Here is a 55,682-nt window from a genome sequence, read left to right on the forward strand (position 1 = left end):
TGCGCCACCAGCCAGGCACAAGCCACCATCAACACCCCGCAAAACGCTTCACCCAGTGCGTGCCGCCATGACTGCAGGCGCGCGGGAACGAAGGTGTCGAACAGTTCGATGTTGATGTGACCCCGGGCCCGGGACACCAGCGGAATGGCCGCGTACACGCTGACCAGCAGCAACTGCTCGACCAGCTCGACGCCGCCCAGCAAGGGGCGGTCGAAGAGCTTTCGGCCGACCACGTCGACCACCATCAACACCACGATGGCACACAGGGACCACAGACTCAGCTGGGTCAGCGCCACGCGCCCCCAGCGCCCCACCCGCGCGATTGCCTGAAGCATGCTCACACCTCGACCGCATCCGCGCGGTAGGAAAACAACCAGTCGTAACGGTCGCTGATCGCCTGAGCCTGCCACTCCCGGTCGACAAACGCCTGGGCCGACGCCTCGGTGCGCAGCGCCTCGTTGTGGAAGCGCGAGGTGTTGTCCGCGGCGCCGCGCATCATCTGGTAGGTGCGCGGGCGGCGCAGCGCGTCATAGCGGCCGAGGCCGTCCGCGATGCCGTGCTTTTCCAGGCAGCGCGACAGCACCACCGCGTCTTCCAGCGTGTGCACCGCCCCTTGCGCCAGGAACGGCAGCGTGGGATGGCAGGCGTCCCCCAGCAAGGTCGCGCGGCCCCGGGTCCAGGTGTCCAGGAAGCGCCGTCCGCACAGGGCCCAGCGGGTCACCGAAGGTGCGTGCGCGATCATGGCGAGCACGTCCTCGTGCCAGCCGCTGAACGCTGCGGCGCACTCTTCGCGCGTGGCATCTGCCCTGTACGGCGGACCTGGCCAGGTGGCCCCCTCCAGCGTGCCGACGAAGTTCATCATCCGCCCGCCCTGGACCGGGTAGTGCACGACATGGCCTCCCGGGCCGATCCAGTTGACGGCCACGCTGCGGTTGAAGCGCTCCGGCAGCGCGTCCATGGGAATCAGGGTGCGCCAGGCCACCATGCCCGAGAACTGCACCTCGTCCACCCCGAACAGCACCTGGCGGACACGCGAATGCACGCCATCCGCGCCGATCACCGCGTCGCCATGGAAGCTCCGCCCGTCGGCCAGCGTCAGCACCACACCGTGCCCGGTGTCTTCGATGTTCTGCACCTTGGAACCCACATGGATGCACTCGGGCGAGCGGCGGCGGACCTCGTCAGCCAGCACGCGCAGCAGGTCGGGCCGGAACACCGTGAGATACGGGTAGCCGAACTTGCGAACCGATTCGCCCCCCAGGTCGAACAGCGTCCAGGTCTGGCCGGTGTTCCACAGGCGGATTTCCTTGGAGGCCGCGTTGCACGAGAGTTCTTTCAGCGTGGAAAACACGCCGAGCACGTCCAGCACCCGATTGCCGTTGGGGCTGATCTGGATGCCGGCCCCGAACTCGCGCACCTGGTCCGACTGCTCGAACACCTCGACATCAAAACCCCGCTGCAGCAGCGCGATGGCCGAAGCCATGCCGCCGATACCGCCGCCCGCGATCAGAATCTTTGCTTTGCTCATGTCAGGCCTGCGCCTCCCGGTAGAAGCCCAGCGCCCGCATCGTGGGTTCGTCGCACACCTCCAGGAAGCGTGCCGGCTGGTCCGCAACGATCTCGTGCGCGCACCAGCACGGCACGGCCATCACGTCGCCCGCGTTCCAGTGGATCTCGGTCTCGCCCATGCGCATGGTGCCGCTGCCCTTGATCACGGCCAGCACACGGCTGGCGGTGCTGCGCACCACCGAGCGGCGCGAGCCGGCTTCCATGTCGAGCAGGCTGATGTCCAGCGTCTTGATGTGCGGCTGCACGGGCAGCTTGAGCAGCTTCACACCCTGCCGGGCCTCCAGCGCCGCCAGTTGCGGCTCGGTCTTGGCCGGCGGGAAATAGAAGGCATGATCCTCGGGCTCCTCGCGGACTTCCTGGGTTTTTCCCGGCAGTTCGGAGAACAGCATGGGCTCGAGTGCGTGGACCAGGGGCACGTCCAGCACATCGATCCAGTAGGCGTTGGCGTTCCCTTCGTTGAAGTGGCTGTGGTAGCAGCCACCCGGCGTGAGCAGCACGTCCCCGGTGTGCATGGGCAGCTTCACACCGTCGACCACGGTGAAGCAGCCAGGGCCGGCGTCCAGAATCAGGCGCAGGGCATTGGGTGTGTGCTCATGGGCCCGGGCGTATTCGCCCGGCTTGATCATCTGGTAGGCCACCACCATGGTCCTGAGGGTGGAATAGTCGTTGTCGCCCACCGGGTTGAACAGCAGCAGGTTGCGCCGCTCGGCCAGTTCGGTGCCGATCCAGCGCCCGGCCTGGTCCAGCGCTGCCTTGCCCGTCTCGTAACGCCAGTGCAAGGGCCGGAATTCGGTGCGCGGCTCTTTCCAGAGCGACGGGCGCTTCTTGTGCCAGCCGGCCGTCATCCGGCTGGCGGCGAGGGCCGGGTACAGGTCGTCCAGGCCGCTGGCGTTCTCGATCTGCTGCTGCAGCGCTTCCATGTGCGGTCTCCTCACGCTGCGCGAACAAATTCGTAGGGTTTCTCGAACACCCCGTTGCGCCCCAGCGAGCCCTGCACCACCGGCAGGGACATGCGCCCCACGTTGGCCACCTCGATGGTCACCACGTCGCCCGGCAACACCCGGCCGACACCGGCCGGCGTGCCCGTGGCGATGATGTCCCCCGGATACAGCGTGGAAGCCGACGAAGCCACCGCCACCATTTCTCGGATGCCGACGATCAGGTCGCGGGTGTTGGCCTGCTGCCGGAGTTCGTCGTTGACCCACAGCTTCATGTCCATGTTCGAGGGGTCCGGCACCTCGTCGGCGGTCACGATCCAGGGACCCACCGGCGTGAAGGTGTCGTAGGACTTGCGGAACACCCGCTCCTCCTTGCCGCGAACGGTCATGTCCATCAGGCAGGCGTAACCGAAGATGCAGTCCAGCGCGTCGGCTTCGGAGACCTGCCGGCAGGTCTTGCCGATGATCAGGGCGATCTCGCACTCGTGGTGGATTTCTCGCCCGGGCAAATCAGGCAGCTCGATGCGATCAGACGCCCCGATGAGGGAGGCGTTCGACTTCAGGAAATACCCCTGCACGCTGGCCAGGCCTCGGCTGGCCATTTCCTTGGCGTGGTCGTGGTAGTTGACGGGGAAGGCCATCAGCTTGTTGGGCCAAGGCACCGGAGTCTCCAGGCGAACCGTCTCCAGCGGCACCCCGGCCTGCGCCAACAGCCGCTGCGACAGTTCGGCCCGCAGCACCGGGTAGTCGCGGATCAGGCGGTTGATGCCCACAGGCGGCCATTCCCCGACCGAGGACTGGCACAGGTCGCTGACGTCGACCACCTTGCGGCCGTCGGTGATCCCCACCAGTCCGCCGTCGTATCGCACAAACTTCATGTTGTCTCTCTCAAATAGATTGGCCACCACATCTGGTCGCGAAGCAGGAGTAGACCTGCTGGCTTTCTCGAAAAGAAGACACAAAGCGAGAAAGCCAACATCTCAGAAACAGAACGCGACGGATGCGGCGCGCCCCCGGATCAGACCGGCGCCGTGTTCGCGTCGTAGCTGTAGAGCCAGTCGTACCGGGCAAAAATGGGCTCGGAACTCCATTCGCGTTGCAGGTACTTTTCTGCCGACTCCTCCGTCGCCAGCTCCGGGCTGTGGAAGCGCTCGGTGTTGGCCGTGGCACCGCGCACCATGCGGCTGGTGCGGTCGATGCGCGCCGCCTCGTAGCGCGCCAGCGCGCCCGCCACATCCGCCGTGTCCACGCCTTCCAGGCAGCGCGACAGCACCATGCCGTCCTCGATCGAGTGCACCGCGCCTTGCGCCAGGAAGGGCAGCGTGGCGTGCGCCGCATCGCCCAGCAGGGAGATGCGGCCCTGGGTCCAGCGCGGGATCGGGTCGCGCTGCATCAGGGCCCACTTGATCAGACGCGGGCTGCGCTTGATCATGGTCTGCACATCCTCGTGCCAGCCGGCGAAGTCGTTCAGGCATTCCTCTGCGGTGCCCGGGGCCGCCCCTTCGGGCACGTCCCAGGTCTTGCCTTCGATGGTGGCCACGAAGTTCATGATCTTGGAGCGGTGCAGGGGGTAGCACACCGCGTGGCCGCCGGGGCCGATCCAGGTCGAGCCCACCGACACCTGCATGTGCTCGGGCAGTTCTTCCATGGGGATCAGGCCGCGCCAGGCCACCATGCCGGAGAACTCCGGATCACAGGGGCCCCACAAGGTGTTGCGCACCACCGAGCGCACCCCGTCGGCACCGATCAGCGCGTCGCCCGTGACACGCCGGCCGTCGCGCAGCACCAGCGTGGCCGACTGGCCGTCCTGCTCGCAACCGGCCACGCCGCAGCCCAGATGGATGGCATCGGGCTTGAGCTCGCGCACGCGGTCGGCCAGCGACTGGTGCAGGTCGGGCCGGTACACCGTCAGGTACGGGTAGCCATAGCTCTCGATCACCGCCTTGCCCAGGCTGAGCATGGGCCAGGGTTTGCCGGTGTTCCACAGGCGGAATTCCTTGCGCACCGGGTCGCACGACAGCTCCTTGAGGCGCTTGAACACGCCCAGTGCGTCCAGCACCTTGTTGCCGTTGGGGCTGATCTGGATGCCCGCCCCCACTTCCTTGAGCTCGGGTGCCTGTTCGTACACCTCGACGTCGATGCCGCGCTGCAGCAGGGCCACCGCTGCGGACAGACCACCGATGCCACCGCCTGCAATCAATACCTTCATGTCTTTTCTCCTGGGATGTGCGTTGCGAGCAAGACGCTCACTGCTTGATCTGCGCCTTGCGGATGACGTCCGCCCACATGTCGATCTCGGCGTGGAAGAACGACCGGAACTCGTCCAGGCCCATGTCGGACGAGGTGGCTCCGCGGGCCTTGAGGTACTCGCGGGTCTGGCTGGACTGCATCACCTCGCGCACCGCTTCGTTGAGCTGCTTGAGGATGTGCGGCGGCACGCCGCTGCGCGCGAAGATGCCGAACCAGGTGACGGGCTTGAAGTTGCCGAAGCCCGCTTCGGCCGACGTGGGGACGGAGGGCAGCGTGTCCTGCCGGGCGTCGCTGGTGACCAGCAGGCCCTTGAGCTTGCCCGACTGGATGTGGGGAGCCAGGTTGGCCGAATCCAGGAAAATGACCGGCGCCTCGCCCTTGAGCGCGGCCAGGATGGCCGGTGCCGCGCCGCGGTACGGCACCTGCGGCAGCTGCACCCCTGCCTGGATCGCGAACAGGTCGGTCACCAGACCGGTCGAGGTGCCCGCCCCTGCAGCGTTCCACTGGCTGCCCGGCTGCTTGAGCAGCGACACCAGTTCCTTGGCCGTGCCGGCGCTGACATCGGGATGCACCGCCAGCACGAACGGCAGCCGCATGAACTGGGCGATCGGCGCGACGTCGGTCTTGGGGTTGTAGCGGGCCTGCTCCTTGTGCAGCGTCGGGTTGATGGCCGAAGCCGGGGTGTCGGTCAGCAGGGTGTAGCCGTCGGCCGGCGCCGACAGCAGGGCGTTCATGGCGATCATGCCCATGCCCCCGGTGCGGTTCTCCACCATCACCGGCTGTCCCAGCCGCTTGCTCAGGCCGTCGGCCACCAGGCGCGTGGTGGCATCCACCATGCTGCCGGGTGCGTAGGGCGTGACGATGCGGATGGTGCGCTCGGGATAGCTGCCCTGCGCCCAGGCGCCGCCCAGCCCGCAGGCGGCCAGCAGCCCCAGGGCCAGCTTGCGCAGATGGTGACGACGTGTCGATGTGTTTGGTGTCATTGGTGTCTCCAGTGGGTTCACTTGTTGGTTCAGGGTTGCGCGCTGCGCAGCATGTCGAAGGCCCGCATCACCGGCTCGTCGCTCACGCGGATCAGGTGGGTGTCGGCCGCCACCGTGTGGCTGAACGGTTGCCAGGCGGGCACCACGAACACATCGCCGCGGCGCCAGTCCAGCTCATGCTCGCCCACCCGGCTGCGCCCCTCGCCTTCCAGCACCGTGTAGATGGCGTTGGCGGTGCTGCGGTGCGTGCGGGAGACGAACCCCTTGCCCATGCGCTGCGCGTGCACGGCCATGGTCTTGAGCGCCGGCGAGCCCAGCTCCACTTCCCGCTGGGCCACGCCGGAGGCGGTCTCGGGCGCGGCGTCCAGGCGCTGCATCGAGGTCTCCCAGCGCAGCGCCAGCTCGCACTCCTCCACATTGCGCACGTCCTTCTCCAGCTTGTCGGGGTGGCGCTCGAAGAACATCGGCTCCAGCAGGTGCACCAGGGGCACGTCGAGCACGTCGATCCAGAAGCACTCGTCCGGCCCCAGGCTCTCGTGCGAGTGCCAGTTCCAGCTGGGCGTGAGCAGCACGTCACCCGGGCGCATCTCGACGCGGGTGCCGTTGACCGTGGTGTAGCTGCCGCGCCCTTCCAGGATGACCCGCAGCGCGTTGGGCGTGTGGCGGTGCGAATCGGCGCACTCCCCCGGCTTGATCGACTGGTAGGCCGCCACCATGGTGCGCACCGTGGCGTACAGGTTGCCCTCGACCGGGTTGGTCATGGTCAGGTTGCGCCGGTCCGCCATGCGGTGGTCCACCAGGTGGCCCGCCTCATCGAGGATCGGCCGCACATCGGCGTAGTGCCAGACGTGCGGCAGGAAGTTCTTGCGTGGTTCGGGCCACAGGGCGGGTGACTTGCGGTGCCAGCCACCCTCCATGTTCCTGGCGTAGATCGACGCGTGCAGTGCATCCAGGTCAGACATGGCCGCTCACCTCTGCTTGATGATGTCGGGCGTGTAGGGCTTGTCGAACACGGGCGTGGCGCCCTCGGTGCCCTGCACCACCTTCACGTTCATCTCGCCCAGTCCGTCGATCGTGATGCGCACCACGTCGCCGGCGCGGATCTGCCCCACCCCGGCCGGGGTGCCGGTGGCGATGATGTCGCCGGGGTAGAGCGTCATCACGGCCGAGGCCATCTCCACCATGCCGGGAATGTCCAGCACCAGGTCGCGCGTGTTGGCGTGCTGGCGCAGCTCGCCGTTGACCCACAGCTTCATCTCGAGCTGGGTCGGATCGGCCACCTCGTCGGCCGTCACGATCCAGGGGCCCACCGGACAGAAGGTGTCGTAGGCCTTGCGGAACACGCGCTCCTCGCGGCCGCGCACCACCATGTCCATCAGGCAGGCGTAGCCGAACACGTGCTCGCGCCAGTCTTCGCGGCGGATGCCACGGCCGCCCTTGCCGATCACGATGCCCAGCTCGGCTTCGTGGTGCACTTCGCGGCTGGGCACATTGGGCAGTACCACCGGCTCGCCGGCACCCGACAGGGACGAGTTGGGCTTGAGGAAGAAACCCTGGTGGTCGGCACGGTAGCCGGCCTGCATCTCGCGCCCGTGGTCGTGGTAGTTCACGGGGTAGGCAATGACCTTGTTGGGCCAGGGAATCGGCGTGCGCAGTGTCACGTCGCGCACCGCCACGCGGGGCAGCCCCGGCAGCGCGGCTTCGATGCGCGGACGCCAGGCGTCGAATTCCGCCACCAGGCGGGTGGGACCCACCGGGGGCCATTCGGCGGTGTCGACGCCCAGCAGGTCGGTGATGTCCACCAGGTGCTCGTCGTCGACCACCACGGCGATGCGGTTGTCGTTGAAACGGGTGATTTTCATGGTCAGTCCAGTCGTTCAGGGCGAAGGGAAAATGCGGCGCTCAGGACTTCAGCCCGAAGACGAAGCGCGCGTTCTCGGAGAAGATCTTTTGCTTGTCGTCGGCGCTGAGCCATTCGAAGCTCTCGATCACCGGACGGATGTCGTCGCGCTGGCGGCCCGTCGCCGGATCGATGGTGGAACCCACCCCGGGGCACTCGGAACCGAACAGGCAGCGGTCGGCGCCCACCGTTTTGATGAGCAGGCGCAGCGCCTCTTCGCTGTACAGCACGGTGTCGTAGTAGATGTTGCGCATGCCGTCCAGGAAGTTGGTGCCGCGGCGGCCGGCGCTCGACTGGAAGCGGCCGATCTGGTAGGGGATGGCGCCGCCGCCGTGCGAGCAGACCACCTTGAGCGTCGGGAAGTCCTTGAACACGTCCGACTGCACCAGGTTGTAGACCGCCACGGTTTCTTCGTTGATGAAGTTCAGCGTGTAGGGCGAACGCTCCGAGTGGGAGCCGGTGGAGTGGATGTGCATGGGCACGTCCAGCTCGCACAGCTTTTCGTACAGGGGGTACCAGTAGCGATCGCCCATCGACGGCGGCTCGACGCCGCTGTTCTCGTAAGGATCGGGGTTGACCAGCGCGCCCCGGAAGCCCATCTTCACGCAGCGCTCCAGTTCCGGCAGCACGTTCTCCACCGGCTCGCCGGCCGCCTGCGGGAGCCCCGCCACCGGCACGAAGCGGTTGGGGATGAGCTGCGCCGTGCGCGCGATGATGTTGTTGGTCTCTTCGATGAACCAGTGCACCAGCTTGGCCGGCTTGGCGCTGTGCATCATCTGGAAGGGCCGAGGCGAGAGCATCTGCAGGTCGATGCCGAACGCGTCCATCATGTCGAGGTGGCCCTTGGGCGCCATTTCCTTTTTGTTGGCGCTGGCCAGGATCTCTTCGTCGGTGATCTCGGGCATGCGCCGGCCGTGCGCACCCCGGTGCGACAGCAGGTTGGCTTTGTAGACCCAGAGCGTGGGCGGCGGGCTGACGTGACCGTGGCAATCAATGATCATGGTGTTCAGTCGGAGTGAGGGTTGAAAAAAAAGCGGAGGGGCGGCATCAGTCCCAGGCGGTGAACGCCAGGCCGATGCCGGTGCCGACGGCGGTGCGGTAGACCGGGATGTATTCCTCGTACCGGCACTGCAGGTGGCTGGTGGCGCCGGCCATGGCGATCCAGTTGCGGATCTCGGACGAGCCCGAGCACAGGGATTCCTGGGTCACCTGGGTCAGCGTCTGCACGTCGTGCGTGCGGATCGCCTGGAGCAGCTTGCGGTCGAAGGCCTCTTCGCACAGGAAGTGGCTCAGGCCACCCGAGGCGATCACCGCCACCTTGGCGTCGATGGGCGAGGCCGCCAGCGCGTGCGCGATGTGCGAGCCGAACTCGAAGCAGCGCGCCGCCGTGGGGTTGTTGGGCGGGAAGTAGGTGTTGATGAGCACCGGCAGCATGGGCACGCGCAGGCGCTTCATCAGACGCTGGTAGATGAAACCGTAGGCATGGCCGAAGGCGCGCTGCCCGGGGTTGGGCACGGCGTTGGCGGTGGCCACATCCACGCCCAGACGGATCAGGCCGCGGATCAGGTCGTCCGCCAGCTGCGGCGCACCGGGGAAGCGCCGCGGCATGTCCATGCCGTACCCGGCCCAGAACGCCTTGTCGGCCCAGCTCAGGCGCGGGTGCGGCAGCGGCATTTCCTTCATCACCACCTCGGGGCCGCGGTAGACGGAGATGGCGGGCATGTTGTCGAAGCCGAACAGTTCGTCCTGGTCGTCGCCGATCACCAGCACCACGTCCGGCTGGGCATCGAAGAGGCGCGCCTCCAGCACGTCCAGCGCGGACTCGGCCTGGCGGGCCAGGTCGGGGAAGCGCGCGGCGTCGCTCTGCTCGCGGAACGGTTCACCGCGCTCGGCCAGCAACTGGTCGTACGAGCACTTGCGGCCGTCCAGGGTGTAGAGGGCGGTCTGGCGCCGGTCGTCCTGCGCACGTTGCTCCCAGCGGTCGCCGTCAAGGACGAGGATCGGGCTGTGCGAGGTGCCGATGCCCAGCGTGATGCGTGCCATGTGTCAGTCTCCTTGGCGTTGGGGGGTCGAGCCAGGGCTCAGAAGTTGTAGAGCTCGAGCGTGCGTTCGCCCGCGGCGATGCGCTTGAGCACATCGGCCTCCTTGGCCTCGCGCTGCTCGGCCGCCTGCACCACCCCGGCCGCGCGCTCGCGCCCGATGACGACCACGCCATCGCGGTCGCCCAGCACCAGGTCGCCGGCGTGCACGGTGATGTCGCCCAGCAGCACCGGGTGGTTGACCCAGCCGCGCGCCAGGTGGTCCTTGCCGGTGCCGCGGATGCACAGCCCGGTCGCAAAGACCGGGAAGCCGATGCGCTCGAGCAGGTCGATGTCGCGCACGCCGCCGGCGATCACGAGGCCGCCCAGTCCGCGCACCTGTGCGGCGGTGGACATGATTTCGCCCCAGTAGCCGTAGTCGTGCACCTCGTTGGCGTAGACCACCAGCACATCACCGGGCTTGGCCACGTACAGGGCGCGGTGGATCCAGAGGTTGTCACCGCCGGGCGAATGGACCGTCACGGCCGGGCCGCACAGCTTCATGGACGGGTGCATCGGCTTGATGGCGGGCGGCAGGGCCCCCACGCGACCACCGGCCTCGTGCACGGTGGCGCTGGGCAGGGCCCGGGCGCGCGCGATCAGGCCCGGGTCGACCCGGTCGATCACGTGGCGGATGGTCGGGAACTGCAGGGCCGGATCGTTCGCCGAGGACTCGCTCATGCGCCCTCCCGCGTCTGCAGCTGGTGGTAGCCCATGGCCTTGCGCGCCTCGCGCAGCGGGGTGCCGGCGCGCACCGCCTGGCGGATGGCTTCCTCGGCGTTGTGGATCGCCTCGGCCGTGTCCAGCACGTGGTCTTCGTGCTCCTTCGGGATCACGACCACGCCGTCGGCGTCGCCGCGCACGATGTCGCCGGGGGCCACGCGGGCACCGCCGATGTTCACCGGCACCTGGGTCGCCTCGACCTGCACGCGGTCCTTGCCGGTGCGCATGTAGTTGTCGCGGCTGAAGACCGGGTACCCCAGCTCCAGGCACAGCGACACGTCGCGGTTGACGCCGTCGATCACCGTGCCGGCGATGCGGCGGTTGTGCGCCACCTCGGTCAGGATGTCGCCCCAGACGGTGGCGTTGTCCACGCCGCCGTTGTCCAGCACGATGACCGAGCCTTCGGGCACGTCATCGATGTAGTCACCCACGGTGCCCGAGGGCTTGCCGGCGGGGCCGTACAGCAGCGTCCAGGCGCGGCCGGCCATGCGGAATTCGGTCGAACGCGGCTTGATGCGGTGGCACTGTCCGTTGATGCCGCATTTGTCCAGCGCGTCGCTGAGGGTGGCGGTGTCCAGGCGCGCAGCGCGCGCCACATTCTTGTCAGTCATGGCATTCCCCTTAGGCGGCCTCGGGCCGCAACATGAATTCGTAGTCCCGGCCCATCACCTCGGTGACCGGGCGCCCTGCCAGCAGGTCCTTGGCCATGCCCGCCTCGCGGCCGGCGATGCGCTCGGCAGCGGCGATCACCTCGGCCGCGCAGGCCGCCGGGATGAACACCACACCGCTGCCGTCGGCGATCACCAGATCACCGGGGTGCACGGTGACGCCACCGATGCACACCGGGCCGTTGACCTCGGCTTCTTCGACGCGTCCGCGCGCGGTGCGCGCGGTCAGGCTGCGGCAGTAGATGGGCAACTCGTAGGCGCGCGCTTCGTCGATGTCGCGCACCGGGCCGTCGGCCACCACGCCGGCGATGCCCTTGACCTTGGCGCCCAGCGACAGGATGCCGCCCCAGCTGCCCGCGTCGATGCCGGTGCGCTGCTCGACCACGATCACCTCGCCCGCGGCGGCGAGCTCGATGGCGGTGGTGCCCAGGTGGCGCACCGGACCGTCGGATTTGGGCGCCTGGCCCGCGGGCACGAGGCGGTAGGTGACCACGCGGCCGACCAGCTTGTGGGTGGTGGACTGCTGGGCCAGTCCGGTGGCGACCTGCTGGTCGATGCCCAGCCGGTCCAGCGCGTCGGACACCGCGCAGGCGTCCAAGTGGCGCAGGCGCGGCACAAGTTCTTGGTTCATCGTTGAAGACTCCTTGAAGCGAAGCGGGGGTTCAGTGGCGGGTGCGCGGATCGAGCGCGTCGCGCAGGGCGTCGCCCAGCAGGCTGAACGAGAAGACGGTGAGGCTGATGGCCAGGCCGGGGAACAGGATCACCCAGGGCGCGGAGGTCAGGGTCTCCACGCTCACACCCGAGAGCATCAGTCCCCAGGCGGGCGTGGGTTCGCTCACGCCGACGCCCAGGAAGGACAGCGAGGCCTCCAGCAGGATGGTCTGGGCGGTGAAAGCGCTGACCATCACCAGCCAGGGCGAGACCAGGTTGGGCAGCATGTGGCGCACGATGATGCGCAGGTGCGAGAAGCCCAGCGCGCGGGCGGCGTCGATGTAGGGCGAGACCCGCACCCCCATGGCGGCGGTGCGCATCACGCGGGCCATCACCGGGATGTAGGGCAGGATGATCGCCAGCATCAGGTTGAGGTCCACGCCGGCCACCATGTTCTTGCCCAGCACGGCCACCACCACCAGCGCGGCCACGATCAGGGGAATCGACAGCAGCACGTCGTTGGCCCGCTGCAGCAGCGCGTCGATGCGGCCACCGAAGTAGGCCGAAGCCGTGCCGACGGCGGCGCCGATCAGCGACCCGATCAGGGCGGTGGAGATGCCCAGCAGCAGGGCCGGACGGGTGCCGTGCAGGATGCGCGAGAACACATCGCGACCGTAGTTGTCGGTGCCGAACCAGTGCTCGGCGCTGGGCGGTTGCAGCACCGCGTCAAAGCGCGCATCGAGCGGGCTGAACGGCGCCAGCTGCGGGGCAAAGGAGCCCGCAACCAGCATCACCGCGATGAGCACCAGGGCGATGACGCCCAGGGGCTGGGTCCTGGCAAAACGTGCGAAGGCCTTGAAAGTGGGTGAGCCAGACATGGGTGTGTGGACCAGTTCGGTGGACGGAAGGACGGAGACGTTCGACATCAGTGGATGCGGATGCGGGGGTCGAGGGCGGCCTGCAGCAGGTCCACCAGGAAGCCCACGCAGACGTAGATCAGCGCGAACAGCATCACCAGGCCCTGGATGAGCGCCAGGTCGCTGAAGCTGATGGCCTGCATCAGCAGCCGGCCGATGCCGTTGATGTTGAACACCTGCTCGGTGACCACCAGGCCACCCAGCAGCCCGGCGAACTCGATGCCGATGACGGTGATCGTGGGCAGCATGGCGTTGGCCAGCGCGTGGCGCAGCACCACGCGGGCCGGGCTCACGCCCTTGGCGTGGGCGGTGCGCACATAGTCCTGGGACAGCACTTCGATCAGCGAGGAGCGCAGCAGGCGCGCGTTGACCGAGGACAGGCGCCAGCCCACCACCACGGCCGGCACCAGGATCTGGGCCAGGTGCTCCCAGGGCCGCTCGCCGAAGGGCACGGTCTCGATGGGCGGGATCCAGCCCACCGTGGCCAGCAGCGCCAGCAGCACCAGCATGGCCAGCCAGAAGCTGGGCACCGACTGTCCGGTGACCGTGCACACCCGCACGCACTGGTCCAGCCAGGTGCCGCGGCTCAGTGCCCCGACCACCCCCAGGGGAATGGCCAGCACCAGGCCGATCACCAGCGCGGAGATGGCCAGCTTGATCGTCACGGAGAAGCGGCTGCCAATCTCGTCGGTCACGGGGTTCTCGCTCCAGATGGAGACGCCCAGGTCCATGCGGGTGAGCCCGGTGATCCAGCGCACGTACTGCGTGGCCAGCGGCTGGTCGAAACCGAAGCGCGCCTTCTGCGCCTGCAGCTGTTCGGCGGTGATGACACCGCCTTCGCTCGTGTACTTGAACTCGACCGGGTCCCCCGGCAGCACGCGCAGCAGGAAAAAGATCAGCGTGGCGACCGCCCAAAGCGTGAACACCAGTTGCAGGGCGCGACGAAACAGGAACTTCAACATGTCGGGTACCTCACGCCAGCTTCAGACAGGCGACCAGCCGGCCGGGGGCCACGGACCGCAATTCGGGAACGGTGCGGGCGCACTCGTCGGTGGCCATCGAGCAGCGCGTTCTGAACGCACAGCCCGACGGCGGCGACAGGGGGCTCGGCGGCTCGCCCCGGATCGCCTGCGCCTGGACGCTGCCCATGCCGATCTGCTCGGTACTCGGCACAGCGGCCATGAGCACCTGGGCGTAGGGGTGCAGCGGTTGCGCGTAGAAGCTGTCGCGGTCGGCCACCTCGACGATGCGGCCGAGGTACATCACCACCACCTTGGTGGCGATCTGGCGCACCACGGCCAGGTCGTGGCCGATGAACAGGTAGGCCAGGTTCATGCGCTCCTGCAGGTCGGCCAGCAGGTTGACGACCTGGGCCTGCACCGACACGTCCAGGGCCGAGACGGCCTCGTCGCAGACGATGAACTCGGGCCGCATGGCCAGGGCACGGGCGATCGCCACGCGCTGGCGCTGACCACCCGAGAGCTGGTGCGGAAAACGCTCGGCGTGCTCCGCCCGCAGACCGACTTCCTGCAACAGCCGAACGGCCTCGGCCCGGGCCTCTGCGCGGCTGGCCACGATGCCGTGCACCAGCATGGGCTCGGTCAGGATGCTGCCGATGCGCTGGCGCGGGTTGAGCGAGGAATACGGGTCCTGGAACACCACCTGGGTGTGCCGGCGGAACGCGCGCAGGGCGCGGTCGCCGCGGTGGGTGATGTCTTCACCGCGGAAACGCACCTGCCCGCCCGAGGGCTCGTCCAGGCGCAGCAGCAGCCGGCCCAGGGTCGACTTGCCACACCCCGACTCGCCCACCACGCCGATGGTCTCGCCGGGCCGGATGGACAGGCTCACGTCGCGCAGCGCCTGGACCTGGCGCTGCGCACCGAACAGACCCTTCTTGAGGGCGAAGGTCTTCTGCAGGCCGGACACCTCGACCAGCACGTCGCCGTCGCGCACGGCCGGTGCCACCGCGGGCAATTCGGCCAGACCCGTGGTCCAGCGGATGCGGCCGGCGGCCATGTCTTCGGCGCGCACGCAGGCGGACATGGTGCCCACGTCGGTCAGCCGGGCGGCCGAGGCCTGCGCGCAGGCGGGCTGTGCGTGCATGCAGCGCGGCGCGAACGGGCAGCCCGGGGGCAGATCGGTGGGGCTGGGCGGCGTGCCCTCGATGCCCGCCAGGCGGCGGCCCAGCGGGCCCTCCAGGGTGGGCACCGATGCCAGCAGGCCGGCGGTGTAGAGGTGGCGCGGGCTCTGGAACAGCGGGCGGCAGGCGCCCTGCTCCATCACGCGGCCGCCGTACATCACCAGCACCCGGTCGGCGTAGCGCGCCACCACGCCCAGGTTGTGGGTGATGATCACCAGCGCGATCTGCAGGCGGTGGCACAGGTCCTGCATCAGGTCGAGGATCTGTGCCTGGATGGTGACGTCCAGCGCCGTGGTCGGCTCGTCGGCGATCAGCACCTTGGGATGGCACGACAGGCCGATGGCTATCATCACGCGCTGGCGCATGCCGCCCGAGAACTGGTGCGGGTACTGGTCGATGCGGGTGGAGGCATCGGGAATGCCCACCAGGCCCAGCAGCTCCAGGGCCCGCTCGCGCGCGGCGGCCGGCGTCAGGCCCAGGTGGATGCGCAGCGGCTCGGTGAGCTGCTCGCCCACAGTCATCACCGGGTTGAGCGCCATCATCGGGTCCTGGAAGATCATCCCGATGCCCTTGCCCCGCAGGGCCCGCATGTCGGCGCGGCTCAGACCCAGCAGGTCGACACCGTCGAAGGCCATGCGGTCGGCCGTCACCTTCGCGTTGTCGGCGAGCAGCCGCATGATGGCCAGCGAGCTGACCGACTTGCCGGAACCCGACTCACCGACGATGGCCAGGATCTCGCCCGGATAGACGTCGTAGCTCAGTCCGCGCACGGCCTGGACATCGCCCCCCTCCGTCGTGAAGCGCACGTTCATGTTGCGCACCGACAGCACAGGCGTGTCCGATGCGGCGGGCGGCTCGCCCGCGCTGACCGCGGAGCGGTCTTCGGCAAGTTCGTTCAGCATGGCAGGCACCGGGGTGTTCACTTCTTCGCGCCGCCTTCGAACCACACGTCTGCGAGGTCGATCTTGACGTAGTTGGAGCCGTAGTCACCCTCCAGGCCACGCAGCTGGGCGTCCATCACGCGCTTGCGGCTCTGCCAGAACAGCGGCATCACGTAGCTCTGCTCCATCAGGTAGGCCTCCAGGTCGCGCACCCGCTGCTTGCGGCTCTGCGGGTTGAAGTCCTGCAACTGGGCCTGGTAGAGCTCCACCACCTTCGGGTCGCCGAAGCGGGCCAGGTTGGCGCGGTTGGTGCTGAAGGGTTCGAAGTAGGCCAGCTGGACGGAGGGGTCGTCCGAGTACTCGGCCGGGCTGTCGAAGATCAGGTCGTAGTCACCCGAGATGCGGCGCGCCGCGACCTGGGGGGTGTCCAGCGCCTGGTGGTCCACCGTCACGCCGATCCTGGACAGCTGATCGGCCACATAGACACCGAAGTAGGTGAACGCGCGGTTGTTCACCACGGTGAGCTTGAGGTTGCTCTGACCGGCCGCGGCCAGCAGGCGCTTGGCTTCCTTGCGCGCGGCTTCGATGTCACGACCGAAGCCGGGCAGCCTGGCCAGCTCGGCATCGTCACGGGCAAAGGTGGAACCGGGACGCAGCAGGCCACCGACGCGGAACATGGGCGTGATCTGCTCCATGGCCTTGGAGGCGCCCCAGCGGTCCAGCGCCAGGTTGAGGGCGCGGCGCACGCGGGGGTCCTTCAGACCGTCGCGCTGGTTGTTGATGGCGAACCAGGGCAGGAAGGTCGTGGCAGCGCCACCCCCGCGGACCACCACCTTGTCGCCACGGGCGCCGGTCACCCGGGCCACCTCGGGCGGCGTCAGGCCCTGCATGGTGAAGTGCACCTGACCGGCCAGCAAGGCGTTGGTGGCGGCGACCGGCGAGACGTTGAGCAGGCGGATGCCATCCAGATGGGGCTTGCCCGCCAGGAAGTAGTCGTTGAAGCGCTCACCGATCCATTCCGAACCCGGCGTGTGGCGGACGAAGCGGAACGGACCCGTGCCCATGACCCGCTTGGTGGGGTAGCTCGGATCGCTGGCCATCAGCTTGGCCGAGTACACGCAGGCATACGGCATGGCCAGCAACTGCAGCGCCGCCGCGTTCTTGCGCTTGAACGTGAACACGACGGTGTTGTCGTCGGGCGTCTCGATGTTGGTGATGTCGGCCAGCATGCCCTGGCGCAGCGACACCACGCCCGGCGGCGGGTTGCGCAGACGGTCGAAGCTGGCCTTGACGTCGGCGCTGGTCAGCGCGCTGCCGTCATGGAACTTCACGTTGGGATGCAGGGTGAAGCGGTAGCTCAGGTTGTCCGGCGACACCGTCCAGCTCCTGGCCAGGTCGCCGGTGACCTGGGGGAAGTTGTCGGCGTTGATCTTCAGCAGCGTGGAGTAATGCGGCGCCACGCGCCACATCACCGCCGGCGAGTTGGTGCCGTGGCAGTCGTAAGTCGAGGGCTCGCCGACGTGCACGGGCATGACCAGGGTGCCACCCTTGACGGGGCTGGCAGCGGGGGCCTGTGCATGGACACTGGCGCCGAGCGAACAGGCGAGCAGCGCGAACACTTGGGGGCGGAACACGGTGGGTTTCATCTTGTCTCCTGTTGTCTTGGGGGGTTCGTGGGGGACAGGCGTCAGAGCATCGAGCGCCAGTCCTGCTCCTTCTCGACCACCATCGACTTCGGTGCGGTCTGCTCGTAGTCGATGGACGAATGAACGGCGAACTGCGGGGTCTCGCCCTTCATGAACTGGCGCACGGCATTGGTCAGGCAGCGGCGCACCGCCAGCACCGCACCGTCACCGGCGCCCAGGTACTCCTGGGTGCGGTCGACGATGGGACCCATGCTCATGATCACGGCGAAGTCCTCGGTCCCCAGCATCTGGGTGAAGCCGGTGAAGTGGCCGTTCTTCATGGCCTCGCGGTCCTGGCCCCAGTTGTCATCGGGGCTGCCCGGTGGCAGGGGCGGCCACGAGTCCGCGTCCTCGTAGTGGTGGGTCTTGTTCGGGATCAGCTTCTCGCTGTCCCGGTAGGTCATCTGCCAGTAGTAGATGTTCTCGTCGTCGATGGGCACCGAGAAGAAGATGCTGCCGCCCTTGACGTCGGTGCTGTTGGGCGAAACGATGCCGAACCAGGGCATGACGAAGCTGTTGGTGCGCACATAGGAACGCTCGTCCTTGAGCGCGCGCACCGCGGCGTAACGGAAGCCATAGGGCTTCTGCACCAGGTGGTAGACCGGCGCCATGTTGGCCGACGACAGCTCGATGTCGCCGAAGCCCACCAGCCAGCTCTGGTGCAGCACGCCCAGGTGGGCCGAGTCCATGGTGGTCTCCACCGCCTGCAGCCAGTTGGCGTTGACCTTCTGGCGGAAGACCACGAAGTTCTCGCGCGGCAGCCCGACAAAGGGCAGCGCCGGGAATTCGGGCACCTCGTCGCCCTGGCCCAGCCAGACCCAGACAATGCCGCCCTCCTCGCGCACCGGGTAGTGCTTGAGCGGCACGTGCTTGCAGTACTCCACCTCGTTGTTGGGCTGGGTCGGCACGGCCACGGTCACGCCGTCGACCCGGAACTTCCAGCCGTGGTAAATGCAGCGCAGGCTGTTGTCCTCGTTGCGGCCGATGGCCAGCGAAGCGCCGCGGTGCGGGCAGGCTTCGTCGAAGAAACCCACGCGCCCGTCGGTGGAACGGAAGGCCACGTACTGGTGGCCGAACAGCTTGACGCGCAGGGGTTTGCCGTCCGCCTCCAGCTTGTCCGACAGGGCGGCGGGCACCCACCAGTGCTGGCGGATCATCCGGCCCATGGGCGCGTCGCCGCACACGCGTGTCAACAACTCGTTTTCTTCCTTTGAAAGCACGTGGGTCTCCTTTCGCGCGGGCTCGGCCTGCGCATCAATGACGGTCGGGGGTGGGTGGAATTGGCCTCAGGCGGCGCGCTCGTCGGGGCGCTGTCGGCGGCCTTCGAAGAACTCGGAAATCCGGCGTGCGGAATCGACGCCGGCAGAGCGGGTCATGGCGGTGACCATGGTCTCGGCGAACAGGCCTTCGCCCATGGGCATTTCGGCGATGCGGCCGATGCCATTGATGATGGCGTAGTTGGTGGCCGGGGCGTTCTTGACGATGGACTGCGCCAGTTCACGGGCCTTGTCCAGCCCCGCACCGGGCGCCACGAGGTGGTGCGCCACCCCGAGGCGCAGCGCCTCCTGCGCATCGAACGAATGGCCGGTGAGCATCATCTCGATGACGCGGCTGCTGCCCAGCAACCGGGGGATGCGCACCGAGCCGCCACCACCCAGAAAAATGCCGCGCTGCCCTTCAGGCAGCTGGAAGAAGGCCGAACCCTCACACACCCGCACATGGGTGGCCGCAGCCAGTTCGAAACCGCCACCGATCACGCCCCCCTTGAGCACGCTGACCACCGGCAGCTCGCCGAACTGCATCAGGTCGAACACGCGGTGCCACTGCCGCGAGCGGCGCATGCCCACCAGCACGTCGGGGCTGCGCTTGCTCATGAGCTCGAACAGGTCCAGGCCGGCGCAGAAGTGCTCGCCCTCTCCGTGCAGGATCACCGCGCGCGCACCCTCCAGACCCCGCAGGAAGCACGCTTCCAGCGCGTCCATGAGGTCGTCGTTGATGGCGTTGCGCTTGGTCGGTCGGTTGAGCTTGACCAGCGCGACGTCGTCTTCGCGCTCGATCTGCAGCAGGCTGTCTTCCATAGATCCTTCTTTCTTCGGAGTGGGTGTGTCTGGGTGGGTGGGTTTGCGGCCAGGTGTCAGCCGGCGATGACGATCACGTCGTCCGCTGGCGTGGCGTCGTAGAGGCGCTCGACCGCATCGGCCCGGCGCGCCAGCACGGCGCGCTGGTTGACATAGCCCTTGTCGGTGATTTCGCCGGCGTCCATGGAGGGCGGCTGCGCCAGCAGCAGCACACGGGCCACCTTCATGCTGCTGCCCGTGTGGCGGGCGTTGTGGGCCCGCAGGGCGTCCCGCAGTGCGCCGCGCAGCGCTTCGTGTCCGATGGCGGCCTGCGCGTCGGCGATGCCGAACCGCTCGCGGAGAGCGACCGGGTTCGGCCACGCCAGCAAGGCGACGTATTCCCGGTCCGCACCCGCCACCACCACGTCGTTGAGCAGCGGGGCGGCCGCGTTGATGGCCTCGACCCGCAGCGAACCCACGCGCACGAAGATGCCCGACTGCAGCTTGAACTCTTCGGCCACCCGGCCCGCGAAGGCCAGACCCTCGTCGGGCTGGGCGCGATCCACAAAAGTCACCGCGTCGCCCATGCAGTAGTAGCCCTCGTCGTCGAACACCGAACTTGTCAGTTCGGGCTGGTCGAGGTAACCCGGCATCACCGAAGGGCCCTTGACGCGCACCTCGAAGCGGTCGTCCTCCAGCGGCACCAGCTTGATGGTCACGCCGGGCTGCGGCAGTCCCACCAGGCCGGCCCTCTCGCCCGGCCAGTGCACCACGGTGGTGGCGGCGCAGGTTTCGGTCGATCCGTAGCCGGCCACGAACGGGATGCGGCGGCCCAGGTGCTGCACGGCCAGGGCCTGCACCCGCGAATAGATGGCATCGGGCAGCTTGGCCCCCGACGATGTGAGGCGGCGCAGCTGGCGGAAGAAGCTGCGCGCCATGTCGGCATCGCGCTCCAGGGCATCCACCAGCATGGTGTAGCCGGCCGGCACGCTGCTGAAGCGGGTCGGCGAGATTTCGCGCAGGTTGCGCAGCGTGCGCTCGAAGTCGCCCGGCACCGGACGGCCGTCGTCCAGATACAGGGTGCCGCCCTCTTCCAGCACGCTGTTGAAGATGGCCGTGCCGCCCGCCACGTGGCTCCAGGGCAGCCACTCCAGCAGCACGGCCTCGGGCATGTCGGGCGTGCGCCGGACGGTGTGGGCGTGCATGGCCATGGTGGCGCACAACATGCCCTGGGTGATGGGCACCGCCTTGGGCACGCCGGTGGAGCCGGAAGTGAAAAGGTACTTGGCCACGGTGTCCGGCGTGATCGCGTCCACGGACGCCTGCACCGCAGCACCGACAGGGGTGGCGATCAGTTCCGACCAGGGCGTCGATGCCAGACCTTCCATCGGCTCGCTCACGTGCACCACCCGGACATCGGGCGTGAGCACGGCGCGCAGCGCCTTCTGGTAGCGCGCCGCCTCCTGCACCAGCACCACGGCCGGGCGGATGAGGGCCACCATGGCCCGCAGTTTCTCGTGGTCGTTGCTGAGCAGGGAGTACGCCGGCGTCACCGGCACATAAGGCATGCGTGCCTGCATGGCCGCCAGTTCGAACACCGCGTGCTCCAGCGAGTTGCCGCTGAGCACCATGACGTTGCGACCGGGCACGCCCAGGTCCAGCAGCCACTGGGTGACCGCATCCACCTGCGCGCCGGCTTGACCATATGTCAGGCCCAGCCAGCCGGCATGCCCCTCCCGGCGCTGCAGCAGCCAGTGGCGGTCGGGCCGGGACTGGGCATGGCGCCGCAGCACCGCGGGCAGGTGCGCCTCCACCGTTCCCAGCGGAACACGGCTGCGCATCAGCAGCGAGCCATCGGCCCGCTCTTCCGTGGCCACATCGCGCTCCAGAAATGGCAGGTCAAGGAAAGGGGTGCAGTGCACGGGGTCCTGGTGGGCATTCATGTTGAAACAGGGGCGATTCGTCAAACAATAAGGTAACCTTACCTCACAACAAAAACGTGTTTCATAGGGGAATCCCTAGTTTTTACAAAGCAAGGTTACCTTATAGTTTTCGAGACCACTTCTTCTTTTCATCTCAAACGCGCCCCCAGGCTGTGGGGCGGCACCGGAGCGTCATGAGCATTCACGGCAAGGCCTGCATCGCCGGCATCTACGAACACCCGTTGCGTCGCGCCGAAGGCGTGTCGACCGCCCAACTGCACGCCGAGGTCGCGCTGGGCGCCCTGGCCGATGCCGGGCTGACCCTGGACGACGTCGATGGCTACTTTTGTGGCGCGGACGCGCCTGGCCTGGGCGGCCTCACCATGGCCGAGTACATCGGGCTGAACCGCCTGCGGCACATCGACACCACCGAGTCCGGTGGCTCGGCCTACCTGCTGCACGTCAGCCACGCGGCACAGGCGATCGCGGCCGGCCACTGCAAAGTGGCGCTCATCACCATGGCCGACCGGCCCCTGGCCGCCGCGGCAGGCACGGCGCTGGCGGGCATTGACCGCAACAGCATGCCCAACCTGCCGTTCCAGGCCGCGGTCCCGCCGCCGCCCATGTACGGCTACGCCATGGTGGCGCGGCGGCACATGCACGAGTTCGGCACCACGCCGGAACAGCTGGCCTGGGTCCGCGTGGCCGCCTCGCACCATGCCCAGCACAACCCCCATGCCGTGCACCGCTCGGTGGTGAGCGTCCAGGAGGTGCTCGACTCCCCGATGGTCGCCTCACCCCTGCGCCGGCTCGACTGCTGCGTCATGACCGACGGCGGCGGCGCCGTGGTGGTGGTGCACCCCGACATCGCCAGGACGCTCAAGCGACCGGTGGTCAAGGTCATCGGTGCCGGCGAAGCCGTCAAGCACCCCAATGCGGGCCAGATCGATCTCACCTGGTCGGCCGGTGTGCATTCGGGTGCCAAAGCGTTCGCGGAGGCCGGCATCACACCCGCCGACATCGGGTATGCGTCGCTGTACGACAGCTTCACCATCACCGTCATCGTGCAACTGGAAGACCTGGGCTTCTGCGCCAAGGGCGAGGGTGGGCGCTTCGTCATGGACGGCAACCTGATCGCCGGTCAGGGGCGCCTGCCCTTCAACACCGATGGCGGTGGCCTGTGCAACAACCACCCGGGCAACAAGGGCGGCATGACCAAGATCCTCGAAGCCGTGCGGCAGTGCCGCGGCGAAGCCCACCCGGCCGTCCAGGTCCAGCGGCGCGAGTTCGTGCTGGCCCACGGCACCGGCGGCAACCTGGCCAGCGCACACGCCGCGGGCACCCTCATCCTTCAAGCCGAATAAGCGATGGCGACCTCTCGAAACACCCTTCCCGCCCCCGTTCTCTTTCCCGGCGACGAGCCGTTCTGGGACGCCGCCCGCGAGGGCCGGCTCATGGGCAAGCACTGCCCCGCCTGCGACCGCGTGCACTACTACCCACGGATTCACTGCCCGTTCTGCGGCCATGGCCAGACGAACTGGCGCGAGCTCTCGGGCCGGGGTCGTGTCTATTCGCACTCCATCGTCGAGCGCAGCCCCCGGCCCACCGCGCCGGCCATCATCGAACTGGAAGAAGGCATTCGCCTGAGCAGCGTGGTGGTGGACGCCGATGTCCACGCCCTGGCCATCGGCGACGCCGTGACGCTGCGCTTCCTGCCCACCCAGGACGGCCCGCCGGTGCCCGGCTTCACCACGGTGCACGCCGAGCTGGCCCGCGCCTATTCGGCGCAGGCGCTGCGGGCGCTGAACACGCCCTCCTCCCCGCAGATCGACGCGCTCACGCAGGTGGCGGTGATCGGTTCCGGTCACATGGGGGTGGGCATCAGCCTGGCCTTCCTGCAGGCCGGTCTGGAGGTGCAACTGGTCGACCAGACCGATGCTGCGCTGGACGCCGCAATGGAGCGCATCCGCGACACGCTGGAACATGAACGCGGCAAGGGGCGCATCGACGAGCAGGTCCGTGACGAGCGCCTGGCCCGCCTGCGCGTGTCCACCGATCTCGCCTCCGTGGCCTCCGCCGGCCTCATCGTCGAGGCCATCTGGGAAGACATGGCCGCCAAACGCGAGCTGTTCGCCCGCCTGGACGGGCTGGCGCGGCCCGACGCCATCCTGGCGACCAACACGTCGACACTGGACGTGACCGAGATCGCCCGCGCCACCCGCCGGCCCGGCGCGGTGGTCGGTCTGCACTTCTTCAACCCGGCCCAGGTCATGCGCCTGATCGAGATCGTCCGCACGCCGCTCACCGACGCCCCCACGCTGCAGGCCGCGCAAGCCCTGGCGGCCCGCATCGGCAAGACCGGCATCGTCGTGGGCGTGTGCGACGGCTTTGTCGGCAACCGGCTGATGATCGTGCGCGAACGCCAGGCCGGCCGACTGCTGCTGGAAGGCTCGCTGCCCGAACAGGTGGACCGCTTCCTGCGGGAGTTCGGCCTGCCCATGGGCACCTTCGAACTGCAGGACATGGCCGGCGGCATCGCCCTGATGCACCGCTCCCGCCAACGCCGGGGCGAACGCGACTGGCTGATCCAGCAGCTCTTCGAGCGCGGGCGCCTGGGCCTGCGCGCCGGCCGTGGCTTCTACCGCTACGAAGCCGGCAAGCGCCGCCCCATCAGCGACCCCGAGGTCACGGCCCTCATCGAGGAAGCCTCGGCGCTCGAAGGCCTGACACGCCGGCGCATCGACACCGCCGAGCTCCACGACCGGCTGATCCTGCCCATGGTCAACGAAGGCGCCAAGCTGATCCAGGAAGGCATGGTGGAGCGCGCCAGCGACATCGATCTGATCTGGCAGCTCGGCTACGGCTGGCCGCAATGGAAAGGCGGGCCGATGCACTACGCGGACCAGCTGGGCGCCGCCCAGGTGGTGGCCCGCCTGCGCGCGCTCCAGGACGTGCATGGCGATGCCTTCAAGCCGGCCGACCTGCTCGTGGAACTGGCCGCGTCCAGCGGCCGACTGACACCCCCTGCCCACTGAAACTCCGATGCCCACCTACCAAGCGCCCACCGCCGACTGGCAATTTCTCCTGCACGATGTGCTCCGCATCCAGGACCACGCCCACCTGCCCGGCTTTGCCGACCTGGCCCCGGAATTCACCGGCCAGGTGCTCGATGCCGCCGCCACCTTTCACCAGGAAGTCCTGCACCCGCTGAACATGGCGGGCGACGCCGAGGGCGCCCGCATGGTCGACGGCCAGGTGCGCACACCCGCCGGCTTCTCCGAGGCGTGGCAGGCCTACCGCGAGGCGGGCTGGCACCGGCTGAGCCTGCCCGAGTCCCTGGGCGGCGCCGGGCTGCCCCCCGTGATGGGCGTGCCCGTGAGCGAGCTGCGGGCCGCCACGGGCCATTCGTTCTCGATGTACAGCAGCTTCTGCGCACCCACCGCGAGCATGCTGTCCAAGCTGGCACCCGACTGGGTCCGCACCCACGTGGTGCCCAAGGTGTCCGCCGGCGAGTGGACCGCCACCATGTGCATGACCGAGCCGCAGGCGGGCACCGATCTGCGCCAGCTGAACACGCGGGCGGTGCGCCAGCCCGACGGCAGCTGGCGCATCACCGGCCGCAAGATCTTCATCTCGGGCGGTGACCACGACCTGACCGACAACATCGTCCACATCGTGCTGGCCAAGGTGCCGGACGAGCACGGGCGGCTGGAACCGGGCCTGGCGTCGGTCAACGTGTTCCTGGTGTCCAAGCGGATGATCGACCCGGCCAGCGGCCAGCTGGGCGCGGCCAACGGCGTCACCGCGGTGTCGATCGAACACAAGATGGGCATCGAAGGCAGCGCCACCTGCGTGCTGGAGTTCGACGACGCCGTGGCCTGGCGGATCGCGGACGAACGCCGCAGCGGCTCCTCGGCCAACATGGCCCCGATGTTCCTGCTGATGAACTACGCCCGCGTCAGCACCGCCATGTCCGGCGTGGGCTATGCCGAGATCGCCTGCCAGAACGCCGCCGACTACGCCCGCGAGCGCCTGTCCGGCCGGGCCGGCGACAAGCCACGCCAGCCCGGCAGCGTGGCCGATCCGATCATTGCCCACGCCGACGTGCGGCGCCTGCTGCTGGAGTCGCGCGCCTTCTGCGAAGGCGCCCGCGCCGGCGCCATGCGGGCCGCCCTGTGGCAGTCGCTGGCCGAACATTCCACGGACGCCGGCGAGAAGGAGCGCGCCGCCGACCTGCTGGAAGTGCTCACGCCCGTGATGAAGGCCTTCTACACCGACCGCGGGTTCGATGCCACCGTCGCCTGCCAGCAGGTGCTGGGTGGCCACGGCTACATCAAGGACTACGGCATCGAGCACTTCGTGCGCAACGCGCGCATCGCCCAGCTGTACGAAGGCGCCAACGGCGTGCAGGCCATGGACCTGGTGCAACGCAAGCTGACCGCCCATGGCGGCCGCGCCCAGCGCGCCTTCCTCGACACCCTGCAGACCTCCGTCGCGGCGCTGGAAACCCGCGCCGACCTCGCGGAGTTCGTCCGCCCGGTGCAGGCGGCCCATGCGCGCATCGGTGAAACCCTGCGCAGCCTGGACCTGCAACGCACCGAGCGCCCCGACGCCATCGCCGGGGGTGCTTACGACCTGCTCACCGCCATCGGCATCCTGTACGTCGGCTGGAACTGGCTGGAGATGGTCGCCGCCCTGCAGGGCGAGGCGCCCTGCGAACACGCCACCCCCGCCATGCGGCAGACCAAGCCCGTGCTGGCACGGGTGTGGATGCAGCGCCAGATGCCCCTGATCGACAGCCTGTGCGACCGGATCGCCTCCGGCAACGACAGTCTGGTGGCCTTGCCGGACGCGCTGGTCTGAACCCCGCACGCCGATCGTCATGTCCATCGCTGCCCGCGGCTTTTTCTATGTCCAACAGGTCGAGCAGCAAGCCCGGCGGGTGCTCGACGAGTGCCTGCAGGGCGAAGGCCTGACCGCCGGCCAGTACATGGCGCTGAGCCTGGTGGTGCACCACGAGCCGGTCTCCTCGGCCGACCTGGCCCGACGGGCCCGCATGACCGCGCAATCCATGGGTGAGTTCATCCGCACGCTCGAAGCCAAGGGTCTGGTGGAAAAGCGGGTCGACGCCGGCAGCCGGCGCTCCCTGGCCCTGACGTCCACCACGGTCGGCCGCAAGTTGCTGGTCCGCAGCGACGCCAAGGTCAACGAAGCCGAGCGCCTGTTCTTCGACTGCCTGAGCGGCGAGGAAAACGCCCACCTGCGGTTGCTGCTCAGCCGCCTGAGAAAACTGCGCACCCCGCAATAGTCCCCTCCGTCCCACCCCCACACCCACCATGACCGATCCCACTGCTCTGCGCCTGCGGGTGCACTCCATGACACGGCAGGCGCCCGCGATCCTGAGCCTCGTGCTTGAGTCGATCGACCACGCGCCCTTGCCGGCGGCGGCGCCCGGTGCCCATCTGGACCTGCACCTGGCGCCCGGCCTGGCACGCAGCTACTCCATCGTCGGACAGCCCGGGCGGCCCAGCCGTTACGAACTGGCGATCGCACGGGATGCCAAGAGCCGCGGGGGGTCCCGTTTCGTGCACGAGAAGCTGCGCGTCGGCGACGAACTGACCGCTTCGGCCCCACGCAACCTGTTTCCCCTGGACGAGAGCGCGCCCTTCAGCGCGTTGCTGGCCGGCGGCATCGGCATCACGCCGATCTGGTCGATGGTCCAGCGCCTGGAGTCGCTGCAAAAGCCCTGGCTTCTGGTGTACGCGGCCCGCAGCCGGGCACACGCCGCCTATCTTGAGGAGATCGAAGCGCTGGCGCGCCACACCCGCGTGGGGCGGCTGCACTTGCACTTCGATGATGAGCACCAGAACCAGCCGGTCGACCTGCGCGCGGTGCTGGCCGACGTGGGCCACGACGCCCACCTGTATTGCTGCGGACCACAACCCATGCTGGCCGCCTACGAGGCCGCCACGGCCGACCGGCCACCGGCGCAGGTGCATCTGGAACGCTTCGGCGCCGATGCGGGCACGGGCCCCGCCTCGGGCTTCACGGTGGTGCTGGAACGCTCGGGCCAGAGCCTGCAGGTGCCACCGGACCGGTCCATTCTGGACGTGGTGCTGGAAGCGGGCATCAACGCCCAGTACGGCTGCATGCAGGGCTCCTGCGGACTGTGCGAAACACCCGTGCTCAAGGGTGTTCCCGAGCACCGGGACCACCTGCTGGCCGACAGCGTGAAGGCGGGCAACCAGGCGATGCTGATCTGCTGCTCGCGCAGCTGCACACCCGAGCTGGTGCTGGACCTCTAGCCTGCACACGCGGCCGCGGTGCCGTGCGGGGCACCGGCCGCCGGCTCAGCCTTCCTGCTGCTGCCGCTGCTGCACCGCGTTGCGGATCCGGCTCAGCGCATGCCGCAGGGTGGCCAGCTCCTCCGGCTGCAGGCAGCTGAAAAAGTCGCGCTCTGTCTGGTCCACGGCGGCCTCGCAGCGCATCAGCACCGCCCGCCCCTCGGGCGTGGTGGAGATGAGCAGCACCCGGCGGTTGTTGGGGTCGTCGCGGCGTTCCAGCCACCCCTTGTATTCGAGCGTCTTGACGAACTCCCCCATCGACTGGGCGGTCTTGCGCGCCAGGCGCGACAACTCGGCGGAAGACAGCGGTTCGTGGTGGGCCACCAGGCTCATCACCAGGTACTGTCCGGCCGTCATGCCATGGGGCGCCAGCACTTCCTCCAGCCGTTGCTGAACCAGCTGCTCCACTTGCTGGATGTAAAAAAATCCTCGGGTATTGATGGCCATCCGGGTCACTTCTTGTCTTGTTGCACGCCCAGACGGGTCGGTAAGCCCCGCCAGAAGGTCTGGGGCATGGTAGCGCGCTTCTCGCCTGCGGCTCCCGCCCATCATATATAAAGCGTGTTTATATTTATCATCAGGGTTTTCCATAGCATTTTTTGGCCGAGATTTATATAAAGTAACCTTATATTATTTGACGACCCTCCAGTGCCTGCTCCCTTTCGCCCCCTGCCCTTCCTCGAACGCAGTGTCGCCCTGGACGAGCGCGCCGACGGCACGCTCATCGTCCGCTGCCCGGTCCCCCTGAAGGCGCTCGAGCCCCATATCCCGCACCTGCTGCGGCGCAACGCGCAGCAGCGCCCCGACCATGTGTGGATGGCGCAGCGGCGAGGCGCGGAGCGCGCCTGGCAACGCCTGACCTACGGCGCAGCGACACCCCAGGTCGATGCGGCCACGCAATGGCTGCTGGACCTGCAGCGCCCGGGCGCGACCGTGATGGTGCTCAGCGGCAACTCGCTCGAACACGGCATGCTGGAACTGGCCGCCATGCAGGCGCACATGCCGTACGCCCCCATCACACCGGCCTACGCCGCGATGGCCGGCGACCTCTCCCGCCTCAAAGCCATGGCCGCGCTGCTCGAACCCGCGGTGGTGTTCGTGCAGAGCGCCCGCGCGCTGGAACCGGCCATCCGGGCCCTGGGCGACGACGTCTGGGTGGTCTGCGTGCAGGACCCCATCGACCGCCCCCGGCTGATCACCTGGGACCGTCTGGTGCAGACCCCGGTGACGGCCAGCGTGGGCGCATCGGTCGCCAGCATCACGCACGACACGGTGGCCAAGTACCAGTTCACGTCGGGATCGACCGGCACGCCCAAGGCCGTCATCGTGACCCAGGGCATGCTGTGCACCGCCATGGCCATGACCTCGCAGATGGTGCAGTGGGGCGACGACCGCCCGGAAACCGTGCTGCTGGACTGGCTGCCCTGGAGCCATGTGGCCGGCGGCCACGCGGTCTTCAACGGGGTGCTGGAAGACGGTGGCACGCTCAACATCGACGATGGCCGGCCGACGCCGGCCGACTTCGCCGAGACCCTGCGCAACCTGCGCGAGATCTCGCCGGTCCGCTTCAGCGGCATGCCGGTGGCCTACGCCATGCTCGCCGAGGCCCTGGAACACGACGAGGTGCTGGGCAAAAGCTTCTTCAAGAACCTGCGCCGGCTCACCTATTCCGGCGCGCGCCTGCCCGACGCCGTGCATGCCGCGCTCCAGCGGCACGCCGTGCGCTACACCGGGTTTCGCATCCCCCTGGTCTCCGCCTACGGCTCCACGGAGACCTCGGCGGCCGTCACCTACGTCTACTGGGCCACCGAGCGCACCGGCCTCATCGGCCTGCCGCACCCCGGTGTGGAGATGAAGCTGATCCCGCTGCCGGACGGTGAGCGCTACGAGGTGCGCGTGCGCAGCCAGGCGGTCACGCCGGGCTACCTCAAGCAGCCCGAACTGACGGCACAGAGCGTGGACGAAGAAGGCTTTTTCCGCATGGGCGATGCGGCCAGCTTCGTGGACCGCACCCACCCCGAAGAGGGGCTGGCGTTCGCGGGCCGCGTGGCCGAGGAATTCAAGCTGCAGACCGGTGTGTTCGTGCGTGTGGGCAGCCTGCGCGTGACCCTGCTGGACGCGACCGCGCCGCTGCTGCAGGACGTGGTGATCACCGGCGCCGACCAGTCGTATGTGGGTGCCCTGGCCTGGCTGAACATCGCGGCCTGCCGCGAACTCACCGGACTGCACGACGCCGACGTGCGCACCCTGGCAGCCCACCCCCTGCTGCGCCAGCAGCTGACCGAGAAGCTGCGCGCCCACAACACGCGCCACCCGTCCAGCAGCCTGCGTCTGCGCCGCCTCTGCCTGCTGCAGGCGCCGCCGTCCATCGAACAGGGCGAAACCAACGACAAGGGCTACATCAACCAGCGCAAGGTGCTCGAGAACCGCCGCGACCGGGTGGACGCCCTCTACGCAGACCACCCCGATGAAAACGTGCTGGTGATCGACTGATCACCCGGCCATTCCAACAAAGGAGACAACACCCATGAAACGAAGAACCCTGTTGCAGGTGGCCGCGGGCAGCGCCGCTGCCGCATGCCTGCCCGGCGCCTACGCCCAGGGCAAGGACGTGATCCGGCTGGTGAGCGGTTTTGCCCCGGGTGGCATCACCGACGCGCTGTGCCGCATCCTGGCGGACCACCTGGCCGGCGAGCTGGGCGCCACGGTCATCGTGGAAACCAAGGCGGGCGCGGGCGGTCGGCTGGCGGCCGAACACGTCAAGAACGCACGCCCGGATGGCAACACCTTCCTGGTGGGGCCCGATGGCTGGGCCATCTTCCCCAGCGCCATGTACACCCCGGCCGAGCTGCGCTACGACCTGCTCAAGGACCTCCAGCCCGTGGCCCAGCTGGTGTCCTATCCCCTGGCCCTCGTCGTCAACGGCCAGGTGCCGGCGCGCAACCTGGCCGAGTTCGCAGACTGGCTGAAGAAGAATCCAAACCAGGCCAACTTCGGCACGCCGGCGCCCAACGGGCAGGTCCAATACGTGGGATGGATGGTGGGACAGGCCCTGGGCACACCGCTCGAACCCATCGTCTACAAGGGCAACGCGCCCATGCTGGTCGACCTGCTGGGCGGCCAGCTGCCGTCGGCCGTGCTGGTGGCCGGCGACGCCGCCAAGCACCCCCGCGAGAAGGTGCGCATGCTGGGTGTCATTGCCGAGCAGCGCTGGGCGCTGGCGCCGGATGTGCCCACCTTCAAGGAGCAGGGCTTCCCCATCCGCGTCGACGAGGCCTGGCAGGGCATGTGGGCGCCCGCGGGCACGCCCCCCGCCGCAGTGGCGCGCATGGAAGCGGCGCTGCGCACGGTGCTGGGCAAGGTCGAAGTGCAGCAAGCCGTGGCGTCCAAGCTGACGGTCACACCGGCCTTCGTCGGCGCCAGCGCGATGGACAAGCAACTGAGAGAGTCCATCACCCACTGGCGCGACGTCATCCGGCGCTCGGGCTACCGGGCCACCGGGAACTGACCAACACCAACGGCCAGCGCGGCAACGCATCGCGCCCTGGCCTTTTCACCATCCACTGGAGACAAGCATGCACAACCGTAGACAAGCACTGATCGGCCTCGGCGCCCTGGCCACCACCCCTTGGATCCATGCGCAGACGGGGGACTGGCCCCGACGCACGGTCCGCATCGTCGTACCGTTCACCGCCGGCTCGCCCCCCGACCTGATCGCCCGGGCCATCGCCCCCAAGCTGTCCGAAAACCTCGGACAGCCGGTCATCGTGGACAACAAGCCCGGTGCCACCACCATCATCGGCACCGAACACGTGGTCCACGCCGCCCCCGACGGCTACACCGTCCTGCTGACCGCGACCGGCGCGGCCTCGGTGTTCCCGGCCATCATGAAGCTGCGCTACGACCCCATCAAGGACCTGCCCCCCCTGGGCCTGGTGGCCACCTCGCAGCAGGTGTTTTTCAGCGGCGGCCCCAAACGCGCCAAGACCCTCAAGGAATTCCTCGACTGGGCCCGGCAGAACCCCGGCAAGGCCAACATCGGCTCCATCGGCATCGGCACCACCAACCACCTGGCCAGCGAGATGCTGCGCAAGGCCGCCGACATCCAGTTCACCTACGTTCCGTTCCAGTCGGCCCAGGCCGGCATGCAGGCGGTGATCAACGGGGATGTGGACCTGTTCTGCGCCGATGTGGGTGTCATCCTGGGCTTCCTCGGCTCGGACAAGGTTTCCCCCCTCGCCGTGGCCGGCGCCAGCCGCTCCGAGTACCTGCCCAACACCCCCACCTTGGCCGAATCCGGCATCAGCGGTGTGCTCTCTGCCAACCGCTTCGCCCTCTTTCTCCCCAAGGGGGTTCCTCAGCCCGTGTTCACCCGGCTCTCGACGGCGCTGGCGGCCGCGGTCAACGGGGAGGAAGCGGGTCAGGCGCTGCGCAAGCTGGGCATGACGGCCACCTACGCCCCGGCCGAAGCCGTGGCCGAAGTGATCCGCAACGACGCCGGCACCATGGCGCCGCTGGCCAAGGCGCTGAACATCCAGATCAACTGAACACGCGCCCTGCGTGCCCGCCCTGTCACGAATGCCTGTCATGAACAACCACGTTGAAGGAACCACGCCCGACGGCGTGGCCTGGAAGATCCACTATGAGGTGTGCGGTTCGGGCGACGACCTCATCCTCCTGCACGGTGGTGGCCCCGGCGCCACCGGCCGCAGCAACTACGGCAAGAACATCGACGCGCTGGCCCGGGCCTTCCGGGTCTGGGTCATCGACTTCCCGGGATGGGGCCAGAGCTCCAAGAACCTGAACGCCTTCGGCGGCGCCGGGCCTTTCCAGAACGGGGCGCGGGCGGTCATTGCCTTCATGGACGCGCTGGGCATCGGCCGGGCACACCTGGTGGGCAACTCCTTCGGCGGATCGGCGGCCCTGTGCGTGGCCATGGAACAGCCCGAGCGGGTGAACCGCCTGGTGCTCATGGGCCCGGGCGGCGGCACGGTGCCGGGCGCCACCGGCCCCACCGAAGGCATCCGGCAGCTGCAGGGCTACTACCTGGGCGAAGGGCCGACGCTGGAGAAGCTGACCGCCTTCATCGGCAACCTGGTGTACGACAGCAGCCTCATCACGCCCGAGCTGATCCGGCAGCGCTTCGAGGCCAGCGCCGACCCGGCGATCTGCGCCAACCCGCCGATCGTGCCCCGCCCCACCCCGCCGGGCCCGGAGACCTTCATCAGCCGCGACCCCCGGCTGGCGAGCGTGGCGCACCGGGCCCTGTTCATCTGGGGGCAACAGGACAAGGTCAACCCGGCAGCGGGCATCGACTCGTTCAAGGTCATGCCCAACGCCGACTACGTGCTGCTCAACCACTGCGGGCACTGGGCCCAGTGGGAGCACCCCGAGCGCTTCAACGACCTGGTGCTGAGCTTTCTGAGGAATCCATGAACGCGACCGCCACCCAACCCGTCCTGGAACTCGGCTACCTCGGCTTTGAAGTCAGCGACCTGGCGCGCTGGCGCCGGTTTGCCACCGAGGTACTGGGCATGATGGCCGCCGACGCAGCGGCCGATGACCAGGGACGCGCCAGCCTGCGGCTGCGCATGGACCAGGCACCGGCGCGCCTGCTGCTGACCCAGGGGCCGGCCGACGACTGCGCGTTCGCCGGCTGGCGGCTGGCCGACGAGGCGGCCCTCGCGGCGTTCTGCGGCAAGCTGGACCGGCTCGGCCTGCCCTGGCACACGTCGTCCGTCAGCGAACGGGCGCTGCGCGGCGTGCGCGCGATGGTGCACTTTTCCGACCCCAACGGGAATCGCCACGAGGTCTACTGCGGGCAGGAGCCAGACCCTGAACCGTTCCGGTCCGCCCCGCTGCCCCAGGGCTTCGTGACCGGGGCCGGCGGCCTGGGGCACATCGTCTACGAGGTGGACGACTACCAGGCGCAACTGGCCTTTGCCCGCGAGGTGCTGGAACTGCGGCTGAGTGACACCATCGAGTTCGAGCCCGCCCCCAGGGTGAACATCGAAATCTCCTTCTTCCACGCCAACGAGCGCCACCACTCCTTCGCGCTCGCGCCGCGGCCGCCCCGGCCAGGACCGGCCAAGCGGGTGCACCACTTCATGGTCGAGGTACCGGACATCACCCAGGTCGGACAGGCCCGCGACCGCTGCATCGCCTTCGGTCAGCCCATCAGCATGGACATCGGCCAGCACACCAACGACCGCATGGTCTCGTTCTACGCGCAGACCCCGTCCGGCATCCACGTCGAGTTCGGCTGCCAGGGTGTGCTCATCGACGACGCCACCTGGACACCCCAGGTGCACCAGGGCACCAGCATCTGGGGACACCGGCCCCGCCCACAGCCGGCCCCCACCACACCATGACAGACCGCCCCCCGCACATGCACGCCGACTTCGACACCGACGTGGCCGTCATCGGCTACGGCCCCTCCGGCCTGGCCGCCAGCCTCAAGCTGGCCCACCACGGCATCCGCGTCATGGCGTTCGAGAAGGAACGCAGCATCTACCCGCGTGCCCGCGCCGTCACGGTCAACGACTGGACCATGCGCTGTTTCCAGTCGCTCGGCCTCGACGAAGCCCTGGCCAAGACCATGGACCCGACCGCCGCCCTGCGCTGGGTGACCTACGACCGCCAGGAGCTGATGCGCGTCGACTTCCCGCCCTCGAAGTTCGGCCGCCATCCCCGTTCGTACGCGATCTACCAGCCGGCCATGGAAGAGGTGCTGCGCTCCGCCGGGGAACGGCTGGCGCCCGCCCTGTCGGTGCACTACGGCACCGAAGTGGTCAATCTGAAACAGGACCACGAAGGAGCGGAACTCGAGGTCCGGGACCTCGCCAGCGGCCAGACCCGGCACATCCGCGCCCGCTACGTCCTCGCGTGCGACGGTGGCTCCAGCGCCACGCGCGAACGCCTGGGCATCCGCCTGCTGGGTGAAACCGGCGAGACCCAGTGGGTGGTGATCGATGCCCGCGTGAAACGCTGGTGGCCGCAGCGGCACATCCTCACCTTCTGGTCGGACCCGCACCGCCCGGTGGTCGACATCGCGCTCGCACAGGGCAACCACCGCTGGGAGTTCCCGCTAGGGGCCCACGAGTCGGTGGCGGACTTCGACACCCACGAGAAGCTGTGGCCGCTGCTGCGCTCGCTCGGCGTCTCGCCGGACGACATCGAGATCCACCAGCACGCGTTCTACAAGCACCATGTGCGGCATGCGCAGACCTGGCGATCGGGCCGCGTCTTCCTGCTGGGCGACGCCGCCCACCTGATGCCGCCCTGGGCCGGCGCCGGCATGCAGTCGGGCATCCGCGATGCATTCAACATCGGCTGGAAGCTGGTCGAGGTGCTGCAGGGCCGCCTGCCCGAAGCGCTGCTGGACAGCTACGAGACGGAACGGGCACCCAATGTCGAGCTCATGACCCAGGCCGCCGTCCAGTTGGGCCGCATCATCCGCCGCGAAATCACGCCGCCCGCCCCGGACAGCGGGGCGCCTCCCATCGAACCGCCCAACCGCCGGGACCCTGCCCTGGACGCCGGCTGGGTGCGTGGACCGATCGGCGGCACCAGCGTCATCGGCAAGATGCTGCCTCAGCCGGACGTGGCCGACGCACGCGGCCGCCTGTGCCTGCTCGACGAGGTGCTGGGATCGGGCTTTGCCCTGCTGGGCGATGGCATCCACCCCGCCCAAAGTCTGTCCGCGGACGAGAAGGCCGGCTGGGACCGGCTGGGTGCGCGCTACCTGACCGTGCTCTCGCCCACCGACCAGGGCGGAGGCGGCGAGGACGTCATCGATCTCGAAGGCGGCCTGCTGGCCTGGATGCGCGAGGCCGGTGTGCGCGTGCTGGCACTGCGGCCGGACCGCTTCGTTGCGGCCACCGACCTGCACGGCCTGGCCGTGCCCGATTGTTGAAAGTCCCCCCATGTCCCATGACAACCGCATCGTCGCCGCCGCAGCGGCGCTTCGCACGGCCCGGCTGCAGCGCCTGCCGGTTCCCCGCATCTCAGAGGCCTATGGCATCACCGACCTCCACAGCGCCTACGCGGTGGCCGAGATCAACCAGGGCGCGCACCGCTCCGACGGCCATCGAAAGTGCGGGCTGAAGGTGGGCCTGACCTCGAAAGCCGTCCAGCAGCAGCTGGGCGTCGACCAGCCCGACTTCGGCGTGCTGTTCGACGACATGGAATACCTCGATGGCGACACGGTACCGGTCAACCGTCTCATCCAGCCCAAGCTGGAGGCCGAGATCGCCTTCATCGTCGGCCGCGACCTCGACGCGCTGCGGCCGAGCTACGGTGAGTTCCTGCGCTGCATCGACCATGCCGTGGCCGCGCTGGAGATCGTGGACAGCGCCATCGCCGACTGGAAGATCACCCTCGTCGACACGGTGGCCGACAACGCGTCCTCGGGTCTCTATGTGCTGGGCAACCAGCCCTTTGCCGTCAACGCCCTGTCGCTGGCCGACCAGACGATGACCCTGAAAAAGAACGGCCACACGGTGTCCGAAGGCTCGGGCGCCGCCTGCCTGGGACACCCCCTGCGGGCCGCCTACTGGCTGGCCTGCACCATGGCCGAGCGCGGACAGGGCCTGCGTGCGGGAGAGGTCATCCTCAGCGGCGCGCTCGGCCCGATGGTGCCCGTGGCCGCTGGCGACCAGGTCGTGGCCAGCATCGGCTCGCTCGGCACCGTCTCCTGCCAATTCGAGTGAACACCATGACCCGCAAAATCAAGGCCGCCATCATTGGCAGCGGCAACATCGGCACGGACCTGATGATCAAGATCCTGCGCCATGGCCAACACATCGAGATGGGCGCCATGGTCGGCATCGATCCGGCCTCCGACGGCCTGGCCCGCGCCGCCCGCCTGGGCGTGGCGACCACCCACGAAGGCGTCGAGGGTCTGACCCGTCTGCCCGTCTTCGACGACATCGACATCGTCTTCGATGCCACTTCCGCCGGTGCCCACGTGAAGAACGACGCCTTCCTGCGCAGCAGGAAGCCCGGCATCCGCCTGGTGGACCTGACGCCGGCAGCGATCGGCCCGTACTGCATCCCGGTGGTCAATGGCGCGGCGCACCTGGACGCGCCCAACGTCAACATGGTCACCTGCGGCGGCCAGGCCACCATTCCCATGGTGGCGGCGGTATCGCGGGTGGCCAAGGTGCACTACGCGGAGATCGTGGCCAGCATCTCCAGCAAGAGTGCCGGCCCCGGCACCCGCGCCAACATCGACGAGTTCACCGAAACCACGTCCAAGGCCATCGAGGTGGTGGGCGGCGCAGCCAAGGGCAAGGCCATCATCGTGCTGAACCCGGCCGAGCCACCGCTGATCATGCGCGACACGGTCTACACCTTGAGCGAACCGACCTCCGAAGACGCCATCGCCGAATCGGTGGCGAAGATGGCCGCTGCCGTGCAGGCCTACGTGCCGGGCTACCGGCTCAAGCAGGCGGTGCAGTTCGATCGCGTCGAGAACATCCGCATCCCCGGCGTGGGCGACCACCTGTCCGGGCTCAAGACATCGATCTTCCTCGAGGTCGAGGGCGCAGCCCACTACCTGCCGGCCTACGCCGGCAACCTGGACATCATGACCAGCGCCGCGCTGCGCACCGCCGAGGCCATGGCCGAGCGCATGAGTCAAGTCGCGGCCTGAGGAGCATCCAATGCAACCCGACAAGAAGATCTACATCTCCGACGTGACGCTGCGCGACGGCAGCCACGCCATCCGCCACCAGTACAGCGTCGAACAGGCGCGCCAGATTGCCCGGGCGCTGGACGAAGCGAAGGTCGACTCCATTGAGGTCGCCCACGGCGACGGACTGCAAGGCGGCAGCTTCAACTACGGCTTCGGCGCGCACACCGACCTGGAGTGGATCGAGGCGGTGGCCGACGTGGTGACACACGCGAAGATCGCCACCCTGCTGCTGCCGGGCATCGGCACCGTGCACGACCTCAAAGCCGCGTACCAGGCCGGCGCGCGCATCGTGCGCGTGGCCACGCACTGCACCGAGGCCGACATCTCGAAGCAGCACATCGAGTACGCCCGCGGGCTGGGCATGGAGGCCGTGGGCTTCCTGATGATGAGCCACATGACCACGCCGCAGCACCTGGCCCAGCAGGCCAGGCTGATGGAGAGCTACGGTGCGACCTGCTGCTACGTGGTGGACTCCGGCGGCGCGCTGAACATGAACGACGTGCGAGACCGCTTCCGCGCCTTCAAGGACGTGCTCAAACCGGAAACCCAGACCGGCATGCACGCGCACCACAACCTCAGCCTGGGGGTGGCCAACTCCATCGTGGCGGTGGAAGAAGGTTGCGACCGTGTGGATGCGAGCCTGGCGGGCATGGGCGCCGGGGCGGGCAACGCGCCGCTGGAGGTGTTCATCGCGGCGGCCGAGCGCATGGGCTGGCAGCACGGTACGGACCTGTACAAGCTGATGGACGCGGCCGACGACATCGTGCGACCGCTGCAGGACCGGCCGGTGCGGGTGGACCGCGAGACGCTGGCGCTGGGCTACGCCGGGGTGTACAGCAGCTTCCTGCGCCACTCGGAGGCGGCGGCCAAGAAGTACGGACTGAAGACGGTGGACATCCTGGTCGAACTGGGCAAACGGCGCATGGTCGGCGGCCAGGAGGACATGATCGTCGACGTCGCGCTGGATCTTCTGGACCGGTGAACCGGCCGGCCTCTTGCGAGGCCAGGTCAGGCGCCCCGCCTCAACCGGGGAGGCGTGGACGCGCCGTGCCGAATCGACCGAGCCCCACCTCGGTCAGACCTTCCCCACGGCGCAACAGGAACAGCACATCCAGCCCCATGCGCTGGGCCATGACCGGACCTTCATCGGGTCCGGCCACCAGCAAGGCCGTGGCCCAGGCGTCTGCGTGCATGCAGGTGCGCGCCAGCACGGTGACCGAGGCCACGGTGTTGTTCACGGGCGCACAACGGCGCGCGTCCATGGTGTGCGCAATGCGCGCATTTCCCACGTCCAGGTAGTGCCGGTAGTCGCCCGAGGTGGCCACGGCCAGGTCCTCCAGTTCGAGAACCCCGTGCACCGCGCGGCGCCCGGCCTCGGGGCGTTCGATCGCCACGGCCCAGGGCGCGCCGCTCGCCTGGCCGCCGATGGCCCGCAACTCGCCATCCAGCGCGGCCAGCGCATGCCGAACGCCGTGCTGTTGCAGCACATGGGCCATGCGGTCCACCGCATAGCCCTTCGCAATGCCGCACAGGTCGATCTGCAAGGGCACCTGTTTGCGTGCGCGGCCACCGGGCCTGTCCAGCTCCAGATTGGCGTTCATGGCCTGCGGCATGGACTGGCGTGCGGCGCGAATCGCTTGCGCGTCGGGCGCATCGCGCGCGGCGCCAAATCCCCAGGCATCGACCAGCGCGCCCACGCACGGATCGAAGGCCCCCGCACTCAGGCGCCGGACTTCGAATGCGCAGTCGAGCACTTCCAGTATTTCAGGGGACAGGTCCACCCAGTCGCCCACGGGCGCTCGGTTCAGGCGCACGAGGTCGCTGTCCGGTTTCCAGGGCGACATCTGCCCGTCGACCTGCTCTGCCGCAGCGGCGAGATCCTGGCGCAAGGCCGGCACGTCCACCGAGCGGTCGGCATCGATGCTGGCCGACCAGCGGGTGCCCATGGTCGGGCCGTGCAGGGTGGTGCGCGTGCAGGACGCCGCGGACTCAGAAGACGTCTTCGGCATAACGCTCCTTGGCCCTCAGCGCCGACACGCTCAACTGCAGTGGCGCCAGCACGTCGTCCAGCGCCTCGGCCACGCCTTGCGCCATGGCGCGGCTGCCGCACACCCGCACGATGGCGCCTTGCGCCACCAGGCCGCGCACGCGCTCGGCATCCCGGCGTAGGGCATCCTGGACATAGCCGCCGCCGTCGGGCACGCGCGAGAAAACCGTTTGCATGCTGGACAGGCGCCCTTCGGCGAGCCAGCGCTGAAGCTCGGAGCCAAAGTAGAAGTCGCGGGCCGGGTCGCGCCCACCGAAGTAGAGGTGCATCGGGCGCTGCGAGTCGTTGCGGCGGATGAATCCGGCCAGGGGCGCCACGCCGGTGCCCGCCCCGATCAGCAGCACGGGCCGCCGCGCCCGCGGCAGCGCAAAGCCAGGGTTGGGCCGGATGAACGCGCGGATGCGCTCCCCCTGCTGCAGCGCCAGCAGGTGCGTGGAACACAGGCCGCCGGGCATCTGGCGCACGCAGATCTCCAGAAACCCGTCTTCCTGGCCCGACGCCAGCGAGTAGTAGCGCGGCACGCTCGAACCCGGCGGCACGATGCCCACGAGATCGCCTGCGGCAAACCGGCCCAGCCCGTGTCCCCGCAGGCGCGCGCCCAGGCCCTGCTCGGGCCACGAAAAACGCAGGATCGCCGTGCCAGCCTCGGAAGCGTTGGGGTAGTCCTGCCGCGACAGGAGCGTGAGTTCGGTGGTGGGTGGCAGGCGGGGCACGTGCTCCAGCACCAGCGGCTGGCCCAGCGCCTGTGCCAGATCCACGCCCCAGCGCGCAAACTGCTGGCCCGATTGCTGGTGGATGCACTCCAGCGGCAGCAACGCCGGCCACCCCTGCGCGCGCAGGGTCTGGTCCAGCGCCTTGGCAAAGGCGCAGAAGGCGGGGAACTGACGGTCGCCAAAGCCCAGCACCGTCACCGGCACGGCGCTGGCCTTGAGCCTGGCGATCTGCGCCAGGGCCTGGCTGGCGTGGGCGGGCGCCTGGCCTTCGCCATAGGTTGCGGCCAGCACAAACACCTGCCGCGTCGCCGGCGTGGTTCGAAAGTTCTCCAGCGCGCTGGTGTGAACCCGGTGGCCGGCCTGGACAAGAGCGTCCTGGAGCGTCTGGGCAAACCCCCAGGTGCTGCCGCCTTCGCTGGCAACGAAGATGAGCACGTCTGCCTGTGCCACCGGGGTGTTGCCCGTGATGCGTGGTGCCTGCACACGCGCCTGCCACCAGATGACCACCCCCGACACCCAGAACAGCAGCACGCTGGCGCCGACAAGCCCGAGCACCACGGCCCAGAGCCAGGCGGCCTCCCCCGTGTGCAGCACCACGGCCAGGTCGTACACACGCTGCGCAAGGGTGGCGTCCTGCCAGGCCAGCATCTGGCCCGAGTACCGGTCGATCCAGCCCTGGCCCTGGGCGGTGGCGACCTTCCAGGTGTCCTCAGGGTCGGTGGCGCCGGGAAAGGTCAGCGTGCGCAGGTCGTTCACCGCCAGGCTTTGCAGCGCGACCAGCTGCGCCCCGGGCATGTCGGGCTTGCCGGTGGCCACCGAAAGCACCTCGGGCTCGGCCCGGGTGTCCAGTTCCACGAGGCCCAGGGTCGACGCGCTCATGGTCAGCGCAGTGAGCGATGTCAGGCACAGGACAACGAGCACCACACGGCCCGCGACCACGTGGATGCGCTGCGCCAGCGTGCCACGCACCCGCGCGCCCAGGCGCCGCCAGCCGCCCATGCGCCGCAGCAACAGCACCAGGGCAGAGACACACAGCACACCCATGGCCAGCGCAGTGGCCGCTGCGCCCCAGCGCCCGGCGTCGCCCAGCAACAGCGAGCGGTGCAGGTTCTTCACCCAGCGCGGCAGCGCCGACCGTTGCCACGCACCCAGCACCCGGCCATCGGCGGGGTCCACATAGGACGCCTGCGGCTGATCGCCATCGAAGCTGAACACCACGATGGCCCCCGAAGGCAGGCGGCGGATTTCCTCCGCGCTGGGCACGCTGCTTGCCACGCGCTCCACCAGCGTGGCCACTGGCAGAGCACCCGGGGCGGCGGGCGCCTGCCAGGCCTGCTGCACCGGGTCGATCGCCAGGATGGCGCCGGTGATGCCCAGCACCACGGCCAGGGTGCCAAGGGTCAGACCCAGCCAGCGGTGGATGGCTTTCCAGCTCATGCGGGCCCGATCACTTGAGCTGGAAGGTCACGGACTGGATGTACTGCTTGCCGGCCTGCGGCTTGCCCGCGTTGGCGGTGGACAGCGGAATCCGGACTTCCGACGGGCTGTCCCGCATGTCCTCCACCGCGGCGTCGATGCGGATTTCATAGCCGGCGTCGATCAGTGCATCCGCCAGATCGGCGGTCACATTGAGCGTACGCCCGGCCCCCACGCTGGCGCCGGTCACGCCATTCAGGCGCTTGGCGTCGCCTGCCGAGAGACGGCTCCAGTCCGACAGGTGCTTGTGGTACTTGGCCTTGCCACCGGCCACCCACAGCGTGCGCACATAGGTGCCCTTGGCATCGGTGAGATAGGCCGCCAGGTAGGCACCGTCGCCGCCGTAGTTCTTGAGCTGGGCCGCCAGCGTGAGCTGACGGCTGTGCGCCAGGGAAGGAAGGGCCAGCGCGCAGGCGGTGGCCAGAATGGACATGAGAGGTTTGGACATGGTGAGGCTCCTGTAGAGATGGCTGGCTTACTGGGTCTGACCGCTCGGCGCGGTGCCGTTGGCTGGCGAAAGCGATGGGTCTGCGGCTCGGTCCGATGGCGGCGGACGGTCCTCGCGTCCTTCGTCACCGCGGCCACGCGCCCCGTCCCGGTCACGCCGGTGGGTGTCCTGCTTCATCTTCAGCACCTTCAAGGTTTCCGGGTCGATCTTGGCCTTGAAGCTGCGTCCCTGCGCATCGGTGCCACGAATCTCATAGCAGCCGTCGTCAATCTTCAGCCTCTGGATCTGCCAACCCTGTGCCGCGGCCATCTGCCGCACGGCCTCACGCGTTTGCCAGCGGTTCAGCGGCGCGTCGCAATCGTCACCGGCCCAGCTGGTCAGGGTGGCCAGCCCCAGGGAAACGGCCAGCACGCCATGGCGCAAAGCGAGGGGGTACTTCATGGGACGCTCCTGAAAAGGGATCGGTCAGCATGCGTTCACCGCATCTGCTGTGGATGCATGGCATTGTTGTACCACCCCCCTGAAGCGGCGCTGAATGGCCCATTCAGGATGCGTTCAGCGACCACCAGCAGGGAGCGGGGCCGGGTGACGTCAGACGGGAGCCCGGTCGGGATGCGAGCGAGCAAACACGAGGCAGAAGGTCGTGCTGCCATGGCTGGAACGGGCCGTCACGGCACCGCCATGGGCCGCCATGATGGCCTGGGTGATCGACAGGCCCAGACCGGCGCCGTCGGAGTCCGGGTGGCTGCGCGATTTGTCCACCCGGAAGAAGCGGTCGAACAGACGCGGCAGTACCTCGGGTGAGATGGTGGGCCCCGTGTTGGTGAGGCACAGCGTGGTGTCCGCACCCTGCTGCTCGATCACCACCGCCACCTCGGCATCGGCCGGTGAATGCCGCAGCGCATTGGACAGCAGGTTGCCGATCGCACGCCGCACCATCAGCCGGTCCCCCATCACCACCGCATGGCCGGTGAGCGACAGCCGGATGTGCTTTTCATCGGCCACCGCGTCGTAGAACTCGAACAGCGCCTGCGTTTCCTGGTCCAGCGATATCGCCTCCCGGTTGGGCAGCTCGATGCCGTGTTCCGTCTTGGCCAGAAACAGCATGTCGGAGACCATGCGGGCCAGCCGCTGGAACTCTTCGGCGTTGGAGGCGAGGATGTCCTGGTAGGCACTCGCGTCCCTTTTCTGGGCCAGCGACACCTGGGTCTGGGTCAGCAGGTTGTTGATGGGGGTGCGCAGTTCGTGCGCCAGGTCGCTGGAGAACTCCTGCAGCCGCGCGAAGTCGGCCTGCAGGCGCTCCAGCATGGTGTTCAGGCTCTGGGCCAGGTCGGCGAACTCCGCCGGCACCGCGTCCACCGGCATGCGCTGGTCCAGCTTCTGGGCCGTGACCGTCATGGCGCGTTCCTTCATGACCCGCAGGGGCGCCAGGCCCCGGCGGGCCGCCCACCAGCCCAGCAGGCCACTGACCAGGATGGCGCCCAGCAGGTACACCGCCAGTGTCTGGCGCAAGCCCTGCAGAAAGTGCGCGTGGTGGGCCGTGTCCAGGGCGATGCGCAGCTGCAGCGCCGTGTGCGGGGCGTCGACCTCGGACGACAATCCTCTCAGCGTTCGAGCGCCCTCGGACCAGTCGACGGGATCGGCGCCGGAGCTTGCGGTGGGCAGGCTGGCAGGAAAGCCGGGGGCCGTCTGGCCGTACACCAGCCGGTCGCCTTGCCGAAGCTCGATGAAGAGGCCGTGGTGGCTGCCCAGCAGTTCGTCCAGCCGGGTGGACAAAACCACCTGGGAAGGGGACTCCCGGACGATCTTCTGGACCAGACCGATCTTGTCCTTCAGGTAGTCGTGGTCCAGTTCAACGAAGTGCCGCTCGGTGGCCAGCGACACCAGCACGCCCATGCCCAACAGCACCGCGGCCGACACCAGCGTGTAGAACGCGGTCAGCCGCGCGGTGAGCGAGAGCCGTCCCGGCATCAGCGCGCGCCCTCGGGCGCTTCCAGCACGTACCCCATGCCCCGGACGGTCTGGATCAGCCGTGGCTCGAAGGGGTCGTCCACCTTGGCCCGCAGGCGGCGCATGGCGACCTCGATCACATTGGTGTCGCTGTCGAAGTTCATGTCCCACACCTGGGACGCAATCAGGGAGCGCGGCAGCACCTCACCCTGCCGGCGCATCAGCAGCTCCAGCAGGCCGAATTCCTTGGCCGTCAGGTCGATGCGCTTGCCGGACCGGCTCACGCGCCGGCGCAGCAGGTCCAGTTCCAGGTCGGCCACCTGCAGGGTGGTGGCCTCCATGCCGGAGCGGCCCCGCCGCAGGATGGTGCGCACCCGCGCCAGCAGCTCGGCGAACGAAAACGGTTTGACCAGGTAGTCGTCTGCCCCCAGTTCCAGTCCCTTGACGCGGTCCTCGACCTGGTCCCGGGCCGTGAGGAAGAGCACCGGCATCTGGCGCCCCTGGGCGCGCAGGCTGCGCAGCACCTGCCACCCGTCCATGCCGGGCAGCATGACGTCCAGGATCAACAGGTCGTGGTCGCCTTGCAGACCGTGGTGCAGGCCGTCCACGCCGTTGGTGACGAGGTCCACCGCATAGCCCGCCTCGCGCAGGCCTTGCCGGAGGTAGTCACCGGCTTTGGGCTCGTCTTCAACGATCAGAATTTTCACGTGTGTTCTCCAGCCCCCAGTGTGCCTGTGCCACGTGCGCCCTGGCCTAAGATGACCATTTTGTAATCCACCCGACAGGAAAGTGTCGGGTAGCCCGCGAAGTGACACTGCAATCCGAGACCGCGCGCCGGGCACTGGTCGGCCTGGCACTGGCCGGGGTGGCCGCTGCCCTGGTGTGGTGGCGCCTGTCCGGCCCATCCGAGGCCCGCCCTGCGGGCCTGCTGCGCCCGGACGATCCAGCCTTGCTCTCGCGGGGTGGGCAGCTCTACCGCGTGCATTGCGCCAGTTGCCACGGAGCCAACCTGCAAGGACAGGCCAACTGGCGCGAGCGCGGCGCCGATGGTCGACTGCCGGCCCCGCCCCACGATGAAACCGGCCACACCTGGCACCACCCCGACGAGGTGCTGTTCGAGATCACCAGAAACGGTGTGGCCCGGGCGGCGGGCCTGCCGGACTACGAGACCAACATGCCCGCCTACGGCGGCACGCTCAGCGACGACGACATCGTGGCCGTTCTGTCCTGGATCAAGTCCCGCTGGACACCCGAGACCCGGCGCCTCCACGACGAGGTCAACCGCCAGGCACCGCAGCGTGCGCCGGGCGGAAGCTGACATTTTTGTCATCTTCGGGTCATGTTGGCGACCCGGGCCGATTCCTACAGTGACCACATGGCATCCCGCCATGCGTCCCGTCATGAAAGGAAATCGACATGCCCCCCTGACCCGAACTCTTCTGATCGTGGCCGTCGCCGGCGCGGCGTTCTCCGCCACAGCGCAGCAGGCTGCCGACCACAACCAGCACCACCCGGCCACACCCGCTGCAGCGGCCACGCCCGCGCCCGCTGCGCCCGCGGCGGCACCCGCCGTGACCCCACCGCAGACAGCGGCCCCCCAGGCCGGCATGTCCATGGGCATGTCGTCCATGCCGCAGATGCGGCAGCGCATGCAGCAGCACATGACGGCCATGCAGTCGCTGCGCACCCGGATGGCGGCCGCCACCACGCCGGCCGAACGGGAGGCCCTGATGGCCGAACACATGAAGGCCATGCAGGAAGGCATGGACATGATGGAAATGATGATGCAGCGCATGCCGCAGGCGCCCGCTGGCGCAGGCGCCCAGTGACCGGTCTGGCGACCAGGTCAAGGCTTGAGGAACCCACATGAACATCCGAAACCATCCCATGCGATTCACCCTGTTGTCCGCCTGCCTCGCCCTGGGCGGGATCTCCGCCGCCCTGGCCGCGCCCAAGGTGTACGTCGCGAATGAAACCGACGGCACGGTCAGCGTGATCGCGACCGACACCCGCCAGACCGTGCGCACCGTCACCGTCGGCGCAGGCGCGCACAACGTCCAGGCCACCGCCGACGGGCAGCGGGTCTGGGTGACCAACAACGGAACGCCGCCCGCCGACGCCGGCCATGCGGCCCACCAGGGCATGTCGGGCGCCGCGCACGCCGCCATGGCCGCCTCCGGCGAGGTCTGGGCCATCGACACCGCCACCGACACGGTGGTGGGCAAGGTGCCGGTCGGCAACCATCCCGCCCACGTGGTGGTGTCCCCGGACGGCCACTGGGTCTATGTGACCAACGGCGGCGACAACACCGTCAGCGTGGTGGACGCCGGGGCGATGAAGGTGGTGGCCACCATCGCCACCGGCGCGTTCCCGCACGGCATCCGGCTGAGCCCGGACGGGCAGCTGGCCTATGTGGCCAACCTCAAGGGCGGCACCGTGTCCGTGATCGACACGGCCAGCCGCAAGGAAGTCGAGAGCATTCCCGTGGGCAAGGGGCCGGCCCAGGTGGGGTTCACCGGCGACGGTCGCCTGGCCTTCGTGTCGCTGTCGCAGGAGAACCAGGTGGCCGTCATCGACCCGCGGACGCGCAAAGTGCTGCGCAAGGTTCCTGTCGGCAACGGCCCCATCCAGCTGTTTGCGACCCCGGACAGCCAGCGCCTGCTGGTGGCGAACCAGGGCAACCGCAAGAACCCCGGACGCACGGTGAGCGTGATCGACTTGACCTCCTTCAAGGTCACGGCCAGCATCCGCACCGGACGGGGTGCGCACGGGGTCGTGGTCGATGCGGACGGTCGGCAGGCCTATGTGAGCAACCTGTACGACAACACGGTCACTGTGATCGACCTGGTCGCGCACAAGCCGGTCGCCACCGTGCCGGTGGGGGCCGGCCCCAACGGCATCAGCGTGACCCCATAGGAGCAGGCCCATGCATGCGCCGCACCACCACCATCACCCAGCCGCCCATTCGCAGGCGGCGGCGCCTGCGGCGCCCCTGCCGGCGGGCACGGTCTACACCTGCCCGATGCACCCCGAGATCCGCCAGCCGAACCCGGGCAACTGTCCCAAGTGCGGCATGACGCTGGAGCCGGTGATGCCGGAGGCCGAGGAACAGGACAACCCGGAACTCGCGGACTTCCAGCGCCGGTTCTGGGCCACCTTGCCGCTCACGGTGGTGGTTGCGGTGCTGGCGATGGCGGGGCACCGCCTGGGCTGGTTCGACATGGCGGTGCAGAGCTGGATCGAACTGGTGTTGTCGGTGCCCATCGTCCTGTGGGCGGGCTGGCCCTTCTTCATGCGGGCCTGGCAGTCGGTGGTGCACCGAAGCCCCAACATGTGGACCCTGATCGGCCTGGGCACCGGGGCCGCGTTCGTCTACAGCGTCGCAGCCACAGTCGCACCGCAGGCCTTCCCTGCCTCGTTCCAGTCCATGGGGCGGGTGGCGGTGTACTTCGAAGCGGCGGCGGTGATCATCTCGCTCACGCTGCTGGGGCAGGTGCTGGAGCTCAAGGCCCGCTCCCAGACCTCGGCCGCCATCCGTTCCCTGCTGGGGCTGGCACCCAAGACCGCGCGCCGCATCGGCGTTGACGGGAGCGAAGAGGACGTGCCGCTGGCGCATGTGCACGTCGGCGACCTGCTGCGGGTGCGCCCGGGCGAAAAGGTGCCGGTGGACGGCGTGGTGGTGGAGGGCCGCAGCGCCGTCGACGAATCCATGCTCACCGGCGAACCGCTGCCGGTCGGCAAACAGGTGGGCGACCCGCTGATCGGCGCCACGCTCAACACCAGCGGGGCGCTGGTGATGCGGTCGGAGCGCGTGGGATCGGCCACCGTGCTGTCCCAGATCGTGCAGATGGTGGCCATGGCCCAGCGCTCCCGGGCGCCCATGCAGCGCATGGCAGACCAGGTGGCGGGCACCTTCGTGGTGGCGGTGGTCGGCATCGCGGTGCTCACCTTCCTGGGCTGGGGCTGGCTGGGCCCGGAGCCGAGCTGGGTCTACGCGCTGATCAATGCGGTGGCGGTGCTCATCATCGCCTGCCCCTGTGCGCTGGGTCTGGCCACACCGATGTCGATCATGGTGGCCACCGGCCGCGGCGCCGGCCACGGCGTGCTGTTCCGCGACGCCGCCGCCATCGAGAACCTGCGCAAGGTCGACACCCTGATCGTGGACAAGACCGGCACCCTGACGGAAGGCAAGCCCAGGTTCGAGCGCGCCTTGGGCGTGGCGGGCCACTCCGACACCGAGGTGTTGCGGCTGGCGGCCAGCCTGGACCAGGGCAGCGAACACCCCCTGGCAGCGGCCATCGTGGCAGCGGCCAGGCAGCAGGGGCTGGTGCTGGAAAAGCCTGCGCAGTTCGACTCGGCGTCGGGCATTGGCGTGCACGGGGTGCTGGGCGGGCGGGTGCTGGCACTGGGCAACACGGTCCTGATGGACCAGCAGGGTGTGGACACCACGGAGCTCTCGAACGAGGCCGAGTTGCTGCGCGGTCAGGGTGCGAGCGTGATGTACCTGGCCGTGGACCGGCAACTGGCGGGCCTGCTGGCGGTGTCCGACCCGGTCAAGCCGACCACCGCCGAGGCCCTGGCGTCGCTGCGCCGCGCGCACATCCGCGTGGTGATGGCCACCGGCGATGGCCTGACCACGGCGCACGCGGTGGGCCAGCGCCTGGGCATCGACGAGGTGCACGGCGAGGTGCAGCCGGCCGACAAGCTCCGGCTCGTGGAACGGTTGCAGGCCGAGGGCCGCGTGGTGGCCATGGCGGGGGACGGCATCAACGACGCCCCGGCACTGGCGCGCGCCGATGTGGGTATCGCCATGGGCACCGGCACCGACGTGGCGATGAACAGCGCCCAGCTCACGCTGGTGAAGGGGGATCTGCGCGGCATCGCCACCGCGCGCGAACTCTCGGTGGCCACCGTGGCCAACATGAAACAGAACCTGGGCTTCGCCTTCGTCTACAACGCGCTGGGCATTCCGTTGGCCGCCGGGCTGCTGTATCCGTTCACCGGCTGGCTGCTCTCGCCGATGATCGCCGCGCTGGCCATGAGCCTGAGCTCGGTGTCCGTCATCGGCAATGCGCTGCGCCTGCGGAGCCAGTAGACACCTCGATGCGCGGATAGAAGTCGCGGTTCTCGCGCTGCATGCGCTCGTGCACCATGCGCAGCACGCGGTTGGCATCGTCGCGGAAGCCCTGCTCGTCGCTGCGAACGCTCTCGGGCCGGTTCCAGCGACGGGCGAAGGCGTCGTAGGCCTGGGCAATCGGGCCCATGTCCTCCTGGTACTGCTGGCCCATGCGCGCCAGCTCGGGGTTGCCTCCACGCCGCAGGGCCGGGTACAGCGCCTGGTCTTCGACGGCCAGGTGCAGCTTGATGGTGGAGCTCATGCTGACGACGAGCCTTGCGATGTCGGCGGCGTTCTGCGCCACCCCCGCCTGCGCGAGCGTCCGAAGGGCCGATATGGCGCCGATGATGTCCTGGTGCTGGTGTTTGAGTTTGTCGATGTTCATGGAAGGCTCCGTGGAATAACAGGTGTTGCTTTGCCCGTGGGCTTTCGAAGGCTTCGGGGCGCCGCCACCGGCACAGCCGTCGCGGTGCCCCGCGGCGATGCGGGCGCCACGAGGTCGGCCAGGGTCGTGCCATCGAGTTCCCTGAGGTAGGCCCCCAGCGCGGCGTTGAACAAGCCCTTCAGGCGGCAGGTCGGTGACAGCGTGCACTGGTTGGAACCCGGGTCGAAACACTCGACCAGGCGGAAGTCGGTCTCCGAGGCGCGCACCACATCCCCGATGCGCACCGTGGCCGGATCTTTCAGCAGGCGCAGTCCGCCACCGCGACCGCGCGTGGTTTCCAGCACGCCCTGTCGACCGAGGTCGGTGACGATCTTCATCAGGTGGTTTCTGGACACCCTGTGGTGTTCGGCCAGCTCGCTGATGGTCACCATCTGGTGCGGGCGGGCCGCGCAATACATCAGCACGCGCAAGGTGTAGTCGGTGTACTCGGCAAGTCGCATGGAAGCCCCTAAAGAGGTACCAAGTATATTTCTTTAAAGGCCGTTTGGGTTTAATATTCATTTCACATGCTTCTTATGAGGTCTTTGCAGCGGCCCGACAGCTTCTGCAACGTCCCCCCACCATGACCACCCTGCCCTTGCACGCATCCCCGTCCGAACCTCCTGCCGCGCCACAGCCTCGGGGCTGGCCGCTGCTGAGGCTCGGATTCCGGCCCTTCTACCTGGGCGCTGCGGTGTTCGCGCTGCTCGCGATCCCGCTGTGGGTGGCGCTGTTCCTGGGCCAGTGGAACCTCACGATGGCGCTGCCCCCGCTGCTGTGGCACGCGCACGACATGCTGTTCGGCTTTGCGATCGCGGTCATCCTGGGCTTCCTGCTGACCGCGGTCAAAGCCTGGACCGGGCTGGCCACGCCGCGCGGCGCCTTCCTGGGTGCCCTGGCCCTGTTGTGGCTGGCGGCCCGGGTGGCCGCCGTGACCGGGCCCTACACGCTGTATGCCGTGCTGGACCTGGCGCTGCTGCCCCTGGTGGCCGCGGTGCTCACCCGCCTGCTGCTGCGCGCGCGCAACCGGCGCAACCTGCCGCTGGCGGGCATGCTGATGCTGCTCGCGCTGGCCAACGGCGTCTTTCACCTGGGCGTGACCGGTGTCCTGGAGATTTCTCCGCTGGTCCCTCTGCACGCCGCACTGGCGCTGATCGTGATGATCGAGTGCGTGATCGCGGGCCGGGTGATTCCGGCCTTCACCATGAGCGCGACGCCGGGTCTGAAACTCCAGGTGCGCGCACCGGTGGAGCGCGCCGCGATGGCGCTCACCGCGCTGGGCTTGCTGCTGTGGGTTTTCGCACCCGCCGCCGCAGGCTGGAACCTGGTCGGTGGCCTGGCCCTTCTGTTCGCTGCGCTGGCCCAGGTGGTGCGGCTGCTGCAGTGGCGGCCTGCGATCACAAGGCACCGCCCGATCCTCTGGATCCTGCACCTGTCGCACGCCTGGATCCCCTTCGGGCTGGCCTTGCTGGCAGCGGCCCGGTTCGGCTGGATCGGCGTGTCGGCCGGCGTGCATGCGCTGGCCATCGGAGCCACCGCCGGTCTCATCATCGGCATGATCACCCGCACCGCCCGCGGCCACACCGGGCGCGCACTGCAGGTGTCCCGCCCGGAGACCACGGCCTATGTGCTCGTCATGTTGGCGGCCGCCGTCCGCGTGCTGCTGCCGCTGGCCCTGCCGACGTGGCTGCCCATGGCCCTGGTGCTGTCTGCCGCCGGCTGGTCGGTGGCGTTTGCGATCTACCTCTTTATCTACACGCCCTGGCTGCTCAAGACGCGCTTCGACGGCAAGGACGGCTGACGCGCTTTCTCAACCCTTCCCTCTTCAACCACTCAAGGAACTGCTCATGAACACCATCACCGCTCCCACCCCCACCGTCGACCTGCGCAGCATTGCGCCGCGCGAACGCCACTCGCTGGTGTTCTCCACCTTCAAGGCCCTGCCACCCGGCGCGGCCATGGAGCTCATCAACGACCACAACCCGCAGCCGCTGCGCGGGCAGTTCGAGAGCGGCCTCTATGGCGCCTTCAGCTGGACCATGCTGGAAAGCGGCCCTGAACAGTGGCGCGTGCAGATCGCCAAACCGGCCGACAGCCAGCCTGTGCACGGGGTGGATTCCTGCTGCGGCTCGTGCGGCGGCTGACCGGGAGCCAACCATGACCTTTGTGGTGACCGAATCGTGCATCCGGTGCAAGTACACCGACTGCGTCGATGTCTGTCCGGTGGACGCATTCCGGGAAGGACCGAACTTCCTGGTGATCGATCCCAACGACTGCATCGACTGCGCGGTCTGTGTCCCGGAGTGCCCTGTCTCGGCGATCTACGCCGAAGAAGACGTTCCCAACGACCAGCGGGACTTCACACCGCTCAACGCCGAGCTGGCGCGCGTGTGGAAGCCGATCACACGGACCAAGCCGGCGCTGCCCGACGCCGACACCTGGAGCACGGTCCAGGACAAACGCGACCAGCTCGAACGCTGAATCCGCCCGGCCCGGATGGGCGGGCTCTGTGCCCGCGATCCGGGCCGGGCTGTGTCACAAGCCCAGTGACAGCATCGCGGCTTCGGACATGCGGGAGCGGTCCCAGGGCGGATCGAACACGAACTCCAGGTCGACATCGGCCACCTGGGGCAAGGCCAGCAGCTTTTCGTGGATCTCGTCCACCAGCATGTCGCCCATGCCGCAGCCGGGCGCCGTCAAGGTCATCCTGATCGACACCTTGAACCCGTCGCCGTCCGTTGGCAGCACGTCGCACCCATAGACCAGACCGAGCTCGACGATGTCGACCGGAATCTCCGGGTCGTAGCAGGTCTTGAGCGTCTGCCAGACCTGTGCCCGCACACCCTCAGACCCCTCCACGTCCGCCAGCACCGGCGCCACAGGCACCGGCTTGCCGATGGCGTCGGCATCGGCACCCGCCAGGCGCATCAGCTGGCCGTCCACCAGCAGGGTGAACGCCGCGCCCAGCGCCTGGGTGATCTGCACCAGTGTGCCGGCCGTCAGTTCCGCGGGGGTTCCGTCGGGCACGCAGGTCACCGCCACCGTGCGCGTGACCACCGCCCGTTCGCGGGGCGCGCTCATGGCGTGGCCTCCGGCGCGTTGCTGGCGCTGCCGGCCTCGGCGCCCAGCGCGTGCATCAGGGCGTGCCAGCCCAGCAGCGCGCACTTGATGCGGCCGGGGTAGTGGCGCACGCCCGCCAGGCTGACCAGCTTGCCCAGGTGCGCCTCTTCGGGCGCCATCTGGCCCGTGAGCACGGCCCGAAAGCGCGCCTGCAGGGCCTGGGCCTGCGCCACCTCCTGCCCCAGAACCGCCTCGGTCATCATGGAAGCGGACGCGATGCAGATCGCGCAGCCCTGGCCCTGGAAGCGGATGTCGCCCACCCGCCCGTTGTCGACCACCAGGGCCACCTGCAGGTCGTCACCACATTGCGGGTTCTGGCCGCGCGCCTGGTGGGTCGGCGCGGCCAGCGGGCCAAAGTGGCGCGGCGCGCGCTTGTGGTCCATCACCACCTCCTGGTAGAGGTCGAGTTCGGCGGCGGTTTCTGAAGTCATTGCAACACCTTCATGGCGTGCGCGACGCCGGCGAGCAGACGCTCCACCTCGGCGTGCGTGTTGTAGAGCGCGAACGAGGCGCGCGTGGTGGGCCCCAGGCCCAGGTGTTCGAGCAGCGGCTGGGCACAGTGGTGGCCGGTGCGCACGGCGATGCCGCGCTGGTCCAGCAAGGTGCCGATGTCGTGCGGGTGCACGCCGTCGGCGACGAACGAGACGATGGCCGATGCGCGGCTGTGGGCCGACAGCACCGTGATGCCGGGCAGCTCGGCCAGACCCGCCACCGCGTGTTCGCGCAGCGCGTTCAGGTGGGCGTCGATGCGATCACGCCCGACCCCGTCGATGAAGCCCGCCGCAGCGGCCATGCCGATCGCTCCCGCCACGTTGGGCGTGCCGCCTTCCAGCCGCGCCGGCAGTTCGGCAAAGCTGGCTTCGGTGGCACTGGCCCAGGCCACCATGTCTCCGCCGTAGCGCAGGGGCTCCAGGCGTTCCAGCGCGGCTCGCCGGCCCACCAATGCGCCGGTGCCCATGGGCCCGTACATCTTGTGGCCCGAGAAGGCCATGAAGTCGCAGGCCAGCGACGACAGGTCGGGCCCGCCGTGGGCCACGGCCTGGGCCGCGTCGAGCACGGTCAGCGCGCCCGCGCCGGCGGCGAGCTGGAGCAAGTCCTCGTAGGGCGGCCGCTCACCGGTGGCGTTGGCGCAGGCGGTGAGCGCCAGCACGCGGGTGCGGGGGTTGAGCAGGCGGCGCAGGTCGGCGGCGTGCAGCCGTCCCTGGGCATCGGGCCGCAGCACGCGCAGCGCGGCCCCGGTGCGCCGCGCCGCCTGCTGCCAGGGCACGAGGTTGGCGTGGTGTTCCAGGCCGCTGACCACGATCTCGTCGCCCGCCTGCAGCCAGGCCGACCGCATGCCGCGGGTGGAGAGCCCATGGGCCACCATGTTCAGCGCATCGGTGGTGCCCGAGGTGAACACCAGCTCGTGGTCTGCGCCCGCGCCGACGAAGCGTTTGAGCGTGCTGCGCGCGTGCTCGAACGCATCGGTGGCGCGCTGGCTCAGCACGTGCACGCCGCGGTGGATGTTGGCCCGGTCGTGCTGCTCGAAGGCGCGCATCGCGTCCTGCACCGGCAGGGCCATCTGGGTGGTGGCCGCGTTGTCGAGGTAGGCCAGCTCCGCGCCGTGGATGCGCTGCGCGAGCACCGGGAACTGCGTGCGCACGGTATCGGGCGCGAGAGGATCGATCAAAAAGGCGTCACCCATGTGCGGCCTCCGGCTGGGCCATGGGGGCGGCGGGGTCGCCACCCAGGTGCTGGGCCACCACCTCGCGCAGCAGGCCCGCGAGGCCCAGCGACTCGATGACCTGGGGATCGCCCAACGCCCGCGAGAGCAAGGCCGTGGCCATGCCTTCGATGATGAGCCCGCGCGCGCTGCGTTCGTCCAGGCCGCGCTGGCGCGCATAGAACAGCGCGTCCTCCGGCAAGGCGCCCCAGGTGGCGCCGTGGGCCGCCTGCACCTGGTCGTGGTGGATCTCCAGGTGCGGCCGCAACACCAGCCGGGGCTGGCCGCCGGTGGGCACGCCCGTCAGCCGCTGCCGCACCTCGGCGTCGGCGGCATGGGGGGCGATGCGGGTGTGGGCGTTGACCACTGCGCGCGCCGCGCCACTGGCCAGCGCCAGCGTCTCGATGGTGCTGTGGGTGCGCTCGCCGGTGTGCAGCATGCGCACCTGTTGTTCGACGTTGGCGGCGGCCGCCAGCAGCAGGCCCGCACTGTGGGCCTGGGCACGCTCGCCCGCCAGCCCAACTTCCTGGCGTTGCAGGTGGTAGCGGCCACCGGTGGCGATCAGACCCTGTTCGTAGCGCGCGCCCTGCCCCAGCTGCAGCTGCAGATGGTGGGCAACCTGGTCGGCGGCGCCGGGGCGCACGCTGCGCAGGTGCTGCAGCGTGGCGCCCGCGCCCAGGCGGATGTGGGCGTGCAGGTTCTGCACCACCGGCTGTTCGCAGGCCACCGGTTCACGGTGATGGGTTTCCACCAGCACGCAGTGCACGCCCTCCTGCACATCGATCACCAGCATCGGCGCTTCGACCGCGCTGCGTGGCTGGTGCCTCAGCTGTATCCACACCGTCTCGGCCGCACCGCGGCTGTTGGCGTGTTCACCGCCAATGCGCAGCCGCAAGCCGCGACGGCACAGCGCGCGATGCACCCAGGTGAACGGCGCGGCGTCGTGCTGGGCGATGGTGTCGGGGGCCATCGCGCCATCGGGGTGGGTCGGCAGCGGCAGACCGGCGAACAGCTCCTGGCGCTGCGCCGGGTCGGCGGCGTCCAGCCAGCGGGCATCCACGCGACCTTGCGGCGTGTCGCCCAGCGGGTGCAGTGTCCAGCCGGCGCCGCTCAGCGGGTGGGCGTCGCAGGGGGTCGATGTGGCTTCGGGCGCCTCGCCCAGCCAGACGGCGGCCGGGGGTGGCGGCAGATGGCGAAACGCATCGGCGTTGCGGGGAACCCAGCCGGCGTCTTCCAGTCGGTGGCGGGCGGCCAGGATGTCGGCGCGTGCGGTGTCCATGCTC

55 protein-coding genes (2 of these 55 running past the window's edge) are annotated in these 55,682 nt (G+C 68.9%); 21 read left to right on the top strand and 34 right to left on the bottom strand.

What is annotated here, in order from left to right; all coding sequences use genetic code 11:
- The 20 genes from HPS01S_RS04475 to HPS01S_RS04570 form a co-directional block, all read right to left on the bottom strand.
- Positions 1–335, bottom strand: partial view of a TRAP transporter small permease gene (locus HPS01S_RS04475; protein ID WP_066151648.1) — the 5' portion only. The gene continues 154 nt to the left of window position 1, outside the view; 335 of the gene's 489 nt are visible here — the first part of the coding sequence; the start codon lies at positions 333–335; its stop codon lies beyond the left edge, outside the window.
- Between the two features lie 2 nt (positions 336–337).
- Complete coding sequence (locus HPS01S_RS04480) at positions 338–1,528, bottom strand: FAD-dependent monooxygenase (RefSeq protein ID WP_066151649.1); 1,191 nt, start codon at positions 1,526–1,528, stop codon at positions 338–340.
- A 1-nt stretch (position 1,529) separates the two neighbouring features.
- Positions 1,530–2,489 (bottom strand): cupin domain-containing protein, encoded by a 960-nt coding sequence (locus HPS01S_RS04485; RefSeq protein ID WP_066151651.1) that lies wholly within the window; start codon positions 2,487–2,489, stop codon positions 1,530–1,532.
- 11 nt (positions 2,490–2,500) lie between these two features.
- A complete protein-coding gene (locus HPS01S_RS04490) occupies positions 2,501–3,385 on the bottom strand; it encodes a fumarylacetoacetate hydrolase family protein (protein ID WP_066151653.1) in 885 nt (294 codons plus the stop codon).
- A gap of 140 nt (positions 3,386–3,525) precedes the next feature.
- On the bottom strand, positions 3,526–4,716 hold the full coding sequence (locus tag HPS01S_RS04495) for an FAD-dependent monooxygenase (protein WP_066151655.1): 1,191 nt from the start codon (positions 4,714–4,716) through the stop codon (positions 3,526–3,528).
- A gap of 37 nt (positions 4,717–4,753) precedes the next feature.
- Entirely contained in the window at positions 4,754–5,740 is a 987-nt protein-coding gene (locus HPS01S_RS04500; RefSeq protein WP_066151658.1) for a Bug family tripartite tricarboxylate transporter substrate binding protein, read from the bottom strand.
- A 29-nt stretch (positions 5,741–5,769) separates the two neighbouring features.
- A complete protein-coding gene (locus HPS01S_RS04505) occupies positions 5,770–6,702 on the bottom strand; it encodes a cupin domain-containing protein (RefSeq protein ID WP_066151659.1) in 933 nt (310 codons plus the stop codon).
- Between the two features lie 6 nt (positions 6,703–6,708).
- A complete protein-coding gene (locus HPS01S_RS04510; RefSeq protein WP_066151661.1) occupies positions 6,709–7,602 on the bottom strand; it encodes a fumarylacetoacetate hydrolase family protein in 894 nt (297 codons plus the stop codon).
- A gap of 40 nt (positions 7,603–7,642) precedes the next feature.
- Positions 7,643–8,641: an amidohydrolase family protein gene (locus HPS01S_RS04515; RefSeq protein WP_066151663.1), complete on the bottom strand. Its 999-nt coding sequence runs from the start codon at positions 8,639–8,641 to the stop codon at positions 7,643–7,645.
- Between the two features lie 46 nt (positions 8,642–8,687).
- Complete coding sequence (locus tag HPS01S_RS04520) at positions 8,688–9,683, bottom strand: DODA-type extradiol aromatic ring-opening family dioxygenase (RefSeq protein WP_066151665.1); 996 nt, start codon at positions 9,681–9,683, stop codon at positions 8,688–8,690.
- Between the two features lie 38 nt (positions 9,684–9,721).
- A complete protein-coding gene (locus HPS01S_RS04525; protein WP_066151666.1) occupies positions 9,722–10,399 on the bottom strand; it encodes a 4-carboxy-4-hydroxy-2-oxoadipate aldolase/oxaloacetate decarboxylase in 678 nt (225 codons plus the stop codon).
- Positions 10,396–11,052 carry an RraA family protein gene (locus HPS01S_RS04530; protein WP_066151667.1) on the bottom strand — a complete coding sequence of 219 codons (657 nt, stop codon included), beginning with the start codon at positions 11,050–11,052 and terminating at the stop codon, positions 10,396–10,398. Before HPS01S_RS04530 ends, HPS01S_RS04525 begins: the two co-directional genes overlap by 4 nt.
- Positions 11,053–11,062: 10 nt before the next feature.
- Positions 11,063–11,740, bottom strand: coding sequence for an RraA family protein (locus HPS01S_RS04535; protein ID WP_066151669.1), 678 nt, complete (start codon positions 11,738–11,740; stop codon positions 11,063–11,065).
- Positions 11,741–11,771: 31 nt separating this feature from the next.
- On the bottom strand, positions 11,772–12,686 hold the full coding sequence (locus HPS01S_RS04540; RefSeq protein ID WP_206610675.1) for an ABC transporter permease: 915 nt from the start codon (positions 12,684–12,686) through the stop codon (positions 11,772–11,774).
- Positions 12,686–13,639, bottom strand: a complete 954-nt coding sequence (locus tag HPS01S_RS04545; RefSeq protein ID WP_066151671.1) for an ABC transporter permease — start codon at positions 13,637–13,639, stop codon at positions 12,686–12,688. The genes HPS01S_RS04540 and HPS01S_RS04545 overlap by 1 nt, the downstream gene beginning before the upstream one ends.
- 10 nt (positions 13,640–13,649) lie before the next feature.
- Positions 13,650–15,719: an ABC transporter ATP-binding protein gene (locus HPS01S_RS04550; RefSeq protein WP_066151824.1), complete on the bottom strand. Its 2,070-nt coding sequence runs from the start codon at positions 15,717–15,719 to the stop codon at positions 13,650–13,652.
- A gap of 17 nt (positions 15,720–15,736) precedes the next feature.
- Positions 15,737–17,344 carry an ABC transporter substrate-binding protein gene (locus HPS01S_RS04555; RefSeq protein WP_084397036.1) on the bottom strand — a complete coding sequence of 536 codons (1,608 nt, stop codon included), beginning with the start codon at positions 17,342–17,344 and terminating at the stop codon, positions 15,737–15,739.
- Between the two features lie 41 nt (positions 17,345–17,385).
- Complete coding sequence (locus HPS01S_RS04560) at positions 17,386–18,603, bottom strand: Rieske 2Fe-2S domain-containing protein (RefSeq protein WP_255284148.1); 1,218 nt, start codon at positions 18,601–18,603, stop codon at positions 17,386–17,388.
- Positions 18,604–18,669: 66 nt separating this feature from the next.
- Entirely contained in the window at positions 18,670–19,461 is a 792-nt protein-coding gene (locus HPS01S_RS04565; protein ID WP_066151673.1) for a crotonase/enoyl-CoA hydratase family protein, read from the bottom strand.
- Between the two features lie 56 nt (positions 19,462–19,517).
- Complete coding sequence (locus tag HPS01S_RS04570) at positions 19,518–21,383, bottom strand: AMP-binding protein (RefSeq protein WP_066151674.1); 1,866 nt, start codon at positions 21,381–21,383, stop codon at positions 19,518–19,520.
- Positions 21,384–21,556: 173 nt separating this feature from the next.
- On the opposite strand from HPS01S_RS04570, the gene HPS01S_RS04575 reads away from it, so the two are divergent.
- From HPS01S_RS04575 to HPS01S_RS04595, 5 genes are read left to right on the top strand one after another with little or no spacing between them, the layout of a single operon-like run.
- Positions 21,557–22,726, top strand: coding sequence for a thiolase family protein (locus HPS01S_RS04575; RefSeq protein ID WP_066151675.1), 1,170 nt, complete (start codon positions 21,557–21,559; stop codon positions 22,724–22,726).
- 3 nt (positions 22,727–22,729) lie between these two features.
- The gene (locus HPS01S_RS04580) at positions 22,730–24,397 is read left to right on the top strand and encodes a 3-hydroxyacyl-CoA dehydrogenase NAD-binding domain-containing protein (RefSeq protein ID WP_066151677.1); all 1,668 of its coding nucleotides are present in this window, start codon (positions 22,730–22,732) and stop codon (positions 24,395–24,397) included.
- Between the two features lie 7 nt (positions 24,398–24,404).
- Entirely contained in the window at positions 24,405–26,225 is a 1,821-nt protein-coding gene (locus tag HPS01S_RS04585; RefSeq protein WP_066151679.1) for an acyl-CoA dehydrogenase family protein, read from the top strand.
- 19 nt (positions 26,226–26,244) lie between these two features.
- Positions 26,245–26,670 carry a MarR family winged helix-turn-helix transcriptional regulator gene (locus HPS01S_RS04590; protein WP_066151681.1) on the top strand — a complete coding sequence of 142 codons (426 nt, stop codon included), beginning with the start codon at positions 26,245–26,247 and terminating at the stop codon, positions 26,668–26,670.
- Positions 26,671–26,698: 28 nt separating this feature from the next.
- Positions 26,699–27,667: a PDR/VanB family oxidoreductase gene (locus tag HPS01S_RS04595; protein WP_066151682.1), complete on the top strand. Its 969-nt coding sequence runs from the start codon at positions 26,699–26,701 to the stop codon at positions 27,665–27,667.
- A 45-nt stretch (positions 27,668–27,712) separates the two neighbouring features.
- Here the strand turns inward: HPS01S_RS04595 and HPS01S_RS04600 are convergent, their stop codons facing one another.
- Positions 27,713–28,153 carry a MarR family winged helix-turn-helix transcriptional regulator gene (locus HPS01S_RS04600; protein ID WP_066151684.1) on the bottom strand — a complete coding sequence of 147 codons (441 nt, stop codon included), beginning with the start codon at positions 28,151–28,153 and terminating at the stop codon, positions 27,713–27,715.
- A gap of 201 nt (positions 28,154–28,354) precedes the next feature.
- Here HPS01S_RS04600 and HPS01S_RS04605 point away from each other — a divergent pair, with 201 nt between their 5' ends.
- The 9 genes from HPS01S_RS04605 to dmpG all read left to right on the top strand — a co-directional run bounded on the left by HPS01S_RS04605 (position 28,355) and on the right by dmpG (position 38,385).
- A complete protein-coding gene (locus tag HPS01S_RS04605) occupies positions 28,355–30,199 on the top strand; it encodes an AMP-binding protein (protein ID WP_255284149.1) in 1,845 nt (614 codons plus the stop codon).
- A 34-nt stretch (positions 30,200–30,233) separates the two neighbouring features.
- Entirely contained in the window at positions 30,234–31,214 is a 981-nt protein-coding gene (locus HPS01S_RS04610; RefSeq protein WP_084397039.1) for a tripartite tricarboxylate transporter substrate-binding protein, read from the top strand.
- Between the two features lie 67 nt (positions 31,215–31,281).
- Positions 31,282–32,253, top strand: coding sequence for a Bug family tripartite tricarboxylate transporter substrate binding protein (locus tag HPS01S_RS04615; protein ID WP_066151689.1), 972 nt, complete (start codon positions 31,282–31,284; stop codon positions 32,251–32,253).
- Between the two features lie 40 nt (positions 32,254–32,293).
- The gene (locus HPS01S_RS04620) at positions 32,294–33,142 is read left to right on the top strand and encodes an alpha/beta fold hydrolase (protein WP_157576087.1); all 849 of its coding nucleotides are present in this window, start codon (positions 32,294–32,296) and stop codon (positions 33,140–33,142) included.
- Entirely contained in the window at positions 33,139–34,077 is a 939-nt protein-coding gene (locus HPS01S_RS04625) for a VOC family protein (RefSeq protein ID WP_066151693.1), read from the top strand. The genes HPS01S_RS04620 and HPS01S_RS04625 overlap by 4 nt, the downstream gene beginning before the upstream one ends.
- Positions 34,074–35,621, top strand: a complete 1,548-nt coding sequence (locus HPS01S_RS04630; RefSeq protein ID WP_255284150.1) for a bifunctional 3-(3-hydroxy-phenyl)propionate/3-hydroxycinnamic acid hydroxylase — start codon at positions 34,074–34,076, stop codon at positions 35,619–35,621. The genes HPS01S_RS04625 and HPS01S_RS04630 overlap by 4 nt, the downstream gene beginning before the upstream one ends.
- Positions 35,622–35,631: 10 nt before the next feature.
- Positions 35,632–36,417, top strand: coding sequence for a 2-keto-4-pentenoate hydratase (locus tag HPS01S_RS04635; RefSeq protein WP_066151696.1), 786 nt, complete (start codon positions 35,632–35,634; stop codon positions 36,415–36,417).
- Positions 36,418–36,422: 5 nt separating this feature from the next.
- On the top strand, positions 36,423–37,361 hold the full coding sequence (locus HPS01S_RS04640; protein WP_066151829.1) for an acetaldehyde dehydrogenase (acetylating): 939 nt from the start codon (positions 36,423–36,425) through the stop codon (positions 37,359–37,361).
- Between the two features lie 10 nt (positions 37,362–37,371).
- Positions 37,372–38,385, top strand: a complete 1,014-nt coding sequence (gene dmpG, locus HPS01S_RS04645; protein ID WP_066151698.1) for a 4-hydroxy-2-oxovalerate aldolase — start codon at positions 37,372–37,374, stop codon at positions 38,383–38,385.
- Positions 38,386–38,425: 40 nt separating this feature from the next.
- Here dmpG and HPS01S_RS04650 read toward each other — a convergent pair whose 3' ends face one another.
- The 6 genes from HPS01S_RS04650 to HPS01S_RS04675 all read right to left on the bottom strand — a co-directional run bounded on the left by HPS01S_RS04650 (position 38,426) and on the right by HPS01S_RS04675 (position 44,744).
- Positions 38,426–39,412, bottom strand: coding sequence for an FAD:protein FMN transferase (locus HPS01S_RS04650; RefSeq protein WP_066151699.1), 987 nt, complete (start codon positions 39,410–39,412; stop codon positions 38,426–38,428).
- Positions 39,393–41,600, bottom strand: a complete 2,208-nt coding sequence (locus HPS01S_RS04655) for a PepSY domain-containing protein (RefSeq protein ID WP_066151701.1) — start codon at positions 41,598–41,600, stop codon at positions 39,393–39,395. Before HPS01S_RS04655 ends, HPS01S_RS04650 begins: the two co-directional genes overlap by 20 nt.
- A gap of 10 nt (positions 41,601–41,610) precedes the next feature.
- Positions 41,611–42,087, bottom strand: coding sequence for a DUF2271 domain-containing protein (locus HPS01S_RS04660; RefSeq protein ID WP_066151703.1), 477 nt, complete (start codon positions 42,085–42,087; stop codon positions 41,611–41,613).
- 27 nt (positions 42,088–42,114) lie between these two features.
- Positions 42,115–42,528 carry a PepSY domain-containing protein gene (locus HPS01S_RS04665; protein WP_066151705.1) on the bottom strand — a complete coding sequence of 138 codons (414 nt, stop codon included), beginning with the start codon at positions 42,526–42,528 and terminating at the stop codon, positions 42,115–42,117.
- A 150-nt stretch (positions 42,529–42,678) separates the two neighbouring features.
- The gene (locus tag HPS01S_RS04670) at positions 42,679–44,058 is read right to left on the bottom strand and encodes a heavy metal sensor histidine kinase (RefSeq protein ID WP_066151707.1); all 1,380 of its coding nucleotides are present in this window, start codon (positions 44,056–44,058) and stop codon (positions 42,679–42,681) included.
- On the bottom strand, positions 44,058–44,744 hold the full coding sequence (locus tag HPS01S_RS04675; RefSeq protein WP_066151709.1) for a heavy metal response regulator transcription factor: 687 nt from the start codon (positions 44,742–44,744) through the stop codon (positions 44,058–44,060). Before HPS01S_RS04675 ends, HPS01S_RS04670 begins: the two co-directional genes overlap by 1 nt.
- Positions 44,745–44,845: 101 nt before the next feature.
- Between HPS01S_RS04675 and HPS01S_RS04680 the strand changes: the two genes are divergently transcribed.
- The 4 genes from HPS01S_RS04680 to HPS01S_RS04695 all read left to right on the top strand — a co-directional run bounded on the left by HPS01S_RS04680 (position 44,846) and on the right by HPS01S_RS04695 (position 49,132).
- Positions 44,846–45,355, top strand: a complete 510-nt coding sequence (locus tag HPS01S_RS04680; protein ID WP_255284151.1) for a c-type cytochrome — start codon at positions 44,846–44,848, stop codon at positions 45,353–45,355.
- Between the two features lie 82 nt (positions 45,356–45,437).
- Complete coding sequence (locus tag HPS01S_RS04685; protein ID WP_157576089.1) at positions 45,438–45,866, top strand: hypothetical protein; 429 nt, start codon at positions 45,438–45,440, stop codon at positions 45,864–45,866.
- 37 nt (positions 45,867–45,903) lie between these two features.
- Positions 45,904–46,953, top strand: coding sequence for a YVTN family beta-propeller repeat protein (locus HPS01S_RS04690; RefSeq protein WP_066151713.1), 1,050 nt, complete (start codon positions 45,904–45,906; stop codon positions 46,951–46,953).
- Positions 46,954–46,963: 10 nt separating this feature from the next.
- The gene (locus HPS01S_RS04695; protein ID WP_066151715.1) at positions 46,964–49,132 is read left to right on the top strand and encodes a copper-transporting P-type ATPase; all 2,169 of its coding nucleotides are present in this window, start codon (positions 46,964–46,966) and stop codon (positions 49,130–49,132) included.
- On the opposite strand, the gene HPS01S_RS04700 is transcribed toward HPS01S_RS04695, so the two are convergent.
- Positions 49,098–49,538, bottom strand: coding sequence for a hemerythrin domain-containing protein (locus HPS01S_RS04700; protein WP_066151717.1), 441 nt, complete (start codon positions 49,536–49,538; stop codon positions 49,098–49,100). The two genes, HPS01S_RS04695 and HPS01S_RS04700, sit on opposite strands and share 35 nt — an antisense overlap.
- Positions 49,535–50,038, bottom strand: coding sequence for an Rrf2 family transcriptional regulator (locus HPS01S_RS04705; protein ID WP_066151719.1), 504 nt, complete (start codon positions 50,036–50,038; stop codon positions 49,535–49,537). Before HPS01S_RS04705 ends, HPS01S_RS04700 begins: the two co-directional genes overlap by 4 nt.
- A gap of 122 nt (positions 50,039–50,160) precedes the next feature.
- On the opposite strand from HPS01S_RS04705, the gene HPS01S_RS04710 reads away from it, so the two are divergent.
- Genes HPS01S_RS04710 through fdxA form a run of 3 tightly spaced genes read left to right on the top strand, consistent with a single transcriptional unit; the run spans position 50,161 to position 52,058 of the window.
- On the top strand, positions 50,161–51,378 hold the full coding sequence (locus HPS01S_RS04710; RefSeq protein WP_066151721.1) for an NnrS family protein: 1,218 nt from the start codon (positions 50,161–50,163) through the stop codon (positions 51,376–51,378).
- A gap of 46 nt (positions 51,379–51,424) precedes the next feature.
- The gene (locus HPS01S_RS04715) at positions 51,425–51,721 is read left to right on the top strand and encodes a DUF2249 domain-containing protein (RefSeq protein ID WP_066151723.1); all 297 of its coding nucleotides are present in this window, start codon (positions 51,425–51,427) and stop codon (positions 51,719–51,721) included.
- Between the two features lie 13 nt (positions 51,722–51,734).
- Positions 51,735–52,058 (top strand): ferredoxin FdxA, encoded by a 324-nt coding sequence (gene fdxA, locus HPS01S_RS04720; RefSeq protein ID WP_066151725.1) that lies wholly within the window; start codon positions 51,735–51,737, stop codon positions 52,056–52,058.
- Between the two features lie 54 nt (positions 52,059–52,112).
- Here the strand turns inward: fdxA and sufT are convergent, their stop codons facing one another.
- The 5 genes in view from sufT to sufC are tightly spaced (at most 2 nt apart) and all read right to left on the bottom strand, a layout consistent with a single transcriptional unit that may run on beyond the window.
- Entirely contained in the window at positions 52,113–52,658 is a 546-nt protein-coding gene (gene sufT / locus HPS01S_RS04725; RefSeq protein ID WP_066151727.1) for a putative Fe-S cluster assembly protein SufT, read from the bottom strand.
- Positions 52,655–53,128, bottom strand: coding sequence for a Fe-S cluster assembly sulfur transfer protein SufU (gene sufU / locus HPS01S_RS04730; protein WP_066151729.1), 474 nt, complete (start codon positions 53,126–53,128; stop codon positions 52,655–52,657). Before sufU ends, sufT begins: the two co-directional genes overlap by 4 nt.
- A complete protein-coding gene (locus tag HPS01S_RS04735) occupies positions 53,125–54,381 on the bottom strand; it encodes an aminotransferase class V-fold PLP-dependent enzyme (RefSeq protein WP_066151732.1) in 1,257 nt (418 codons plus the stop codon). Before HPS01S_RS04735 ends, sufU begins: the two co-directional genes overlap by 4 nt.
- Positions 54,374–55,678: a SufD family Fe-S cluster assembly protein gene (locus HPS01S_RS04740; protein WP_066151734.1), complete on the bottom strand. Its 1,305-nt coding sequence runs from the start codon at positions 55,676–55,678 to the stop codon at positions 54,374–54,376. The genes HPS01S_RS04735 and HPS01S_RS04740 overlap by 8 nt, the downstream gene beginning before the upstream one ends.
- A 2-nt stretch (positions 55,679–55,680) precedes the next feature.
- On the bottom strand, positions 55,681–55,682 hold a 2-nt sliver of the coding sequence (sufC, locus tag HPS01S_RS04745) for a Fe-S cluster assembly ATPase SufC (protein WP_066151736.1). It continues 769 nt past the right edge of the window; only 2 of the gene's 771 nt are visible here; the start codon falls outside the window, past its right edge; its stop codon straddles the right edge of the window (only 2 of its three bases are visible, at positions 55,681–55,682).

Origin of the sequence: Hydrogenophaga pseudoflava NBRC 102511, assembly GCF_001592285.1 — a bacterium.
Lineage (GTDB): Bacteria > Pseudomonadota > Gammaproteobacteria > Burkholderiales > Burkholderiaceae_C > Hydrogenophaga > Hydrogenophaga pseudoflava.

Excerpts from the sequence above, each read along its gene's own strand:
- HPS01S_RS04480 (WP_066151649.1), bottom strand. The coding sequence starts at position 1,528 with ATGAGCAAAGCAAAGATTCTGATCGCGGGCGGCGGTATCGGCGGCATG.
- HPS01S_RS04485 (WP_066151651.1), bottom strand. The coding sequence starts at position 2,489 with ATGGAAGCGCTGCAGCAGCAGATCGAGAACGCCAGCGGCCTGGACGAC.
- HPS01S_RS04490 (WP_066151653.1), bottom strand. The coding sequence starts at position 3,385 with ATGAAGTTTGTGCGATACGACGGCGGACTGGTGGGGATCACCGACGGC.
- HPS01S_RS04495 (WP_066151655.1), bottom strand. The coding sequence starts at position 4,716 with ATGAAGGTATTGATTGCAGGCGGTGGCATCGGTGGTCTGTCCGCAGCG.
- HPS01S_RS04500 (WP_066151658.1), bottom strand. The coding sequence starts at position 5,740 with ATGACACCAAACACATCGACACGTCGTCACCATCTGCGCAAGCTGGCC.
- HPS01S_RS04505 (WP_066151659.1), bottom strand. The coding sequence starts at position 6,702 with ATGTCTGACCTGGATGCACTGCACGCGTCGATCTACGCCAGGAACATG.
- HPS01S_RS04510 (WP_066151661.1), bottom strand. The coding sequence starts at position 7,602 with ATGAAAATCACCCGTTTCAACGACAACCGCATCGCCGTGGTGGTCGAC.
- HPS01S_RS04515 (WP_066151663.1), bottom strand. The coding sequence starts at position 8,641 with ATGATCATTGATTGCCACGGTCACGTCAGCCCGCCGCCCACGCTCTGG.
- HPS01S_RS04520 (WP_066151665.1), bottom strand. The coding sequence starts at position 9,683 with ATGGCACGCATCACGCTGGGCATCGGCACCTCGCACAGCCCGATCCTC.
- HPS01S_RS04525 (WP_066151666.1), bottom strand. The coding sequence starts at position 10,399 with ATGAGCGAGTCCTCGGCGAACGATCCGGCCCTGCAGTTCCCGACCATC.
- HPS01S_RS04530 (WP_066151667.1), bottom strand. The coding sequence starts at position 11,052 with ATGACTGACAAGAATGTGGCGCGCGCTGCGCGCCTGGACACCGCCACC.
- HPS01S_RS04535 (WP_066151669.1), bottom strand. The coding sequence starts at position 11,740 with ATGAACCAAGAACTTGTGCCGCGCCTGCGCCACTTGGACGCCTGCGCG.
- HPS01S_RS04540 (WP_206610675.1), bottom strand. The coding sequence starts at position 12,686 with ATGTCGAACGTCTCCGTCCTTCCGTCCACCGAACTGGTCCACACACCC.
- HPS01S_RS04545 (WP_066151671.1), bottom strand. The coding sequence starts at position 13,639 with ATGTTGAAGTTCCTGTTTCGTCGCGCCCTGCAACTGGTGTTCACGCTT.
- HPS01S_RS04550 (WP_066151824.1), bottom strand. The coding sequence starts at position 15,719 with ATGCTGAACGAACTTGCCGAAGACCGCTCCGCGGTCAGCGCGGGCGAG.
- HPS01S_RS04555 (WP_084397036.1), bottom strand. The coding sequence starts at position 17,344 with ATGAAACCCACCGTGTTCCGCCCCCAAGTGTTCGCGCTGCTCGCCTGT.
- HPS01S_RS04565 (WP_066151673.1), bottom strand. The coding sequence starts at position 19,461 with ATGGAAGACAGCCTGCTGCAGATCGAGCGCGAAGACGACGTCGCGCTG.
- HPS01S_RS04570 (WP_066151674.1), bottom strand. The coding sequence starts at position 21,383 with ATGAATGCCCACCAGGACCCCGTGCACTGCACCCCTTTCCTTGACCTG.
- HPS01S_RS04575 (WP_066151675.1), top strand. The coding sequence starts at position 21,557 with ATGAGCATTCACGGCAAGGCCTGCATCGCCGGCATCTACGAACACCCG.
- HPS01S_RS04580 (WP_066151677.1), top strand. The coding sequence starts at position 22,730 with ATGGCGACCTCTCGAAACACCCTTCCCGCCCCCGTTCTCTTTCCCGGC.
- HPS01S_RS04585 (WP_066151679.1), top strand. The coding sequence starts at position 24,405 with ATGCCCACCTACCAAGCGCCCACCGCCGACTGGCAATTTCTCCTGCAC.
- HPS01S_RS04590 (WP_066151681.1), top strand. The coding sequence starts at position 26,245 with ATGTCCATCGCTGCCCGCGGCTTTTTCTATGTCCAACAGGTCGAGCAG.
- HPS01S_RS04595 (WP_066151682.1), top strand. The coding sequence starts at position 26,699 with ATGACCGATCCCACTGCTCTGCGCCTGCGGGTGCACTCCATGACACGG.
- HPS01S_RS04600 (WP_066151684.1), bottom strand. The coding sequence starts at position 28,153 with ATGGCCATCAATACCCGAGGATTTTTTTACATCCAGCAAGTGGAGCAG.
- HPS01S_RS04610 (WP_084397039.1), top strand. The coding sequence starts at position 30,234 with ATGAAACGAAGAACCCTGTTGCAGGTGGCCGCGGGCAGCGCCGCTGCC.
- HPS01S_RS04615 (WP_066151689.1), top strand. The coding sequence starts at position 31,282 with ATGCACAACCGTAGACAAGCACTGATCGGCCTCGGCGCCCTGGCCACC.
- HPS01S_RS04620 (WP_157576087.1), top strand. The coding sequence starts at position 32,294 with ATGAACAACCACGTTGAAGGAACCACGCCCGACGGCGTGGCCTGGAAG.
- HPS01S_RS04625 (WP_066151693.1), top strand. The coding sequence starts at position 33,139 with ATGAACGCGACCGCCACCCAACCCGTCCTGGAACTCGGCTACCTCGGC.
- HPS01S_RS04630 (WP_255284150.1), top strand. The coding sequence starts at position 34,074 with ATGACAGACCGCCCCCCGCACATGCACGCCGACTTCGACACCGACGTG.
- HPS01S_RS04635 (WP_066151696.1), top strand. The coding sequence starts at position 35,632 with ATGTCCCATGACAACCGCATCGTCGCCGCCGCAGCGGCGCTTCGCACG.
- HPS01S_RS04640 (WP_066151829.1), top strand. The coding sequence starts at position 36,423 with ATGACCCGCAAAATCAAGGCCGCCATCATTGGCAGCGGCAACATCGGC.
- dmpG (WP_066151698.1), top strand. The coding sequence starts at position 37,372 with ATGCAACCCGACAAGAAGATCTACATCTCCGACGTGACGCTGCGCGAC.
- HPS01S_RS04650 (WP_066151699.1), bottom strand. The coding sequence starts at position 39,412 with ATGCCGAAGACGTCTTCTGAGTCCGCGGCGTCCTGCACGCGCACCACC.
- HPS01S_RS04655 (WP_066151701.1), bottom strand. The coding sequence starts at position 41,600 with ATGAGCTGGAAAGCCATCCACCGCTGGCTGGGTCTGACCCTTGGCACC.
- HPS01S_RS04660 (WP_066151703.1), bottom strand. The coding sequence starts at position 42,087 with ATGTCCAAACCTCTCATGTCCATTCTGGCCACCGCCTGCGCGCTGGCC.
- HPS01S_RS04665 (WP_066151705.1), bottom strand. The coding sequence starts at position 42,528 with ATGAAGTACCCCCTCGCTTTGCGCCATGGCGTGCTGGCCGTTTCCCTG.
- HPS01S_RS04670 (WP_066151707.1), bottom strand. The coding sequence starts at position 44,058 with ATGCCGGGACGGCTCTCGCTCACCGCGCGGCTGACCGCGTTCTACACG.
- HPS01S_RS04685 (WP_157576089.1), top strand. The coding sequence starts at position 45,438 with ATGAAAGGAAATCGACATGCCCCCCTGACCCGAACTCTTCTGATCGTG.
- HPS01S_RS04690 (WP_066151713.1), top strand. The coding sequence starts at position 45,904 with ATGAACATCCGAAACCATCCCATGCGATTCACCCTGTTGTCCGCCTGC.
- HPS01S_RS04695 (WP_066151715.1), top strand. The coding sequence starts at position 46,964 with ATGCATGCGCCGCACCACCACCATCACCCAGCCGCCCATTCGCAGGCG.
- HPS01S_RS04700 (WP_066151717.1), bottom strand. The coding sequence starts at position 49,538 with ATGAACATCGACAAACTCAAACACCAGCACCAGGACATCATCGGCGCC.
- HPS01S_RS04705 (WP_066151719.1), bottom strand. The coding sequence starts at position 50,038 with ATGCGACTTGCCGAGTACACCGACTACACCTTGCGCGTGCTGATGTAT.
- HPS01S_RS04710 (WP_066151721.1), top strand. The coding sequence starts at position 50,161 with ATGACCACCCTGCCCTTGCACGCATCCCCGTCCGAACCTCCTGCCGCG.
- HPS01S_RS04715 (WP_066151723.1), top strand. The coding sequence starts at position 51,425 with ATGAACACCATCACCGCTCCCACCCCCACCGTCGACCTGCGCAGCATT.
- fdxA (WP_066151725.1), top strand. The coding sequence starts at position 51,735 with ATGACCTTTGTGGTGACCGAATCGTGCATCCGGTGCAAGTACACCGAC.
- sufT (WP_066151727.1), bottom strand. The coding sequence starts at position 52,658 with ATGAGCGCGCCCCGCGAACGGGCGGTGGTCACGCGCACGGTGGCGGTG.
- sufU (WP_066151729.1), bottom strand. The coding sequence starts at position 53,128 with ATGACTTCAGAAACCGCCGCCGAACTCGACCTCTACCAGGAGGTGGTG.
- HPS01S_RS04735 (WP_066151732.1), bottom strand. The coding sequence starts at position 54,381 with ATGGGTGACGCCTTTTTGATCGATCCTCTCGCGCCCGATACCGTGCGC.
- HPS01S_RS04740 (WP_066151734.1), bottom strand. The coding sequence starts at position 55,678 with ATGGACACCGCACGCGCCGACATCCTGGCCGCCCGCCACCGACTGGAA.